This is a genomic window from Aeromonas hydrophila subsp. hydrophila ATCC 7966 (assembly GCF_000014805.1).
In the GTDB taxonomy this organism is placed as follows: Bacteria; Pseudomonadota; Gammaproteobacteria; order Enterobacterales; family Aeromonadaceae; genus Aeromonas; species Aeromonas hydrophila.
The window spans coordinates 2482703-2540373 of sequence record NC_008570.1 but is presented as its reverse complement, the minus strand read 5'-3'; the positions used below and the strand labels follow the sequence as shown (position 1 = coordinate 2540373).

Here is a 57671-nt window from a genome sequence, read left to right as displayed (position 1 = left end):
CGGTATAGGGCTTGAGGCCCTCGACCGGCTCAGTGGTCTGCTTCTGGAAGAACAGTGGGGTGATTTCGACCAGGCCCCCCAGGCTGATGGCAAATATGATGCCGACCACCAGCATGGGAACGCTCTTTTCAAAGATCTCGTGACGGTTATTGTTGCTCATGCTTTGACCTCTTCAATCATGCTGGCTGTGCGACAGGTTCCAGGGAACCTTTGGGCGCAGTGATGGTGCGATAGGCGTTGTAGGCCATCAGCAACATGCCGGTGACAAAGAAGCAGCCACCCAGGAAGCGCACGAAGTAGAAGGGATAAGAGGCCTGCAGCGCTTCTACGAAGCTGTAGGTCAGGGTGCCGTCGTCGTTGACCGCACGCCACATCAGACCCTGCATCACCCCGGAAATCCACATGGCGACGATGTAGAGCACGGTGCCCACGGTAGCCAGCCAGAAGTGGACGTTGATGAGCTTGATGCTGTACATGCGGCCCTGGCCGAACAGGTTCGGGATCAGGTGGTACACGGCACCGATGGATACCATGGCAACCCAGCCCAGTGCGCCGGAGTGGACGTGACCGATGGTCCAGTCGGTGTAGTGGGAGAGGGCGTTGACGGTCTTGATCGCCATCATCGGGCCTTCGAAGGTGGACATGCCGTAGAACGACAGGGACACGATCAGGAAGCGCAGGATGGGGTCATAACGCAGTTTGTGCCAGGCACCGGAGAGGGTCATGATGCCGTTGATCATGCCGCCCCAGGAGGGTACGAACAGGATCAGGGACATCACCATGCCCAGCGACTGGGCCCAGTCAGGCAGCGCGGTATAGTGCAGGTGGTGCGGACCGGCCCAGATGTAGAGGGAGATCAGCGCCCAGAAGTGAACGATGGAGAGACGGTAGGAGTAGACCGGACGACCCGCCTGCTTGGGCACGAAGTAATACATCATGCCGAGGAAGCCGGCGGTCAGCAGGAAGCCTACCGCGTTGTGGCCATACCACCACTGCACCATGGCATCCATGGCGCCGGAGTACATGGAGTAGGACTTCATGCCGGAAAGCGGCACTTCCATGTTGTTGACGATGTGCAGCACGGCCACCGTGATGATGAAGGCACCGAAGAACCAGTTCGCCACATAGATGTGGGAGGTGGTGCGTTTGACCAGGGTGCCGAAGAAGACCACGGCATAGGCGACCCAGACGATGGTGATGGCGATATCAATCGGCCATTCCAGCTCTGCGTACTCCTTGGAGGTGGTGTATCCCAGCGGCAGCGAAATGGCGGCCGAGAGGATGATCGCCTGCCAGCCCCAGAACACGAAGGAGGCAAGCTTGCCGCCGAACAGTCGGGTTTGACAGGTGCGTTGCACCACATAGAAGGAGGTCGCCATCAGGGCGCTACAGCCAAACGCGAAGATCACCGCGTTGGTGTGCAGAGGGCGAAGGCGACTGTAAGTCAGCCAGGGAGTATCAAAGTTGAGGGCAGGCCAGATCAACTGGGCTGCGATCAGTACGCCAACCGACATGCCGACAATTCCCCAGACAATCGTCATGATGGTGAACTGGCGAACAACGGTGTAGTTGTACTCAGGATGGTTAGTTGTATGGCTCATCGTTGTATTCCGCTTCCGATGCTGCTGTTGTTTGATTTTGTGTCCAGTGACGTGGACCGACTTCATTGGCTACTGCCTTTTCTCTTGTTAACAACTGTTAATAAAAGGAAAAGCAAAAAGTAGCTAAATGAAAATTCAATGGGAATGATACTGAACTGACAGGTAAAATAACAGTATAAACAGTGATATATTTGGCTCCGTTGGGTCTCGCCTGTTCAATTATTTACCTTGCGCGAGATCACGAAAATGTCATTTTTCAGACATCTTACAAGGCTGTTTTTTCATGAAAGAGAGACTCACTTCACGCAAAATTGTCCATTTGGCGATCGTCCTGGCTATTTTGCTCGGATTGGTTGCCTATCGAACCTGGTTCGGCAACGCGCAGACCGCGGTAGCGGGATCAGAAAAAGATCAGATTTGTGATCTGTCCCACACCAGTTGCAACACCCAGCTGGGCGACAAGCCGTTGACCGTGCGTGTTGCCTCGCTGCCGGTGCAGGCCGAACGTGACTTTGTGATACAGCTTCAGGGCGGCGATCCGGCCGTGACGCCGGTGAAGGCGTGGCTGGAGGGGCGGGACATGTTCATGGGGACCATTCCGGTCAACTTTGAGGCCACCGAGCAGGGCTGGCAGGGGACTACGCTGGTGGGATCCTGCACCTCACCGCTGATGGTCTGGCTGCTCAATATCGAGTGGAGCAATGGCCAGCGCCAGCAACTGGCGCTCTCCGTCGCCCGCTAAATGCCTCGCCTGATTGAAGAAAGGATGGGGGGTGAGGTGAAAATTGATTTGAATTTTTCAGGCGGGGCGTTACCTTGCACTGATTATCAGGGAGTGAAGTTCATTTAATCATGATTGAAAAACAAGCATTTTATCGCACCCTCAACCAGCAGGCCCAGGCATTGCTGGAAGGGGAGCCGGATCTCATCGCCAACCTGGCCAACCTGTCTGCACTGCTCAACCAGGAGCTGGCCGACATCAACTGGGTCGGCTTTTACCTGTTGCAGGGCGAGACCCTGGTGCTCGGCCCGTTCCAGGGCAAGCCGGCCTGCGTGCGCATTCCGGTCGGGCGCGGGGTGTGTGGTACGGCGGTGGCCGAGGGCAAGACCCAGCTCATCGACGACGTGCACCAGTTTGAAGGTCACATCGCCTGCGACGGTGCCAGCAATGCTGAAATCGTGATCCCGCTGCGGCGTGGTGGCGAGATCATTGGCGTACTGGATATCGATAGTCCAATCTTTAACCGCTTTGATGCGCAAGACCGGATTGGACTGGAAGAAACGGTGCAAATTTTGGAAAGCATGCTCTAAGTCATTGCTTGATGGTTCGCAAAAGGCCCCAAGCTCTCTATAATGGGGCCTTTGTTGTGCTCGGGTGTGCCCGCGCGTTTATATGAAAGCCAAGGTTATACATGGAAAACACTGAGAAGCTGAAGAACAGTAAAGAGATCGTTGCCTACCTGGTCGAGAAATTCCCGGCCTGCTTCATTGCTGAAGGAGAGGCCAAGCCGCTCAAGATTGGCATCTTCCAGGATTTGGCCGAGCGTCTTGCTGACGACGCCAGAGTCTCCAAGACCATGCTGCGTTCTGCTCTGCGTCAATACACCTCCAGCTGGCGTTACCTGCATGGCCTCAAGGCCGGCCAGGCCCGTGTCGATCTGGACGGCAATCCGGGCGAGCTGCTCACCGAAGAGCACATCGAGCACGCCAAGCAAGCCCTCAAAGAGAGCAAAGAGCGTGTCTTTGCCAGCCGTCGTACCAACACCAAAGAAGAGAAGGCCAAGCAGCCACGTCGTCCTGCCCCGCGCAAGGCCGATGCTGCCGCCAAATCCGACAAGCCGAAAGCCGCTCCCAAGGCTGCTCCCGTCGCTGTCGAAGCACCGCTGGTCAAAGTGGATGCCGCAACCCTGAAAGTGGATCAGGGCGTCCGGGTTGTGCTGGGCAAGTCTCCGGTGCCGGCCACCATCAAGGAAGTGACCAAGGATGACGTTCAGGTTCAATTGCAGACCGGCATGATGCTGCGGGTCAAATTCGAGCACCTGGTTCTCTAAGGAGACAAATGTTGAAGCATGGCGTAATTCGTTTTTCCCTCGTTGCCTGTAGCCTGGCGCTTGCCGGGCTTGCACAGGCCATCGAGCCGGTGCTCAAGGAAAGTGATTTGCCTGTGTTGGCTCAGGAGAGCCAACATGCTACGGCTAGCAAGCGAATTGCCAATCTGTTTACCCGCTCGCATTACAAGCAGTTCAAGCTGGACGATGCCTTTTCCTCCGTGATCTTTGACAAGTATCTGGAGAATCTGGACTACAGCCGCAACCTGTTTCTGGCCTCTGATATCAGCCGCTTTGAAAAGTACCGTACCGGTTTTGACACCGACCTCGAGAGAGGGCGGCTGGCCCCGGCTTACGAGATGTTCAATCTGAGTCAGCAGCGGCGTTATGAGCGGTTCGAATACGCCCTCAAACTGCTCGATACTCCTTTCGATTTTACCCAGTCCGACAACTACATCTTTGATCGGGAAGGGGCGGCTTGGCCGAAAGACGAAGCCGAACTCAACGAGTTGTGGCGCCAGCGGGTCAAGTTCGATGCCCTGAGCCTCAAGCTCAGCGGCAAGGAGTGGCCCGAGATCAAGGAACTGCTTGGCAAGCGTTACAACAACGCCATCAAGCGGATGTCCCAGACCGAGAGCGAGGACGTGTTCCAGCTCTTCATGAACTCCTTCGCCCGCGCCATCGAACCACACACCAGCTATCTGTCTCCGCGCAGCGCCGATCGTTTCAACACTGAGATGAACCTTTCGCTGGAGGGGATTGGTGCCGTGCTGCAGGCCGAGGATGACTTCACCGTCATTCGCTCTCTGGTGCCCGGTGGCCCGGCTGCCAAGTCCAACCACCTCAAGCCCGATGACAAGATCGTCGGGGTAGGGCAGGACGACGGCAAGATTGTCGATGTGATCGGCTGGCGTCTCGATGACGTGGTCGAACTCATCAAGGGACCAAAAGGCAGCAAGGTGAAGCTGGAGATCCAGCGTGGCAAGGGCGCCGCCGCCAAGACCGAGCAGATCGAGCTGGTGCGCGACAAGGTGCGTCTGGAAGACCGAGCCGCCAAGTCCAAGGTGATCACCGCCGAAGGCAAGAAGATCGGGGTGCTCGAGATCCCGAGTTTCTACGTCAACCTGCACGATGACGTGATCAAGGAGCTCTCCAGCCTCAACAAGCAGAAGATCGATGGCCTCATCGTCGATCTGCGTGGCAACGGCGGCGGCGCGCTGACCGAAGCCTCTGCCCTGAGCGGCCTGTTCTTTGCCAGCGGTCCCGTAGTGCAGATCCGGGATCACATGGGCCGCATCACCGTCAACGGTGATGACGACGGCAACGTCTACTACGGTGGCCCCATGTCGGTGATGATCGACAGATACAGCGCCTCGGCCTCCGAGATCTTTGCCGCCGCCATGCAGGATTACGGCCGGGCCCTGATCCTCGGCGAGAACTCGTTCGGCAAGGGCACAGTGCAGCAGCATCGCAGCCTCGCCAAGGTGTACGACTTCTACGAGCAGCCGCTCGGTCACGTGCAGTACACCATCGCCAAGTTCTACCGGATCAACGGTGGCAGCACCCAGAACAAGGGCGTCGCCCCGGACATCAGCTTCCCGACCGCGGTGGCACCGGAAGAGACAGGCGAGAGCCGTGAGTTCAATGCCTTGCCGTGGGACAAGATTGCATCGGCCAAGTACGACAAGCTCGGCAACTTCGCCAGCCTGCTGCCCAAGCTGCAGTCTGCCCACGAGGCGCGGATCAACAAGGATCCGGAGTTTGCCTACGTGATGCAGGACATTGCCGACTACAAGGAGGAGAAAGACAAGAAGTCGGTCTCCCTCAACGAGGCGGAACGTCTGGCGGATCAGGCCAAGCAGGACGAGAAGGCTCTCAAACGCACCAACGAGCGCCTTGCCCGTCTCGGCAAGCCGGCGGTGAAGAGTCTGGATGAACTGCCTGCCGATTTCGAGGCCCCCGACGAGTATCTGGTCGAGGCAGCCAACATCACGGCGGATCTGGCCAAGCTCAGCAAACGCAGCTGATCATCGGCGAGTCAATTAATCAACAAGGGCGACTGAAGTCGCCCTTTCTTTTGCCTGAATGCAAACTATTTGACCCTGCCAACCGGTTGTGACAGCCTCTGACACGTCAATTACAAGCGTGGAAGCAAACAATAATGACCGATCACTCCCAGGCCATGACGGCCAAATATCGCCAGGATTACCGGGCTCCGCTCTACTGGATCGACAGCATCGATCTCGACTTTCAACTGCAGGAGCCGCTGACCCAGGTGACCGCCATCTCCCGTCTGCGGCGCAATGGCGAGCACAATGAACCGTTGGTGCTGGATGGGGAGGGGCTCTCTCTGCACAGCGTCAGAGTGGACGGGGTGCCCTTCACCCAGTACGAGCAGGGCGAGAGCAGCCTGACCCTGTTCAACCTGCCGGCCGAGTGCGTGCTGACCATAGTCACCCTGCTGGATCCGGCTGCCAACACCGCGCTGGAAGGGCTCTACAAGTCCGGCGACGCCTACTGCACCCAGTGTGAGGCAGAAGGGTTCCGACGCATCACCTATTACCTGGACCGGCCGGACATTCTGGCCCGTTACAGCACCCGCATCACCGCCGACAAATCCCAGTTCCCTTTCCTGCTCTCCAACGGCAACAAGGTCGACAGCGGCGATCTGGGTGACGGCCGCCACTTCGTGCAGTGGCAGGATCCCTTCCCCAAACCGAGCTACCTGTTTGCCCTGGTGGCCGGGGACTTCGACGTGGAGCGCAGCCATTACACCACCAAGAGCGGCCGCAAGGTGGCCCTCGAGATCTTCGTCGACAAGGGCAACCTGGATCGCGCCGGTTTCGCCATGGAGAGCCTCATCAACTCCATGCGCTGGGACGAGCAGCGCTTCGGCCTCGAGTACGACCTCGACATCTATATGATCGTGGCGGTGGACTTCTTCAACATGGGCGCCATGGAGAACAAGGGGCTCAACATCTTCAACTCCAAGTTCGTGCTGGCCAACCCGGCTACCGCCACCGACAGCGACTACCACGGCATCGAGCGGGTGATCGGCCACGAATACTTCCACAACTGGACGGGCAACCGCGTCACCTGCCGCGACTGGTTCCAGCTCAGTCTGAAAGAGGGGCTGACCGTGTTCCGGGATCAGGAGTTCTCCTCCGATCTGGGCTCGCGCGGGGTTAATCGCATCAATAACGTGCGCACCGTGCGCGGCCCGCAGTTTGCCGAAGATGCCGGCCCCATGGCCCACCCCATCCGCCCGGATGTGGTGATTGAGATGAACAACTTCTACACCCTGACCGTCTACGAGAAGGGCTCGGAAGTGATCCGCATGCTGCACACCCTGCTGGGTGAGGCCGCCTTCCAGGCAGGCATGCGCCTCTATTTCGAGCGCTTTGACGGTCAGGCCGTCACCTGTGATGACTTCGTGCAGGCGATGGAAGATGCCTCCGGAGTGGATCTCGGCCGCTTCCGCCGCTGGTACAGCCAGTCCGGCACTCCCGAGCTCACTGTGACCGACGAGTACGATGCCGAAAGCGGCGTCTATCGTCTGCACGTGAGCCAGCACACCCCGCCGACCCAGGATCAGCCGCAAAAACTGCCGCTGCATATTCCGCTCGACATCGAGCTCTATGATGAGCAAGGGGCCGTCATCCCGCTGCAGTATCAGGGCAAGGCCATCGGCAACGTGCTCGACCTGCTGGAAGCGGAGCAGACCTTCGTGTTTGATCGGGTGGCGGTCAAGCCGGTGCCCTCCCTGCTGCGGGACTTCTCGGCCCCGGTGAAGCTGCATTTTGACTACAGCGACGAAGCGCTGGCCTTCCTGATGCGCCATGCCCGCAACGAGTTTGCTCGCTGGGATGCGGCGCAGATGCTGATCAACAAGGCAGTCATCGAAGGCGTGGCCCGAGTGCAGCACGGACAGGGGGTTGAGCTCTCCCAGACCCTGCTGGCGGCCTTTGTTGCCATTCTGGATGACGGCGAGCTGGACCCGGCCCTCAAGGCGGAGATCCTGGCGCTGCCGGGTGAGGCGACCCTGGCCGAGCTGTTCGAGGTGGCCGACATCGATGCCATCCATCAGGTGCGCAACGAGATCCACACCTCGCTGGCCCACGCCTTCGGTGCCCGGCTGACGGCCACCTACGAGAGCCTGCGCCTGCCGGCTTATCAGGTGGTGCACGCCGACATGGCCAAGCGGGCCCTCAAGGGGGTCGTGCTGGGCTACCTGGCGGCGCTCGACGCCGGCAGTGCCGATCTGCTGGTACGCCATCAATATGCCACCGCCGACAACATGACCGATACCCTGGCGGCGCTGCAGGTGGCCAACAGCCATCTGCTGCCGTGCCGCTCCGAGCTGCTGGCCGATTTCGAAGGCAAGTGGGCCAAGGATGGTCTGGTGCTGGACAACTGGTTGCGACTGGTGGGCTCCAAGCCGGCGGAAGACGTGCTGGAGGAGGTGAAGCAGGCGATGGCGCATCCCACCTTCAGCATCCGCAACCCGAACCGGCTGCGGGCGCTGGTGGCCAGTTTTGCCATGAACAACCAGGTGCAGTTCCATGCGCGCGATGGTCGCGGCTACCGCTTCCTGACCGACCTGCTGATCGAGCTCAACGAGGTCAATCCGCAGGTAGCCTCCCGCCTCATCACCCCGCTCATTCAGTTCAAGCGGCTCGATGAGGGGCGCAAGGCGCTGATCCGCACCGAGCTGACCCGTCTGGCCAACCTCGAGGGGCTGGCACGGGATCTGTTCGAGAAAGTGAGCAAGGCACTGCAGCAGTAAACCCGACGGGGTGGGGGAGCCATCTCCCACCCTTTCAACACCCGGGCCGTTTATCAGACCAGAGGAGTCATCGTGAAGCAGTTTACCTTTCGCCTGTCCCTGAGCCACGACGAGGTCATGCTGATGTATCAGGGCCATGCCAAACGGCTGGTGGTACGCAGCGAGCAGGGGCTGACCCTGGAGCTGGGCATTGAGAAAATCCGGCCTTTCGTCGCCATCAGCGGGGTACATGGCTATTTTCGCCTCAAAACCCAGGATGATTATCGCTTTATCAGCCTCGAACGCATAAATTAACAAAACTTGAACATATTTCCGCGCAATTCACTGCTTTCAGTCACTATCTATCCGGTAAATCCGTAACCATCCAGTGGGATTTTCTGTTTTTTGCCAGAACGGCAAAATTTTTCACAGCTTAAGGCGTGATCTGACCCTTGTTTTTAACAACTCATTATCACCTTTGCTCGCCTTCCTTGATCCAAGACATTACACTTCGCAGCAACTCTGTACCGGTGGGCATCCAGGGTGGATGTCTCTGTGTCGGTGGTTAATGTCGTCCGATAAGGAATATAGAAATGGCATTGAAAGACGCCCCTACCTCAGTTCTGCTCGAAAACGTTCTCAGCCTGATCCATCAGAAGTTGCCCAAGAAGAGTGCCTCCCTGGTCGAGTGCTTCGTCGCCAAGTTCTACGGCAACATGGCGAGCACCGATCTGCACGATCGCAATGACAGCGATCTCTATGGCGCCGCGCTCAGCCTGTGGAATGCGCTCAACCAGCGCACCTCGACCTCCCCCTATATCCGGGTCTACAATCCAGAGCTGACCCGCCATGGCTGGCAGTCTCCCCATACCATCGTCGAGATCATCCTGCAGGACTCCCCCTTCCTGGTGGACTCCATCCGCATGGCGCTCAAGCGCCGGGGCATCACGGCGCACATGATGCTGCACCAGCCGCTGCACCTCATTCGCGGCAACGAGGGCAAGATCAGCGCCATTCTGGATCTCGACAACAGCGCCGAACAGACCTCCGTCGAGACCGCCTTCCTCATCGAAATCGATCACCTCACCAGCGAGGAGCAGATGGAAGGGTTGACCGCCGAGCTCAACTCGGTGGCCGGTGAAGTGGCCCTGGCTGTCGGTGACTGGCAGCCGATGCTGGCACGTTTGAACGAGATCATCGCCGAGCTGCCCAAACGCAAGAACCCGGTCAGTCAGGCCGAAGTAGACTCCTGCGTTGCCTTCCTCAAGTGGGTAGCCGCCCATAACTTCACCCTGATGGGCTATCGCCGCTACGACGTCAAGGCGGTGGAGGGGGATCACGAGATCCTGCCCCAGGCGGACTCCAGCCTGGGCCTGATGAAGAACTCCATCAAGGAAGTGGGGCAGCGGCTTGGCAACATGCCGGCCAGTGCCCGTCACGCGGCGCTCAGCTCAGACTTGCTGATCCTCACCAAGTCCAACAGCAAGTCGCGGGTGCATCGCCCGGCGTATGTGGATTACATCGGCATCAAGCGCTTCGACGAGCACGGCAAGGTGGTGGGAGAGGATCGCTTCATCGGCCTGTATGCCTCCTCCATCTACAACACCAGCGCGACCCAGATCCCGCTCATCAGTCACCGTCTCGAGCACATTATGGCTGCCTCCGGTCACGAGAAGGGCTCCCACGCCTACAAGGCGCTGCTGAACGTGCTGGAAACCTACCCGCGCGACGAGCTGATCCAGGCCCGTGAAGAGGAGCTGCTGGCCACCGGTCTTGGCGTGCTGGAGATGCAGGAGCGCGACATGCTGCGCCTGTTCGTGCGCCGCGACGTGTACGGCCGTTTCTTCTCCTGCATGGTCTACGTCACCAAGGAGCGCTACAACACAGCGCTGCGGGTCAAGACCCAGCAGATCCTGCAGAAGTATTTTGGCAGCAGCGAAGAGGTGGAGTTCAACGTCTACTTCACCGAGGGCGTACTGGCACGGACCCACTACATAGTGCGGGTCAACAACAACAACGTGGATGTGGATGTGAACGAAGTACAGAACAACCTGATTGAAGCGGCCCGCAGCTGGGATGATCGCCTCGACTCCGTGCTGCTCTCTCACTACGGTGAAGCCCGCGGCAACGAACTGCGCCGCCGTTTCAGCACCGCCTTCCCCCGCGCCTACAAGGAAGATGTGCTGCCGGGTTCCGCCGTGGCCGACATCATGGAGCTGGACAACCTGAGCGAGGCCAATCCGCTCGGCATGCTGTTCTACCGCGCCCAGGAGGAGGAGAACGATCGCCGGGTCCGTCTCAAACTGTTCCACCGCACCGAACCCATCCACCTCTCCGATGTGCTGCCCATGCTGGAAAACATGGGGCTGCGCGTCATCGGCGAAACCCCGTATCAGGTGCGCACCCCGGCGGGCGACATCTTCTGGATCCTCGACTTCTCCATGCTGCTGCATGGCGAGCAGCCGTTCGATCTGGAGCAGAGCCAGCAGCGCTTCCAGCAGGCTTTCGCAGCCATCTGGAACAAGCAGCTGGAAGATGACGGCTTCAACCGCCTGGTGCTGGGGGCCGGCCTTACCGGTCGTCAGGTCTCGGTGCTGCGCGCCTATGCCAAATACATGCGTCAGACCGGCGTCTCCTTCAGTCAGTCCTATATCGAAGAGACCCTGACCCGCTACCCGGATATCGCCCAGCTGCTGTTCACCCTGTTCGAACAGCGCCTTGATCCGGCCGGCAAGCAGGACGCCAAGCTTCAGGCCAAGCTGCACGAGCAGCTCGCCGCCAAGCTGGATCAGGTCGCCAACCTGGACGACGATCGCATCATCCGCCGCTATGTGGAGATGATCGACGCCACCCTGCGCACCAACTACTACCAGCTGGACAAGGCGGGCAACATCAAGCCCTACATCTCCTTCAAGCTGGCCCCCTCCAGCATTACCGACATGCCGCTGCCGCTGCCCAAGTTCGAGATCTTCGTCTACTCGCCGCGGGTGGAAGGGGTGCACCTGCGCTGGGGCAAAGTGGCCCGTGGCGGTCTGCGCTGGTCTGATCGCAAGGAGGACTTCCGTACCGAAGTGCTGGGTCTGGTCAAAGCCCAGCAGGTGAAGAACACCGTCATCGTACCGGTCGGTGCCAAGGGCGGCTTCTACTGCAAACAGATGCCGGCGGGCGCCCCCCGTGCCGTCATCCAGGAAGAGGGCAAAGCCTGCTATCGCCTGTTTATCCGCGGCCTGCTCGATGTGACTGACAACATCATCGGTGGCGAGGTGATCCCGCCGAAATCCGTGGTGCGTCACGACGAGGATGACTACTACCTGGTAGTGGCCGCCGACAAGGGCACTGCGACCTTCTCCGACATCGCCAACGAAATAAGCCTGGAATATGGCCACTGGCTGGGTGACGCGTTCGCCTCCGGCGGCTCGGTCGGCTATGACCACAAGAAGATGGGCATCACCGCCCGCGGCGCCTGGGAATCGGTCAAGCGGCATTTTCGCGAGATCGGCGTCAACTGCCAGACCACCGACTTTACCTGTGTCGGCATCGGCGACATGGCGGGGGACGTGTTCGGCAACGGCATGCTGCTCTCCGAGCACACCCAGCTGGTGGGTGCCTTCAACCACATGCACATCTTCATCGACCCGACCCCCAATGCGGCCAAGAGCTTCGTCGAGCGCAAGCGGCTGTTCGAGCTGCCCGGCTCCAGCTGGGATGACTACAACCGGGAGCTGATATCACAAGGGGGCGGCATCTTCCTGCGCTCGGCCAAGTCTATCAAGCTGAGCCCCGAGATCCAGACCCTGCTCGGCACCGACAAGGCCAGCATGGCGCCGAACGAGCTGATCAAGGCGCTGCTCTGCCTGAACGTCGATCTGCTGTGGAATGGCGGCATCGGCACCTATGTGAAGAGTTCCCGCGAGAGCGACGCCGAAGTGGGCGATCGCAGCAACGACGTGCTGCGGGTCAATGGCCGCGATCTGCGGGCCCGCATCGTGGGTGAGGGCGGTAACCTCGGCTTTACCCAGCTGGGCCGGGTGGAGTACGCCAGCCAGGGTGGACGCATCAACACCGACTTCACCGACAACGTGGGCGGGGTGGATTGCTCCGACAACGAGGTGAACATCAAGATCCTGCTTAACCAGCTGGTGGCGGCCGGTGACCTGACCCTCAAGCAGCGCAATCAGATGCTCTATGAGATGACCGACGACGTGGCGCAGATTGTCATCACCAACGCCTATCGCCAGTCCCAGTCCATCTCGGTGACCAGTTTCCGTGGTGCCGAGCAGCTCAAGGAGCAGCAGCGTTTCATCCAGGGGCTGGAGCGGGAAGGCAAGCTGGACCGTGCCCTGGAGTTCCTGCCCTCCGACGAGGAGCTCTCCGAGCGGATGGCGGCGGGGCAGGGGCTGACCCGACCCGAACTGGCGGTGCTGGTGGCCTACGGCAAGATGGTACTGAAAGAGCAGCTCAACTGCCCGGAAGTGACCGACGAGCCGTTCCTCGCCAACATGCTGGTGACCAGCTTCCCGGCCAAGCTGCAGCAGCAGTTCGGGGCGGCACTGGCCCAGCATCCGCTGCGCGGCGAGATCATCGCGACCCGGGTAGCCAACATGCTGGTCAACGACATGGGGCTCAACTTCGCCAGCCGGATGAAGGATGAGACCGGTGCCTCGGTGGCGGAAGTGGCCTGCTGCTTTGCCATGGCCCGCGAGGTATTTGGCCTCAACCAGCTGTGGCGCGACATCGAAGGGTGTGACAACCTGGTAGGGGCAGAGACCCAGCTCGAACTGATGTTCTACAGCCGTCGCATCGTGCGCCGTGCCACTCGCTGGTTCCTGCGCGCCCGCAATCGCAGCTGGAGCATCAGCGAGAACATCGCCTTCTTCCGCCCGGCCTTCGAGACCTTAGGAAAGCACCTCTACGAGGTGATGGACGAGAGCGAAGTGGCCGAGCACCAGCAAGCGGTCACGGCGTTGGTGGCCAAACAAGTGCCACAGGCCATCGCCCGTCAGGTAGCCCACATGAGCAGCCTCTTCTCCAGCCTGGATCTGGCGCAGATCGCCGCGGAGCACAAGACCGACATCCTGCGTGCCGCCAACGTCTACTACCGTCTCGGCGCCAAGCTGGATCTGCACTGGTTCCTCGACCAGATCAACCATCAACCGGTGGGCAACCACTGGCAGGCGATGGCGCGGGCCTCCTTCCGCGAAGATCTGGACTGGCAGCAGCGCAGCCTCACTTCCGTGGTGCTGGAAGGGTGCAAAGATCAGGGAGAATGCGCTACCATACTGGCCGACTGGATTTCGGAGCATGAGCAACTCTTGTCCCGTTGGACCCACATGTTGGCCGACTTCAAGACCACCAGTACCCACGAGTTCGCCAAGTTCTCGGTGGCCTTGCGGGAGTTGAACCTGCTCCAGTTGAATTGCCGAGCACTGTAATTGCCAGTTAAGGCATAACAGCGGTATCACACCCAAAGCCCCGGCCAGTTGCCGGGGCTTTTTTTAAGGAGCAAACATGCTGTACCCTCTTGCCAGGCATTTCCTGTTCAAGCTCAACCCGGAACAGGCGCACGATCTCTCCATCAAATATTTGCCCCGCCTTCTCGGTACGCCGCTTGATTGTTTCTTCCGCCACTCCTTGCCCAAACGCCCCGTCACTGTCATGGGGCTTTCTTTTGCCAATCCGGTGGGGCTGGCGGCCGGTCTGGACAAGGATGGCGAGTGTATCGATGCCTTCGGGGCCATGGGATTCGGGTTTATCGAGGTCGGTACCGTCACCCCCAGACCCCAGAGCGGCAATGACAAGCCACGTCTGTTCCGGGTGATTCCGGCAGAGGGGATCATCAACCGGATGGGTTTCAACAACAAAGGGGTCGACCATCTGGTTGCCCAGGTCAAGAAAGCCAAATATCAGGGGGTGATTGGCATCAATATCGGCAAGAACAAGGACACCCCCATCGAGCAGGGCAAGGATGATTACCTGATCTGCATGGACAAGGTGTATGACCAGGCCGGTTATATTGCCGTCAATATCTCTTCTCCCAATACGCCGGGGTTGCGTTCGCTGCAATATGGCGATGCGCTGGATGAACTGTTGGCCGCCCTCAAGGTTCGTCAGCAGGAGCTGGCCGCGCAATATAAGAAATACGTGCCACTGGCCGTTAAAATTGCGCCGGATTTGACTCCGGATGAAATTAATCAGGTAGCTGCATCCTTGATAAAAAATGGCATTGATGGGGTGATTGCCACCAATACCACCCTTGAGCGCGACATGATTTATGACATGCCCCATGCCGCTGAAGCGGGTGGCCTCAGCGGTCGTCCGCTGCAGCACAAGAGCACCGAAGTGATCCGCCAGCTGGCCAAGGCACTGGATGGCGCGCTGCCCATTATTGGCGTCGGTGGCATCGACAGTGCCATGGCGGCCCGCGAGAAGTTGGCCGCGGGTGCCAGTCTGGTCCAGATTTACAGCGGCTTTATTTACAAAGGGCCGGATCTGGTCAAAGAGATTGTGACCCATATATAAGAAATAAATCGGTGCCCTTTATTTAAAGTTGCTGAAATTCTCGACATGGAATAAAGTCGAGTAACGACTTTCAGTAAGGGCACCTGCATGTGTATCCAACCCAATGACAATTGGCAGTGGCATTATGATGCTCATGATGATCGTCTGATGCTGGATTTATCCGATCGCATGATCTTCGCCACCGAATATAAAGGGCGACAATTGGTGCCCAGCTCCTTCACCACCCAGCCTTTTTGCGTGGATGATGCAGCGCTCTATTATCAGTTAATGGACAGGGTTGCCGAACTGGAGTGGAGCGTACCGCATCAGGTTCAGCTGGTACTCAATGCCATCGCCGTCAGCCGCTTTTACAAACCCCTGATGCCACAAAGCTGGTTCTTTGGGGAAACCCACCCCGCCATTATTCCCGAAACCGGTGCACTGGTGTGCATGGGCACCCCACACGGCAAAGGGGAGTTTCTGGTGATCGAGGCAGGTGAACAGGCCAGCGTCTGTTTGAACCTGACTGACGATCTGATATTGACCACCAGCAAGACACTGCCCCGTTTTGGTGTCATCAAGGTGATGAACAATCGCATGAGCCCAAGGCCGGTGGCACAGGCGCAATATCGCCAAGTGAGTTGAACCTCGGTATTTTATAGCAAGCCTTTATCCTCTCATTCGGCTTATCCCGATGAACCTCCACTCATCCTCATTCTGTTCCTATCATTAGCCTTGATTATTTCAGGCGACTGCTTTGTGCAAAAAACGCCCTCCGATCAATTTGATAAGAGGGCGGCAAACACACACTACAGGAGGAATAAGCGGTTGTATCAACAACACGGGGTTATTCTAAATCCTGTAGTTTCTCTTGAAACCTGATAGATATGACAGTCGGACAATAGCGAGATGAACAGGGAGGAGATGAAAAAATAGCCCTCCCGTTTACGGACGATAACGGGAGGGCCAAACACGGGGTTTACAGAAAGGACTTGCTCTGTCGTGGGAAATAATAACGAGTTGAGTCTTGTTTGACGCCTGTCAGATATAGCAGCGGGACAGCTCGCCTATTCCTGACCATGGCCATGTCATATATGGTTGCAGCCTCAGCAAGGTAATGCCGTGCCAATAAGAGATGCCGGAGTGCACCAGGTTATTGTTTGAACTTTCCGAGCGGTTGGTACATTTTTTATTCGTCAGATCCTTCCTGTGCGCATGCCTCGCCAGAACGGCCAAAAGGTCGGAGGCGGCGCATGTCAGATACCCTCGGTTTATGTCGTCACTGGCAAGCTTTTGCTGCTCCGGATCGCGGCTTAAGGTATAATGCGGCACTATTTTTATGGGTTCCCCGTGAGCGTGATGAAAGAATTTTTTGCAACCTGCCCCAAAGGGCTGGAAAACCTGTTGGCCGTCGAGCTGACCAACCTGGGCGCAGAGCAGGTCCGTGAGACCGTGGCTGGCGTGCATTTCAAAGGCGAACTGGCCATTGGCTACAAGGCCTGTCTGTGGAGCCGTTTCGCCTCTCGCATCGTGCTGGTGCTGTCCGAATTCCAGATGAACGACGATCTGGATCTCTATCTGGGCGCCCACACCATTCCCTGGGAAGAGCACTTCTCCGGTACCTCCACCATTGCGGTGGACTTTACCGGTACCAACCCCGCCATTCGCAATACCCAGTACGGTGCGCTGAAGATCAAGGATGCCATCGTCGATCGCTTTACCAAGCGCGGTCATGTGCGTCCTGACGTGGACAAGAAGTCGCCGGATATTCGCATCATGGCGCACCTGGGCAAGGGCAAGGCCAATATCACGCTGGACTTGTCAGGCCCCGCGCTGCACCAGCGTTTCTACCGTCAGGGCACCGGTGAGGCGCCGCTCAAAGAGAACCTGGCCGCCGCCATGATTGCCCGTAGCGGCTGGGCCGGCGAGCCCATGATGGACCCCATGTGTGGCTCCGGTACGCTGCTGGTGGAAGCTGCCTTTATCGCCGCCGACATGGCACCGGCCCTGCGCCGCGAGCGCTTCGGGTTCGATCGCTGGCTGCAGCACGATAGCGAGCTGTGGCAGAGCCTGCTGATGGAGGCTCAGGTTCGGGCCAAGCGCGGCATGCAGCGGTGTGAAGTTAAGCTGTTTGGTTGTGATGCCGACAGCCGCGTGCTGCTCAAAGCCCGCGACAACGCCAAAGCCGCCGGCGTGGCCCATCTCATCACCTTCAAACAGGCCGATGTCACTGCGCTGGAAAACCCGCTGCCGATGCCGGCCCCTGTTGAAGGGGAAGAAGGTCAAGGGGAGGCTCGTCAGGTCGGCATGCTGATCTCAAACCCGCCCTATGGCGAGCGTCTTGGCGAGTTCCCGGCACTGCTGGAAGTGCACCAGGCCCTCGGCGATGCCCTGCGTCGCAGCTTCCAGGGCTGGAAAGTCTCCATTCTTTCCGCATCCCCCGAGCTCTTGAGCTGTCTGCGTCTGCGCGCAGACAAGCAGTATCGCCTGTTCAACGGCGCCCTCGAATGTCAGCTGCGCAACTACCAGATTGCACAGGACTCTGTTGCTTCCCAGAAAGAGGTGGCGCAGGACTTTGCCAACCGTCTGCGTAAGAATCTGAAGACCCTGGAGAAGTGGGCACAGAAAGAGAACCTCGACTGCTATCGCCTCTACGACGCCGATCTGCCTGAGTACAACGCCGCCATCGACCGTTATCAGGACTATCTGGTGGTGCAGGAGTACGCGGCGCCCAAGGATATTCCCGCACAGAAGACTCGTCAGCGTCTGCTCGACATGGTGCAGGCCGCCATCAAGGTGACCGGCATGGACGGCGAGAAGGTGATCCTGAAAGTGCGCGAGCGTCAGGAAGGCAAGCAGCAGTATCAGAAGCTCTCCGAAGAGCAGCACCGGATGGAAGTGCAGGAGTATGGCGCCCGTCTGTGGGTCAATCTCTATGACTATCTCGACACCGGTCTGTTCCTCGACCACCGTCAGACCCGCCGCATGCTGGGTCAGATGGCCAAAGGCAAGCGCTTCCTGAACCTCTTTGCCTACACCGGCAGTGCCACCGTGCACGCGGGGTTGGGCGGTGCCAGCGAAACCACCACGGTGGACATGTCTCGCACCTACCTCAACTGGGCACAAGACAACATGCGCCTCAACTCGCTGGTGGGCCGAGAGCACAAGTTCGTGCAGGCCGACTGCCTGAAGTGGCTCTCCGAGGCGGACGATCAGTACGACCTCATCTTCATCGATCCACCCACCTTCTCCAACTCCAAGCGGATGGATGAGAGCTTCGACGTGCAGCGCGATCACCTGCTGCTGATGCAGCACCTGAAGCGGCTGCTGGCCGCGGGTGGCACCCTGGTGTTCTCCAACAACAAGCGCCACTTCAAGATGGATCTGGCCGGTCTCGAGGCCATCGGTCTCAAGGCCCAGAACATCACCGGCAAGACCCGGCCCAAGGATTTCGAGCGCAACCAGCATATCCACAACTGCTGGATCATCACCCATGCGGAGGCCCAGGCCTGATGCTGACCCTGTTTCACACCGACGGCTGCCACCTGTGCGAACAGGCGTGGGCGCTGGTGGAGCAGGCCGGTCTTGCGGCTGACACTCGCCAGTGCGACATCATGGACGATGCGCAGTGGCTGGCAACCTATCGGGTCCGCATTCCGGTACTGCGCGATGAGGCGGGGCGTGAACTGGGTTGGCCCTTCACCCTGGCTGAGCTGCAAGCGTGGCTTGCCAGGCAGGGGTGAGCGGGCGATTTGACGATGAAACGGGGGGAGATCCAGTCTGCCACCCGTTTTTTCATTAGCAATAAGGAACAAGAATGGCTCTTTTGACATTGCACGGCGCGTCGTTGTCGTTCAGTGATTTTCCGCTGCTCGATCAGGCCGAGCTCACCATCGAGCGGGGCGAGCGCCTCTGTCTGGTGGGGCGCAACGGGGCGGGCAAGTCCACCCTGATGAAGGTCATCGCCGGCGAACTACCGCTCGATGATGGCCGCCTGGTGCTGCAACAAGATTTGAAAGTGACCCGTCTCGAGCAGGATCCCCCCGCGTCGAGCGAACTCACCGTGTTTGACTACGCCGCCGAAGGGCTGGCCGGGGCAGGGGAGCTGCTCAAGCAGTATCACCATATCTCCATGGAATTGGCACATGATGCCTCCGATGCCAACATCCGCAAGATGAGCCAGCTGCAGGAGCAGCTCGACTACCAGAATGGCTGGCAGTTCGAGACTCGCATCAACCAGGTGCTGACCCTGCTGGGTCTGGATCCTGACGTGACCCTCGACAGCCTCTCCGGCGGCTGGCTGCGCAAGGTGGCACTGGCCCGCGCGCTGGCCTGCGATCCGGACCTGTTGCTGCTGGACGAGCCGACCAACCACCTGGACATCGATGCCATCAACTGGCTGGAAGAGTTCCTCAAGGATTTTCGCGGCGCCATCGTCTTCATCTCCCACGACCGGGAGTTCATCCACAAGCTGGCGACCCGGATCATCGATCTGGACCGCGGCGTGATCACCTCCTGGCCCGGCAACTACGACGAGTACCTGCAGGGGAAAGAGGAGTGGTTGCGGGTCGAGGAGCTCAAGAACGCCGAATTCGATCGCAAGCTGGCCCAGGAAGAGGTGTGGGTACGCCAGGGGATCAAGGCCCGTCGTACCCGCAATGAGGGGCGAGTGCGCGCCCTCAAGGCGATGCGGATGGAGCGGACCCAGCGCCGTGAACTGCAGGGCAAGGCCAAGCTGCAGCTGGATGAGGCAAGCCGCTCCGGCAAGCTGGTATTTGAAAGTGAAGGCCTGGGGCTGGACTTTGGTGATCGCACCCTGTTCCAGGGGCTGGATCTGCAGGTGCTGCGCGGCGACAAGATTGCGCTGGTCGGCCCCAACGGCTGCGGCAAGTCGACGCTTATCAAGCTGCTGCTCGGTCAGTTGAGCCCAAGTCGTGGCACGGTCAAGGGGGGCACCAATCTGGAAGTGGCCTACTTCGATCAGTACCGCGAGCAGCTCGATCCCGAGAAGACGGTGGTGGACAACGTCGGGGAGGGCAAGCAGGAAGTGATGGTGCGCGGCCGCTCCCGCCACATACTCGGTTACCTGCAGGACTTCCTGTTTGAACCAAAACGGGCACGCACCCCGGTGAAAGCCTTGTCAGGGGGCGAAAAAAACCGTTTACTGTTGGCCAAATTGTTCTTGAAGCCCAGTAATTTACTGATCCTCGATGAACCAACCAACGACCTGGATGTCGAAACGCTGGAATTGCTGGAAGAGCTGCTGGCGGACTACCCCGGCACCCTGTTGCTGGTGAGCCACGATCGTCGTTTCATCGACAATACCGTAACCGGTTGCTGGTTGTTTGAAGGGGACGGGCAGATCAGCGATTATGTGGGCGGTTACGCCGACATGATGGCCACCCGTGCTCAACAACAGGCACAGCAGTCTGCGCAGCACGTCGTCAAACAGGTGCAGAGCAAAACGCCAGAGCCTGTCGTGGCGCCGGCGCCTGCTGCCACAAAAGCCAAAAAGCTCTCTTACAAGTTGCAGCTGGAGCTGGATAATCTACCGGCTCGACTGGAACAGCTGGAGGCAGAGCTGGATGCCCTGCAGACCGAGATCAACCACCCCGGTTTCTTCTCCCTGCCGAGCGACCAGACTCAAGCCAAACTGGATGCCCTGAATGCAGCAGAGGCTGCATTGGAACAAGCCTTCTCCCGTTGGGAGGAGTTGGAAGCGTTGAAACATCAGGACTAAGGAAGTAGATGAAAAAGCAATTATCCATGCTGGCCATTCTGGTCAGCGCCAGCCTGCATGCCCAGGCGGCACAAAGTCCCTTTTTCACCATTGTCGATGGGTCCGACAAGGGTTACGCCAGCGGGATCAGCGGCGACGGCAACGGGCTCATCGGGATCAATACCAAGAACAACATGGCCGAACACTTCTCGACCGTGCGCTTCGCCGACTTCCTGGTCGATCGTTTCCGTTTCGAGCAGGGCTGCATGCTCTCCAACTCGGTCTGCAACTCCTTCTGGAACGACAACAGCAACTTCGCCTATCAGTGGCGTCGTGACTTCCTCGACGGGGTCGACCAGCGCAACAACGTAGGTTACGTGCAGCTGGGCGAGACCGATGGTCTGGTGACAGCGTTGGGTGACGTACCCGGTACCCGGGCAGGCTACAAGATGAGTGGCAAGCTGCGCACAGCCTTCGCCGTGGTCGAGGAGGGCAACCCTGTCGAGTTGAAAGACGGTGCTGGCACTCACAGCCTGAGCGTACCGACCAGTATCAAGAAACTGGACAACGGCCAGTATCTGGTGACCGGTACCGCCGCCACCGGCAAGGATATCGTCGTTAATTCCGAAACCTACAACTGGTGCTTTGCCGGCAACGACGGCCAGTACGGCGACTACCGCTACTGCCCGGGCCTCAACACCCAGGCCAGCTTCTGGCTGGTCAACAGTACCGGCACCTTCAACAAGCTGCTGCAGGCCAACGAGTATGCCCGCGCCCGCAACGAAGTGGTGCAGACCGCCTCCGCGCTCGGGGTGGGTAAATTCAACGGCAATCTGTACGGGGTAGGGTACTCCTCCACCGGCGAGATCGGCACCAACTACCTGGACGGCCGCAACCTGGCCGCTTACTGGACACTGGATCTGGATGGCAGCAAGGTAGGCACTACCCGGATCATCCCGCTGGCCGAAGGCGAGCCCGGCAAGGATGACGCCAAGCTGCAACACAGCTGGGCCGTGGGGGTCAACGACAACGGTTATGTGATCGGCAACCAGCTCTATCGCATCAACAAGGGCCAGAACCGCCCGGTCGAGATGTTCGTGTTCAACCTGAACACACCGACCACCAATGCCGTGGTCTCCCTGCAGGACAAGCCGCTCAGCGGCTCCGGCTCGGAAGCGGCCGCCATCAACAACCACAACATGGTGGTTGGCTGGCGTGATTCCCGCCATCAGACCCAGCCCGTGGTCAACGGCACCAACCGCATGCAGGAAGGCTTCCTGCTCAACGCGGCGACCGGCAACAACTGGTATCTGAACGATCTCATCTGTGGTCTGGATGATGCAGGAGCCAAGCAGTGTGCCCAGAACGGTTACTACTACCACATCGCTTATGCCAGCGGCATCAGCAGCAACGGTACCGTCGCAGCCACGGCTTATCGCTACAACAGCGAGAGCGATCTGAACAACCGCACCAATGCTACCGTGGTCAGCGTCAAGCTGGCGCCAGTCGTAACCGACTACAAGAACAACGATCCGGCCGGTTATGTGGTCGCCAACGCACCGGTCAACAACCAGACCGGTCAGGATGGCGGCAGCGGTGGCGGCAGCCTGTTCTGGTTGACTCTGCTGGCCTTGCCATTCGCCTGGCTGCGCCGTTTCCAGCGCTAAAAAGTTGTGTCACTAAAAATTAATGCGGTTCAGTGTCTTGTGTCACAATGACCGGATAACATGAAATTTTTTGTTTGACCCTGCCGACCCCCTGGGGTAAAGATGAAAGCGACCGATGAAAAATTGGTCGCTTTTTTTGTTCCACGGAAGAGGGTCGTAGATGATGAAGAGACAAAAACGGGACCGTCTGGAAAGAGCTCGTGCTCGTGGTTATCAGGCTGGCGTGGTCGGCAAACAGAAAGAAGCGTGTCCGTATCAATGCCTGGATGCCCGTGGGCATTGGCTTGGTGGTTGGCGTGATGCCATGGAAGGGCGGGGCTCAGGCCTCTTCATGAAGTAGCCGGTACTTCATCACTCATTGCAAAAGGAAAGGGGCCATGATGGCCCCTTTACGTTGTTCAGTTTGACCTGCGGGTCAGCACTTAGAATGCGGTGGTGTCCTTGAACAGACCCACTTTCAGATCGGTTGCGCTGTAGATCGGGCGACCATCCACTTCCACCACGCCATCGGCGATCCCCATCACCAGCTTGCGGTTGATGACGCGCTTGAAGGTGATCTTGTAGGTCACTCTCTTGGCGGTCGGCAGGATCTGGCCGGTGAATTTCACCTCGCCAACCCCCAGTGCACGACCTTTGCCCGGGCCGCCCTTCCAGCCAAGGAAGAAACCGACCAGTTGCCACATGGCATCCAGACCGAGACAGCCAGGCATGACCGGATCACCCGGGAAGTGGCAATCGAAGAACCAGAGATCCGGCGTGATATCGAGCTCTGCCAGGATTTCGCCCTTGCCATGCTCACCACCGTTGTCATTGATCTTGACGATGCGATCCATCATCAACATGTTGGGGGCGGGCAGCTGACTGTTACCCTCACCAAACAGTTCGCCACGGCTGCAGGCGAGCAGCTCTTCACGGGTAAACGAGTCTTTGCCTTGTTCACACAGGGAAAGGCGGGCATCAATGGTGGTATTGTCTACGGTCACGCTGTTTATCCTTCAAATGGGTCAAAGCCGGGCCAATTTAGCGTACAGTTGTTCGCTAAACAACTCCGATCACTTCTTTTCTCACCGTCCGAACACTCGACCAAGCAGGCGGCGCAGCACGCCACCCTTGATGACGTCGGTGCCATTGAGCTCATCCAGCCGCTGCTGGATCCGGCCGAACAAGGTATCCGGCATATCCGGCTCACCAGCAACACAACCGGTCAGCAGCTCGATAGCCTCTTCCACATGATCCACCGGATGGATATGGAATTGGCCGGCTTCGACGGCTGCAATCACCTCATCGGACAGGTTGAGTTGCTGGGCATTGGTGCCGGGCAGCAGGATCCCTTGTTTGCCGGTGAGACCGTGGATCTTGCACACCCGGAAGAAGCCTTCGATCTTCTCGTTGACGCCGCCGACGGCCTGCACATTGCCGAACTGATCGACCGCGCCGGTCACCGCAAAGTGCTGGTAGATGGGCTGGCGGGCGAGGGCAGAGAGCAGGGCACACAGACCGGTCAACGAGGCGCTGTCACCATCGATCTCGTGATAGGACTGCTCGAACACCAGGTTGGCCGACAGCGGGGAAGGGTTCTCGGCACCGAACTTGTTGGAGAGATAACCGTGGATGATCATCATCGCTTTGGCGTGGATATGGCCCGCCAGCTCCGCTTTGCGCTCGATGTCCGCCACATCGCCATCACCCAGATGCACGGTGGCGGTGAGGCGCACCGGCTCGCCGAAATCATAGGGATGCCCTGAGACCTGGATGACGGAGAGGCCGTTGATCTGGCCCACTTCCTCACCATCGGTCTGCAGCAGGATCTGGCCGTCGATGACGCCCTGGTCTGACTGTTCAACCAGATAGTTGAGGCGGTAATCCTGCTCTTCCAGCGCACCGCGAATGTGCTCGTCGGTGACGACGTCCGCTTCCAGCTCGCGTGCCAGGCTGTCGGCCATCCGCATGATGGCAGAGAGTTGCACCTCGGAGAGCGACAGCCACTCCTGGTGGTCGCACAGCCTGCTGGCGTGACGGCAAAGGGCGGCGAGGGCGGCCGGAGTGAAGTCCAGCAGCTCCCAGCGCTCGCGTAGCCAGGCCAGATATTGAAGATAATCAGGCAGATCTTCTTCAATGTTCACCTCGGAGACCAGATCCGCACGCAGGAAGATGCGCTCGGACATGTCGCGGTCCAGCATCTGGAACTCGGCCACATCGAGCCGATCGCCGACCAGGATCAGCTTGAGCTTGATGGGGGTGGCTTCTGGGGTGAAGAAGGGGGTCAGGGTCTTGCCTTCCTGATAGGCGTTCCAGTCCAGCTCACCTTTTTGCATCGCATTCTTGAGCTTGAACCAGAGATGGGGCTGATCCAGTAGCTCATCCAGCTGCAAAATCAGATAGCCACCGTTGGCCTGACGCAGCAGACCTGGCTCCAGCAGGTGCTGGTTGGCATAAACGGAACCTTGCTCGGTCTGATAGTTGATGGAGCCAAACAGGGTATCCCAGTTCAAATCCCGCCCATAGATGACCGGCGCTGCCTGCTCTTCATGGTGGATCAGCAGGTTGATGAGTACCGGATGCTGGAATTCGAGCCCTTGAGCCACGTGCGCCGCCAGATCGGAGAGGAAGTCATCGATCTTGGGATCGTTGTTCTGCTTGCGCATGATGCGGGTGACCAGGCGCTCGGCATCCAGATGATGGCTCATCAGCTTGAGCAATTCGCCGACCATTTCACAGAACTCGAAGCCAGTGCCGGGTTGCAAGCGCAACCAGATGGGCTTGAATGGATTGTTCAGATTCTCGGTGTAGCAGAGATCGAACAGGTCACCGTCCTTGCCATTGGAAGCGGCGATCAGCGTCTGGCAAACGCCTTCATAATCCACCCCGGGAAAACCATTGAGCAGCATGACCGGGCAGTCGCCATCAAAGCTGGCGAGACGCTTGATGGCGGAAATGGCTCTGGGTTGCAAGGCGGCAAAGGGAATGGGTTCGAGTTCGCTGAGGGCAGGAAACTGTTCAATCGAAAAAACAGGTTTTAATTGTTCTGATGTTAATTCAGCCACTTAAGACATCCGGTCGGAGATAGGATCAATTGTTGCCATTATACACAGTTCAATAGGTGGTGACAGGAAACAAGATAATTGATTTAACATAATATACATTATGCGCGGTGTCGGGTTGTGGAAGAATCCGGAGTGATGCCGGTTAAAAAACGCTGGTCATTACAGCCATGCTCCTGAACTTACCTCTTCGTTATCTCTCATTTTTAAAGGCCTAGTCGTGCAACCGATCCAGCGGTTTGTGATTGGCACTTTCGTGGCGCTCGCTGTTGCCGGTGTGCAGGTACTTGGAGGTGGTGTCGATGCTGTCGTGGCCGGCATCGGCTTGCACATGTGATAACGGCCGCCCATTGAGATTGATGTCGTGGGTGATGCCGGTATGACGAATGGAGTGTGGTGTCAGGTTGCGCATCTCGGCGCCATCCTGCACAAACCCATCTTTTTCTGCCAACTCGGCGGCGGTCTGGATGACGCTCATCACCAGATCACGCAGCTGGCGGATCCCGAGGTTGGCGTTGAGCTCGCCTTGTTCCCGGCCATGTGCCGCAGCCTTGTGGCGCACAAACAGCGGAGTCTTCTCATCGGGTGCCGGCAATGGTGAGAGACCGAGAAACGTCCGATAGCGTTTGAGGGCCTCGAGCAAGGCATGGGACACCGCCACGGTGCGGCGCTTGCCACCCTTGCTGCGGGGAATGAAATAGCCCCAGACACCGGTTTTACCATCGCGGCGAAACTGACCCATGACGGGGGTAAATCCCGGTCTTGCCGCGACTTCCGAGATCCGCAGGTAACAGGCGTACATCAGGCTTATCAGGAAGCGGCTGCGCTCGTGCTGCTCGGGTGATTCGGCGGCTAGCAGGTCGGTTGCTTGCATCACATAGGACCACTGCAATTCGCTAAAGGCCTGGCCATGGTCGTCCGGCTCCTGCTGCATTGAGCGCTTCACCCGTTGCAGTAACAGCGCCGGGTTGCGGTCCATGTACTCTTCCTGGATCAAGAACTGGAAGAAGGCAGACAGAATGGCGAGCTTGGTCTTCATGGCCTGTTCGCTGAGGCGGTATGGCAGCTCGCGCCCCAGCTCCCGCTTGCCAAGGAAGGGTCGCCATTGGGGATTGGGCAGTCGTTCTCCCCACTCCTTGTCGAGCACGAACTGGGCTACGTTGCGATAGGCAATCAGAGCCGCCGGCGGCGCCTGACAGTAATCGAGATAGCGCATCATGATGCGCCGGGTCAGATCCTTGGGGCTGATGCGCATTTCGCCGAAGCACCAGTGCAAAAACGTGGTCAGCTCGCTGCGATAGGTTTTGTAGTTGTTCTCGCTGTTGCGCTGCTCCAGCAGCCAGTCGACGGCGAGCTCGTAGACCAGCCCGGCATCGGGCACATCGTTGAGGCTGAGGTTGGCAAGATATTGATTGACCTGAGGGTTGCCCGCCTCCAGGTAGGCCAGACCATCGAACAGCGGCATAGCGGGTGGAAGTAACATAGTGGTCATGATGATGCTTGTGAATGAGAGACTCGGCTCGGGGCTTGCGTGATGGTGATGCCGATAAATGGGGTTATCGGCATCACGTAGGACTGGAACGTCGATGCTGTGTAGCGAACAGCACCGCTATAAACAGCTGATGCTGCACAGTGTGTTTATTCAATGAATATGCACATTGGTTGGAAATTTATCGGGGTAAATATCCATAAAAATGCTTTGAAATTCTCATAAATGCATAAATTGAGGCTGTTTTCATGCTGTGATGGGCAGCCTCCCCCGTGTCGTCCTCACGCTACACGCTTGAGGGATTTGTCTTTTGGTTTGTCCGACTCGCTCTGCTCTTCTTGTTGCTCCGACTTGCCGCTCCCCTGCCCCTTGGCCCCGCGCAACACGTTTTGCAGCAGATCGCGCTGCTCGGCCAGGTAGAAGGCCAGGCTCTCTTGCTGATCCGGTTCAAGGCGAACGGGCGCGCCCGCCAGCAAATGCATCAACTCATCGGCAGTGTCCAGCAGCTTGTCATAGGCATCGGCCTCTTTCTTGCTGGCAAAGGTCATCTTCTCCACTCCCCCACGCACCACAACATATTTGATCTCAACGGCCATCGCGGCGTCCTCCTTCTGATAGTGATTACAAGTATATGTATGGATATACAGTATTGCAAATAACCCCATGCAGAAGTGTTTGATTGGCGCGCCGACGGGTGATTGCGCGTCTGCCATCACATTGATGAAAGGGTCATTTGACTTCCATGCCTGACTGGTCGGATGATTGGGCCATGACGATCACAAAGCAACTACTGATCCTGCTGCTGGTTGAGGTGACGCTCCTTGGGGGCATCGCCCATCTGGTCATCGGCCTCTCGCCGCCGCTCTCCATCCCGTTTGTGGTGGTGGCCCTGTTGGGGCTGCGCACCCTGGTGGTGGTGCTGACCTGGGGGTTTTCCCGCTTTTACCCGGTGCCAGCCATCGGCTGGCGAGAATGGTTGCCCATGGTGGGGCGAGAGATAGGTGCCTACCTGCTGACCTTCACCTGGTTGCTGCCGTTCGAGCGCTGGCTGATGGCGCCCGACAGGCTGACGCCATCCCCCCTGCCCCTGCTGCTGATCCACGGTTATGGCTGCAGTCGCGGCATCTGGCGGGTGCAACGAGCCAGACTGGAGGCTGCCGGCTACACGGTAGCGACCGTCACCCTGACCCCTCCTTTTGGCCATCTCGACGACATGGTGCCGCTCTTGGCCAAGCGCATCGATGAGGTGTTGGCCGCCACCGGTGCCTCGCAGCTGGTGCTGATCGGCCACAGCATGGGTGGCCTGGTGTGCCGCGACTATCTGGCGGTGGCGGGCGGTGACAAGGTGGCCCGGCTCATCACCCTGGCCACCCCCCATCAGGGCAGCCAGCTGGCGACCCTGGGGCTGGGCGACAATGCCCGCGAGATGGAGCCAGGCTCAGGCTGGCTGCAGCGCTTCGCCGCCGTGCCGCTCTGCGTGCCCGGGGTCTCGGTGCGCACCAGCCACGACAATTTCGTGTTGCCCCAGTCCCGCCAGCGACTGGATGGCATGGAGGATGTGGAGCTCGCTGCCCTCGGCCACCTCTCCCTGCTCTACTCCCGCCGCACCACGGCCTTGTTGTTGACCCTGCTCTCCCGCCCGCAGCCGCAAATGAAAAGGGCCTGATTGCTCAGGCCCTTTCCGTTTTTGCTACCTCAGTTCGCGGTCGCTCCCCCTAGAAGTGGATCCCCTTGATCAGGGTGGAGACCGCCATCTGATCCGCCGAGGCCTTGGACTCGTTGCCCTCCTTGGGATCGGAGAAGGTGCGGAAGCTGGTGTTCATGATCACCTGGGCCACTCGCGGTGCCAGGGCATGGATCACCTGGCCGAACACCCCGAGCCGGGTAGCCAGTCGCACGTGCTTGTTGATGATAGTGTCGCACACCAGATCGGCGGCCTCTTCCGGCGTCATCATGGGCACCTGCTCATACACCTTGGTGGGCGCCACCATGGGGGTTTTCACCAGCGGCATGTTGATGATGGAGAAGTTGACCCCCTTGTCGGCAAACTCGGAGGCGGCGGTACGCACCCAGGCATCGAGCGCCGATTTCGAGGCAACATAGGCGGAGAAGCGCGGCGCATTGGTCAGCACCCCGATGGAGGAGATGTTGATGATGTGGCCCTTCTTCTTCTCGATCATGGTGGGCAGCAGTCCCATGATCACCTTGAGAGTGCCGAAGTAATTGAGCTGCATGGTGCGCTCCAGATCGTGGAAGCGATCGAAGGAGTCCTCAATGGCGCGGCGGATGGATCGACCGGCATTGTTGATGAGGATGTCCACCCCGCCGTGCTCGGCCACGATCTGCCGGGTGATCGCCTCCCCTTGGGAGAGATCGGCCAGATCCCCCTGATAGACCTGCAGGGTCAATCCCAGCTCGGCAAACTCGGCCTGGGTCTCGGCAATCTTGTGCTCGTCCCGGGCGATGGTCAGTACCTTGGCCCCCGCCTCGGCCAGCTTTCTGGCCGTGGCCTTGCCGATGCCGGAGGTGGCGCCGGTGATCAGCACCACCTTGCCCTCGACCCGGCCGCGCAGGGTACGATCGATGAACAGCTCGGGGTCGAGGTGGCGCTCCCAGTAATCCCACAGTCGCCAGGCATAGCTGTGCAGCGGCGGCACTTCGATGCCGGTCCCCTTCAGTACCCGCTGGGTTTCGCGGTTGTCGAAGCGGGTGGGATAGTTGATGAGCCGGAAGATGTCCTTGGGCAGCCCCAGATCGGCAATCGCCGCATCGCGAATGCGCCGCACCGGCGTCAGTGCCATCAGCATGGTCATCAGATGGCGGGGAATGAAGCTGAACAGGGCCGCATTGATGCGAATGGCCGGTTCGGGGGCATGGGCGGCGCGGGAGAAGGTGCTCAGCATGTCGCCGACCCGCATGGGGTGGGAATCGGTCAGGTGGAACGCCTTGTTGTCCTCCCCTTCCAGATGGGCGATGTGATCGATGGCATCCACCACGAAGTTGACCGGCACCAGGTTGATGCGCCCCCCTTCGACCCCGATGGCGGGCATCCAGGGCGGCAGCATGCGGCGCAGCTTCTGGATGGTTTTGAAGAAGTAATAGGGGCCGTCCACCTTGTCCATCTCGCCGGTGTTGGCATCACCGACAACGATGCCCGGTCGATAGATGCGCCAGGGCAGCGTGCTCTCCTTGCGAACGATCCCTTCGGCTTCGTGCTTGGTCTGGAAATAGGGCATGTCGAGGTGTTCGGCCTCATCGAACATGTCTTCCCGAAACAGTCCGTCGAACAGACCGGCCACCGCGATGGAGCTGCAGTGATGGAAGCAGCGGGCCTGGAGCCGCTCGGCCAGTTGCAGGGCCTGACGGGTGCCTTCGGCATTGACCTGCTGTTGAATGCCCGCCTTGGCGTTGAGATCGTAGATGGCGGCGAGATGCAGGAAGTGATCGATCTTGCCGATGAGGGGCTCCAGCTCGGCACTGCCCACTCCGAGCAGCGGGTGGGTCATGTCGCCGACCACGGGGATGGCGCGATCCGCCTCAACCCCCCAGTAGGCCAGCAGATCGGGTACCCGATCGAGATGGGCGGCACGCATCAAGAAATGCACCCGGCTATTCGGGCGCTGCAGCACTTTTTTAATCAGCCGGCGACCGATAAAGCCGCTGCCCCCCGTGATGAAATAGTCCATGGTATTTATATCCCTTACTGATTGGGCTGTTAGTTGCTGTTAGATATATCACGCTTTAATGCAAAATATTCATTCGAATATCATTCTTCGTGACCCAGACCAAAATTACCAGGGTTGCTTGTTCCGTTATTAGGTAGAACCCTCTATTTTTTCTCCATAGACTGAGGATGAAAGCTAAGTAATGCCACAACGAATATATCAAGGTTGTTGTCATTACCATCATCTATATCACGAGCAAGGAGATTGTCATGGCCAAAAAATTGAAAGCACTGGCAAGTTCGGTGACCGACAACCAACTCACCTCCACTATCAAGGAGTCCACCCAGCAGATCTGGTTGGCGGGTCTGGGTGCCTATGCCAAAGCCCAGGAAGAAGGTGGTAAAATCTTCGAAGCCCTGGTGCAGGAAGGGGAAGCCCTGCAAACCCGTACCCGCCAGAGCGCAGACGAGAAGATCGCTGCCATGACCGACAAGACTGCCGGTACCTGGGGACGTCTGGAGCAGGTGTTCGAGGATCGCGTGGCCCGCGCCGTCGCCAGCCTTGGCATTCCGACCCGCAAGGACATCGACAAGCTCTCCAAGCGCATGGCCGAGCTGACCGAGGTGGTACAACAGCTGATCGATGCCCAGGACCTGGATGACGTTGCCCCGGCTGACGAGGCCAAGCCTGCCGCCGCTGCCAAGAAGCCGGTTGCAGCCAAAAAGCCGCCGGTCAAGAAAGCCGCCGCCCCCATCGCCAAGGTGAAGGAAGAGGTGAAAGCACTGGCAACGGAAGTCGAGAACGTGGCCAAAGAGGTCAAGGAGAAGAGTGAAACCACGCTCTTCTGATCCGCTGACCGGCTTGTTCTGATTGCGTAATGATCCACCGGCCCATGCCCTCTGCTGGGCCGGTTTTGCATGAGAAGGGAGGCAAATCATGAGCACGATTGCGGTTGCCCTCGCCGGCGGGGGACCTCTGGGGGGGATCTACGAGATCGGAGCCTGCGCCGCCCTGGCCGACAGTATCAAGGGGCTGCGTTTCGAGCAGGCCGATATCTATGTGGGGGTGAGCTCGGGAGCGGTGATCGCCTCGGCGCTGGCCAACGGCATCTCGCCGGACAAGCTGGTGCGGATCCTGTTAAGCGATGATACCGGTGAGTTCTTCGACCCCTCCACCCTGCTGCGTCCCGCCTTCGGGGAGTATTTTGACCGGCTTACCTCGCTGCCGCCGCTGGTGCTGACGTGTCTGGCCGACTATCTCTCCTCGCCCTGGAACAAGAGCCTGCTCGGCTCGTTGCAGGGGTTGTCCAGAGCGATCCCGACCGGCATGTTCGACAGCCGCGGGGTGGATCGGATCCTCACCCAGTTTTTCTCCCGCCCCGGTCGCAGCAACGATTTTCGTGAGCTTGCCAGCCGGCTGTTCGTCATCGCCACCGAACTCGATACCGGCCGTGCAGTGGCTTTCGGCAGCCCGGGGTTGGACCAGGTGCCCATCTCCGCAGCAGTACAGGCCTCGGCCGCCCTGCCCGGCTTGTTCCCGCCCTCGCTCATCGATGGCCGCTACTACGTGGACGGGGCGTTGATCAAGACGCTGCACGCCTCAGTGGCGCTGCAGGAGGGGGCCGATCTGGTGTTTTGCATTAACCCGCTGGTGCCCTTTGATGCGGGACTGGCCAGCGAACACCCTGCCAAGCTGGTGGACCGCGGCCTGCCGGTGGTGCTGGCCCAGACGTTTCGCGCCATCATTCATTCGCGCATGCACGTGGGGATGGATCGCTACAAACACCAGTATCCCGACGCGGATGCCCTGTTGTTCGAACCCTCCTCGGCCGACGGCGAGATGTTCTTTACCAATGTGTTCAGTTACCGGGATCGGCGCCATCTGTGCGAGCACGCCTTCCAGCATACCCGCCAGGATCTGTGGCAGCGACGGGACGAGCTTGGCCCCATTCTCGCCAGACATGGGCTGGCGCTGGATCTGAGCGCGCTGGCCGATGAACAGCGTTCCCTGCTGACCCCGGGCACCGGCTCGGTGGCGGCGCTGGATGCCTCTTTGACCCAGCTGCAGCACTGGCTGACCCGCCGCTATGGCAGCAAGGGTCGCCGGCAATCGAAGGAGTAGCATGGACTGCAAACCCAAGCGGCGTACGCGGGATCGCATCCTGGCCACCGCCCTCGCCCAGTTCAACCTGCTGGGCGAGCCGACCGTCACCACCTCTGCCATCGCGGCCGAGCTGGAGATGAGTCAGGGCAACCTCTATTACCACTTTCACAACAAGGAGGAGATCGTCAACGCCCTGTTCGGGGAGTTCGAACAGGAGATGGCCCATCTGCTCGATACCATTACCCCGCCGTTGAACGAGGCGGAGGACATCTGGTTCTTCTTGCACCTGATGTTCGAACTCATCTGGAAGTACCGTTTTTTCTACTACGACATCAGCACCCTGATGAGCGGCAACCACAAGGTGGAGCTGCGCTTCTCGGCCCTGCTGCGTCGCAAGGAGCAGACCGCCGCCGCCATCTGTCACAGCCTCTGGCGCAGCGGTCTGCTGCAAGGCGATGAGATGCAGGTGACGGCGCTTGCCGCCAACATTGCGCTGGTCGGGACCTTCTGGATCTCCTACCAGCGGGCGCTGCATCCGCGGGCCGATGCCGACATCGCGCTCGGGGTGTTTCAGGTGATGCAGCTGGTGGCCCCCCGGCTGCGAGCCGATGCCCGTGCCGATCTGGATGCCATTGCCACCCATTATCAGCCCGCCGCCACGGCGAGCTGACAGCATCGTGTATTTGATTGTGTTTTTAACAGGGAGAATCATATGACCACTTCACAGCCCAAATTGTCCGATTTTACCCCCTTCCCCTGGCCGGACGCGGCCTATGACTATGCCGGGGAGCGCCTTGAGCAGCATTGGGAGCGGCTGCACCAGGGGGATGCCGAGCCCTGGCCCGAAGATGAGCAAGTACAGGAAGCCTGGCGTGCCTATCACGCCGGTGATTTCGCTCGCGCCGTCAGCCTGGGGCTGGGCGCCGGCGAGGATGGCCTCAACGTGGCGAACAAGGCGCTGGTGATCCACGCCAGCTACCTGCTGGACGACAAATATGCCAAGCGCGAAGCGTTCGAGCTGGCCGCCAGCAACGCCGAGAAGCTGCAAAAACGCCAGCCAGACAACGTCAACGCCTGGTACTTCCACGCCCTGGCGCTGGGTCGCTACAGCCAGGTGATCTCGGTCTCCAAGGCACTCTCCATCGGCATCGGTGACAAGATCAAGAGCAGCCTGGAGCAGGCGTTGACCCTTGAGCCTGACCACGCGGAAGCCCATATCGCCTTCGGTGCCTGGCATGCGGAGATCATCGACAAGCTGGGCGCCATGATCGGAGGCATCACCTATGGCGCCAAGAAGGATGAGTCCGAGCGTCACTTCAAGGCGGCGCTGGCCATTATCCCCCACTCCGCCATTGCCCGCATGGAGTACGCCAACGCCATGGTGATGATGCACGGCAAGAGCAAGATGGCGGCCGCCGAGGCGCTCTACGGTGAGGCCGCCGTGTGCGAGCCGCTGGATGCCATGGAGCGGCTCGACGTGGAAGCCGCCCGCGAGGAGCTGGCGGACGAGTAAGGTGCCACTGCCGCAATGAAAGAGGCCAACCTCCGGGTTGGCCTCTTTTCTTTTTCACTTTTTTTCTTGCAGGCTTCCTTTCTTGCCGGCTCCTCGTCTTGCAGGAGTGGCGCGGTCAGCCGTGCAGCAGTTGATCCAGCATGTCGGGATCGTAGAGCAGGTCCGGCTCCATCAATACCAGCAGCAGCAACTGCTCAAACTCCACGGCGAAGCGCTCGACGATGAAAGCCGGGTCCGGCACCCGCTTTTTATCGGTGATGAGGCCGAGCTGCACCTTGTTGTCATAGGAGAGAATGGAGACGCCGACCGCTATGTCGCCGGCCTGGGGCACCCAGAACAGCGGCTGACGCAGGCGGGCGCCGGCCAGATAGAGGGTCTGCTGCGGGCCCGGCACGTTGGTGATGACCGCGCTGGCCTTGGCCGAGAGGATGTCGATGGCTTGTTGCTGCACCGCCTTGGGCGCCATGCCCATCACTTCCAGCAGGTTGAGCACCACTGCCGGCTGCAGGGAGGATTTGAGCGCCTGCATCCGATCCCGCACCGCATAGAGCCGTTGTAGCGGGTGCTCAATGTTGAGGGGCAGATCCAGTGCCACCAGCCCAAAACGATTGCCCAGTGCACCCTTGTCGTCCGGGGCGCGCATGTTGACCGGTACCAGCGCCCGGATGTCGATGTCGGTCTGGTCGCCCTGCTCCAGCAGGTAGTGGCGAAAGGCGCCGGCAGTGGCAGCGATCAGCAGATCGTTGACCGAGCAGCCGAGCACTCGCCCCACCGCCTTCACGTCCGGCAACGGGATCTGTTCTGACCAGGCTACCCGTTTGGTGCTGCCGGTCTCCCCTTTGAGCCGGGTATTGGCGTCGTCGGAGAGGGTGGCGATGGTGTAAAGCTCGGCGGTCACGTCCCGACTGGTCTTGAGGTAGTCCATCGCCTTGGTGGGATGGGTCAGTACCTCGACGTACTTGGACCAGAGGGCGCCGGTCAGCTTGAGGCCGGCCCGCAACAGGCGACTGCCCTGCTGATCGTGCTCCTCGTCGCCGTCGTCATTGGCCACCGGCTCGGGTTGTGGCCTGGGGGGCGCCACCGGGCTCTCGTCCATCATGGTCAGCATGGCCCGCACCAGGGAGAAGCCGTCCCCCATGGCGTGGTGAAAACGCACCACCAGCGCCTGGCCGCCCAGAGAGGTATCCACCAGGTGCATCTCCCACAGCGGGCGCTGGTGGTTGAGCGGAGTGGAGGCAAAATCGGCCACCAGCCGCTCCAGCTCCGTCTTGCCGGCCTTGCCTGGCAGGATCACCCGCTTGAGGTGCAGGTCGAGGTCGAAGTCGGGATCGGTGCGCCAGTAGTATTCGCCCCCTTCCAGGCAGGCCTTCTGCCCGAAGCGCGGCTGTACCCGAACTGTGTGCAGCAGGCTCTCCCGCAAGATGGCTTCATCCAGCTGACCGTCGAACATCAGCACGCCGACGATCTGCATCAAGTTGTTGGGCCGGTCCATCCGCAGCCAGGCGGTATCGACACAGGAGATGAGTTCACACACAGACATGTATTATCCCTATCGTTTCGCGTTATTTGTCTCCTGCCGTCTCATGAATTGGCTGGATCAGGAGTGAATGAACAAATAGCACTTATATGTTGGTGAAACTGCACGGCGATTAATTCAAAATGATGTTTCATGACAAAAATGGAGGCAATTTCATGCCTCTCAAAATAAAACAAAAAAGGGTATTTGGCCCTTTTAATAATAAATGTCGGGCCGGGTAACGATAGTGGAATCGGTTATTTCATGATTGTTTCTTGCGCTGGATCAGTATTTATTGGCCCCATCAGCGCCGGGTTGGGCAAGGCAGGCGCTGATCGACGTATTCGAGGATCTCCTGCTCCAGTACGCTGCGCACCGGCAACAGCATCAGACCGAGGCGTACCTCCAGCGACAGAGTTTCGTCGGTGAGGAACAAAGAGCCGTTGACCCCGGCGCCACGAAACAGCAAGCGGGTCTCCTCCTCGTCTTCCCACTCGCAGTCGAGTTCGTACTCCTCGCTCATGTCCTGGGCGATGGCTTCGGCGGCCAGTCTGGCGCCGGCGAGGCCGAGCGGGTGTTGGCGGCTGACCTGGATGGTCGACAGGCTGCTGCCGGCAAGGGGATCGTATAGAAACATGCTAACTCTCTGAGCGATGACAACATTTATTGATATTAAACACATGAATCAAACAAGTGAAAGCCATTTGCAACATTTTTGGGACTCACTTAACAAAGCCTGTTGAGTAAAAGCTCCATCGATTCCGCCTGGGCTGCCGCCGCGTTACACTGGGCCGGCAACACGTGACGAGCCTCGGCAAGGTGCCGCCTGTCGTCATGTCTATCCGTGAAAGGCCATTGGAAACAGGTCAAGAGAGCCGCAGATGACCCAACAACAACAACCATTCGATGACCCGCAACCGGATGAAGAGAGTACCCTGGCGCGACTCTATCGCCAGCTCAACCGGGTAGCCGCGCTGCGCGAGCAGATGCGCACCCATCCGCAGGATCAGCAAGACAGGGACGCATTGCGCCAATGGCAGGCAGATCGGCTGGGGCGCACCCATCGTGACCTCTTGGAGAGCAAGCGCTACGGGCCGGCCGCGCAGTTCTTCCTGACTGACCTCTACGGGCCGGGGGATTGTGCCCGCCGGGATGCGGACGTGATGCGGGTGATGCCGACGGCCGAGCGACTGTTGCCGGAATCCGGTCTCAAGGTGCTGGCGCAGGCGATTGAACTCGATGCCCTCTCCGAGGAGCTCGACTACCTGATGGTGGTGGCGCTGCGTCGCAGCGGCAGCATGGCGCGACTGAACGCCAAGGCCTATGCCCTCGCCTATCAGGAGGTGGGGGAAGAAGGGCGTCGCCGTCATCAGTTGCAACTGGTCAACGAACTGGGGATGACCCTGGACCGGCTGGCGAGAAAGCCGCTGCTTGGGGCGACCTTGAAGCTGATATCGGGGCCGGCCCATCTGGCGGGACTGGGCGAGCTGTTTACCTTTGTCGAACGGGGTTACCGGGTGTGTCACCACATGGGGAGAGCCAACGAGTTTCTCGAGACCATCGCCAACCGCGAGACGGCCATCATGCAGGCGCTGCTGGCGGGCGATAACACAGTACTGGATTGATCTTGGGAGCCATCCGGGCAGACATGACAAAGCGGGCCGAGTGGCCCGCTTTTCGTTTATGGCTGTGCGCCGATAGGCGAGCGGTCAGATCACCAGCAGGTCCATGAAGGCGTGCACCGGGGTGGCGGCCAGTTGCTTGCCATCCTGGCAGAGGGCCAGGATCGCCTCGGACCGTTTGGCCGGGAAGCGGGTGGCCAGGTTGTGGTGGAACTTCTCCACCAGCAGTGGGATACCCTCTTCGCGGCGGCGACGATGACCGACCGGGTACTCCACCTCCACCTTGGCGGTGTGGGTGCCGTCCTTGAAGAAGACCTGGATGGCGTTGGCAATGGAGCGCTTGTCCGCCTCCAGATACTCGCGGCTGTAGCGCTTGTCCTCCTGCACTACCATCTTGCCGCGCAGCCCATCGATGCGGGGATCGGCGGCCACGGCGTCCTCGTAATCCTCGGCGATGAGACGCCCGAAGATGAGCGGCACCGCCACCATGTATTGCAGGCAGTGATCCCTATCGGCCGGGTTGTTGAGGGCGCCGACCTTGCTGATGATGCGAATGGCCGACTCATGGGTGGTGAGCTCGATGCGGTCAATCTCGTCGAGGCGTCCCTTCACCTGCTCGTGCAGCTTCATGGCACACTCCACCGCCGTCTGGGCGTGGAACTCGGCAGGATAGGAGATCTTGAACAGCACGTTTTCCATCACATAGCTGGCGTACCCCTGATGCAGGGCGAACTGGTTGCCCTTGAACAGCACGTCATAGAAGCCCCACTTGGGGGCAGTCAGAGCGCCGGGATAGCCCATCTCGCCGCTCATGGTAATAAGGGCGAGGCGCACCGCCCGGGAGGTGGCATCCCCCGCCGCCCAGCTCTTGCGCGACCCCGCATTGGGCGCATGACGGTAGGTACGCAGGCTCTGGCCATCGACCCAGGCCTGGGAGACCGCATCGATCACCTGATCGCGGCTGCCGCCCAGCATGTGGGTCACCACGGCGGTACTGGCAACCTTCACCAGCACCACGTGATCGAGACCGACCCGGTTGAAGGAGTTCTCGAGCGCCAGCACCCCCTGAATCTCGTGGGCCTTCACCATGGCCGTCAGCACATCGCTCATGGTGAGCGGCGCCTTGCCTTCGGCCACCCGGGTACGGGAGAGCCAGTCGGCGGTGGCGAGGATGCCACCCAGGTTGTCGGAGGGGTGACCCCACTCGGCGGCTAGCCAGGTGTCGTTGTAATCGAGCCAGCGGATGATGGCGCCGATATCCCAGGCCGCCTTGACCGGGTCGAGGCAGAGCTGGGTGCCGGGTACCCGGGCGCCGAAGGGCACGACGGTGCCCGGCACGATGGGACCAAGGTGCTTGGTGCACTCGGGAAAACGCAGGGCCAGGAGGCCACAGCCCAGGGTATCCATCAGGCAGTAACGGGCGGTATCGAGGGCGGCCTGGCTGGTAATGGGGTGATTGCAGACGTAATCGGCAATATCGACCAGCACCTGATCGGGGTCTGGTCTGTGGTTGACGTCGACGTTGGCGGACATCGTGACTTCCTTATCGTTGTTGTGAATGAAACAGGGTGATGAAACGGCGCCCTGCCCGCCTGCCTGCGCGTATTGACCCCGGTGCTGCCGGGGTCGGGTGAGGCAAGGGAGTGACAGGGCTGCCCATGTTTATCGCTGCTGCAGCGAGACGAAATGCCGGGGCGCCGGGCCGACGTAATCGGCGCTCGGGCGGATGATCCGGTTGTGTTCGCGCTGCTCCATCACGTGGGCGCACCAGCCAGTGACCCGCGAGCAGACGAAGATGGGGGTGAACAGCTTGGTCGGGATCCCCATGTAGTGATAGGCGCTGGCGTGGAAGAAGTCGGCGTTGGGAAAGAGCTCTTTTTCTTCCCACATCACCTTTTCCGCCTCGCAGGAGACGCGGTAGAGCCGGTCATCGCCCACTGCCTCGGCCAGCTTGGCCGACCAACCCTTGATGATGACGTTGCGTGGATCCGAGGTGCGATAGACGGCGTGGCCAAAGCCCATGATCTTCTCCTTGGCCGCCAGCTTGGCCAGCAGCTCGCGCCGCGCCTGGGCCTCATCCTGCCAGGGTTCGATCATCGCCATGGCGGCCTCGTTGGCGCCGCCGTGCAGCGGGCCGCGCAGGGTGCCGATGGCCGCGGTGACGCAGGAGAACATGTCAGAGAGCGTCGAGGCGCAGACCCGCGCCGCGAAGGTGGAGGCGTTGAACTCATGCTCGGCGTAGAGAATGAGGGAGACGTGCATCACCCGGCGCTCCAGCTCGCTCGGCGCCTTCTGGTGCAGCAGCGCCAGGAAGTGGCCGCCGATGCACTCCTCGTCGGTGTCGAGGGGGATGCGTACCCCGTCGTGGCTGAACTTGTACCAGTAGAGGAGAATGCCCGGGAAGGCGGCCAGCAGCCGATCCGCCACCTCGTGCTCATGTTCGAAGCCATCTTCCGGCTCCAGATCGCCGAGCATGGAGCAGCCGGTGCGCAGCACATCCATGGGGTGGGCATCGGCGGGAATGCGCTCGAGCACCTCCAGCAGGGCGGCAGGCAGGGTGCGCAGGCTGCACAGGGTCCGCTTGTAATCCTCGAGCTGCTGTTCGTCCGGCAGCTCGCCCTTGAGCAGCAGGTAGGCGACCTCTTCGAACTGGGCGCCGTCGGCCAGCTCCTGGATGTCATAGCCGCGATAGGTGAGCCCGGTGCCGCTCTTGCCCACGGTGCAGATGCTGGTCTCCCCTGCGCTCTGGCCACGCAGGCCGGCGCCACCCAACGGTTTTTGCTGTCCCATTGCCTTTCCTCCTAGTCCCTGGATGTAAACAGACGATCCAGCGTCTGCTCGTAGTGGTGATAACCGAGGAAGTCGTAGAGCGACTCCCGGGTCTGCATGGTGTCGACGACGGCCCGCTGATGGCCATCCTGGCGAAGGTGCTGATAGACGTTGAGGGCCGCCTGATTAGCCGCCCGGCTGGCACTCAAGGGATAGAGCACCATGTCGACGCCGTGGGCGGCGAGTGTCTCCTTGTCGAACAGCTCGGTTTTGCCGAATTCGGTCATGTTGGCGAGAATGGGGACCCCGGCCGCCTGCTTGAACAGGTCATACTGACCGAGCTCGGTCACCGCCTCGGCGAAGATCATGTCGGCCCCGGCGGCCACGTAGGCGGCGGCGCGCTCCAGCGCCGGGCCAATCCCCTCCACCGCCAGCGCGTCAGTGCGGGCCATGATGACGAACTCACCATTCTCGCGGGCATCCACCGCCGCCTTGATGCGATCACACATCTCCTCCTGCGAGACCACCGCCTTGTTGGGCCGGTGGCCACAGCGCTTCTGGGCCACCTGATCTTCCATGTGCACGGCGGCCACCCCGGCCCGCTCGAAGACGCGCACGGTGCGGGCGATGTTGAATGCCCCGCCCCAGCCGGTGTCGATGTCGACCAGCAACGGTATACGGGTAGCGGCAGTGATGCGTTCGGCGTCGATCAGTACGTCGTTGAGGGAGGTCATGCCGAGATCCGGCAGGCCATAGGAGGCGTTGGCAACGCCGGCGCCTGACAGATAAATGGCCTGAAAGCCGCTGCGCTCTGCCATCAGTGCCATGTAGGCATTGATGGTGCCGACGATCTGCAGGGGGCGTTCGTTGGCGAGGGCGGTACGAAAACGCAGGCCTGCCGAGGGGGTAAGGCTGGACATCATGACTCCTTTCACTTGTCTGGTGAGACTATCTAATATCACGTTTACGTTAACGTCAATCATACTTTCGTGGCATACCCCCGCCAGGCAAGACAGGACGCGGGTTTTAGGGTAAATTTCACCAATTCCTTCAACAGGTTGAATCGTAATGTCGGATCTCAATCCCGTGATCGTCTGCCCGGCTTGCGACTTGCTGATCGAACGCAAGTTATTGCCGCTGAGGCGCCACGCCCACTGTCCCCGCTGTCACCAGCACCTGTACGGGCGCTATGCATTTCGCCCCTCCCAATTGATGGCGCTGACCATCACCGGCTTCCTGTTGCTCCCGTCCGCCTTCTTCGAACCGCTGATCTACCTGCGCCTGGCCGGCGTCAACTCGGACGCCAACCTGCTCAAGGGCATCATGGTGCTGCTGCTCGAGCACGAGATCTGGGTGGCGGGGCTGGTGTTCTGGTGCGCCGTGCTGGCGCCGGTGGGCTTGCTGCTCGGGATCTTTGCGCTGGCCTCGGGCCTCGCCAAACGCTGGCACATACTGGCGCCGACCCTGAAGGCGGTGGAGGTGTTTCGTCACTGGGCCATGCTGGAGGTTTATATCGTCAGCCTGCTGGTTGCCCTGTTCAAGCTGATCGACATCGCCGATGTACGCCTCGGCGGCGGTCTGTTGAGCCTGGGGATCCTGATGTTGCTCAACCTGACCCTGCTGATCCTGTTTGACCCGGCCCCCTACTGGGAGCGAGTACCGCTGGAGGAGCCGGACCATGTCCCAGACCAGCGCCCGTGAACTGGGGCTCTGCCGCTGCCACACCTGCGGCCTGCTGGTGCGCTATCAGGCGGGCAGCGTCTGCCCTCGTTGTCACAGCCGGCTGCAGGTGCGCATTCCCCACTCCCTGGCCTGGTCCTGGGGGCTGCTGGCGCTGGCCAGCTTCATGTTGCTGCCCGCCAACCTGCTGCCCATCACCCATTTCTACAACAAGGGATTGTTGCAGTCCGATACCATCTTCAGCGGTATCATGATGCTCTATCGCAGCAAGATGTCTGGCATCGCCACCATCGTCCTCACCGCCAGCATCATAGTACCGGTGGGCAAGATCCTTGGGCTGGGCTGGATCTGCTGGCAGTTGCAACGAACCAAGCCGGTGCGGCGCAAACGCCAGCTCATCATGTATCGCATCATCGATTTCATCGGTCGCTGGTCCATGCTGGACTTGTTCGTCATCTCGCTGATGGTGGCCCTGGTTGATCGCGGGGTGCTGCTCAACGTGCGGGCCGGCCCCGGCGCCACCGCCTTTGCCGGCGTGGTGGTGCTGACCATGATGTCGGCCCGCATGCTGGATACGCGCCTGCTGTGGGACAAGGCGGCCCGCTAGGTCTGCCATCACATATGCCTGAAACTGTTTGTCTTTATCTGAGCCAATTAAGGAGTCGGTATGATCGGGGCTGAACCCGTCATTGAGAAGCGTCGCTGGTTGTCACCCGTCTGGTTGCTGCCCTTTATCGCCCTGTTGCTGGCGGGAGGCTTCATCTACCAGCAGTTTGCCAGCAGTGGCCAGCTGATCCGCATCAACTTCGCCCAGGGCAACGGTATCCTGCCGGGCAAGACCCAGGTGCGCTATCAGGGGGTCGCCATCGGGGTGGTGCAGGAGCTGGAGCTGGCCGAGGATGGCCGCAAGATAGCCGTGCTGGCCAAGATTGACAGCCGGGCTCGCCCGCTCATCCGCAAAGGCTCTGACTTCTGGCTGGTGAGCCCCAAGGCATCGCTCACCGAGATCTCCGGCCTCGATACCCTGGTCTCCGGCAACTACATCAACTTGCAGCCCGGGCGGGACAACAACCCGCTGCAGGAGGAGTTCGACGCGCTGGACGGCCCTCCCCCCGGGTATCAGGCCCAGGGGCGGATGCTGCACCTGACTGCCGATTCGCTCGGCTCGGTCGGCATCGGCGCCAAACTCTATTTTCGCGGCATCGAGGTGGGCAGCGTCATCAACACCCGCCTTGGCGAAGAGAACCAGAACGTGCTCCTGGATCTGGTGATCGAGCCGCGTTTTGAACACCTCATCAAGGCCGATACCCGCTTCTGGAACATCAGCGGCATCAAGGGCTCCTTCAGCCTGGCCGGGGTCAATGTGGAGGCCGGCAGCCTCACCTCCATCCTGAGCGGCGGCATCGCCTTCGACTCTCCCAAAGACTCCCCGGAGCCGGAGAAAGGCCAGGTCTTCACCCTCTACAAAGGCCTGGCCGAGGCGGCCCGCGGTGAGCGGATCGCCATCCAGGCGGGGGATCTGCCTATCAAGGAGGGGATGCCGATCCTGTTTGAAGGTATCGAGATCGGCCGCATCGACCCCATTCGCCTGACCGCCAAGGGCCGGGTGGTGACAGCACTGATCAACCCGGAGCAGGCGTTTCGGATCACCGGCAACAGCCGTCTGGTGTGGGAGAGCGTCTCCCTAGGCGCCGGCGGCATCAAGCATGCGGATCGCCTGCTGGCGGGCCCGGCCATTCGCCTCGACTATGTGGCGGGCGAGCGGGTCAAGGCCATGACGCTGAGCAGCAAAGAACAACCGGGCGGCATCAAGCTGGTGCTGCAGGCCGACGATCTGGCCGGCCTCAACGAAGGGGCGCCACTCTGGTACAAGGGCTTGCAGGTGGGCCAGATCAGCCAGCTCACCCTGGATGGCGGTGGCAACGCCAGCGTGGCTCTGGTCGTGCAGAGCCAGTATCAGCATCTGCTCAACCGGGCCCGTTTCTATCGGGCGGCGCCGCTGCAGATCGATGCCGACTTGAGCGGCATCAAGGTGGAAACCAGCCCGGCCAGCGCCTGGATTGGCGGCGGCATCAAGCTGGTGCAGGACCCCTCTGGCGAGCGGGTCAACCGGCTCTATCCCAGCCGGGAGCTGGCCCTGCTCGGCACCCGGGATGCCAAGCCCCGGCGCTGGGTGTTGAAGGCGGAGCAGGCTGACGGTATCGGCATCGGCTCCCCCGTGCTCTATCTGGGGCTCGAGGCCGGCAAGGTCAACGCGTTGCACGCCGCCAAGGAGGGGGTAGAGATCGAACTCGAGATCGCCGGTGTCTATGCCCCCCTGCTGGAGCAGCAGCCGCAATTCTGGAAAAAGCCGGCGCTGGATACCCGGGTGCGGGTGGATGGCGTGCAGGTCAAGGTGGGGAACCTCGCCACCCTGCTGCGCGGCGCCATCGAATTCGATCGGCTCGGTACGGGTCGCAGCAGTCACCAGCTGTTTGACAGCAAGGAGCAGGCCAAGGCCAAGGTACGGACCCTCTCTCTGGTGGCCGACAGCAACCCGGGACTCGGGGTCGGCAGCCCGATCCGCTACCGCGGGGTCGACATCGGCAAGATTGAACAGATTGAGCTGGAGCCGACCCTGGGCCAGGTGATCTTCAAGGCCGAGCTGGATGGCCAGTATGCCGCGCGCTTCCTGCAGTCTGGTGCCCGCTTTACCCTGGTGCAGGCCAAGCTGGGGCTGGGCGGCGTGGCCCACCTCGATACCCTGATCAAGGGCGCCTTTGTGGAGGCGCAGCCCGGTCAAGGCGCAGGCAAGGATCGCTTCCCCCTGAGCCAAAGCGGCCCGGCCGGCCTGGCACTCACCCTCAAGAGTGCGTCGGTCAATGGCTTGAGCGTCGGCAGCCCATTGCTGTTTCGCAAGATGGTGGTGGGCAGCGTGACCAAGGTGGCGCTGGCCCGCGATGGCAGCGAGGTGCTGATCGACGTCAACGTGGAGCAGGAGTACGCCCATCTGGTGCGGGCCAACTCCCGCTTCTGGAACGTATCCGGGGTCAAGGCAGATATCGGCCTGACCGGCGGCACCATCGAGGTGGAGACGGTGCAGAGCCTGCTGGCGGGCGGCATCGCCTTCAACACTCCGGAGAAAGAGATGGGGCCGACCGTCAAGGCCGGTCATAGCTACCCGCTGTATGCCAAAGCTGAGAAAGAGTGGCAGGAGTGGAGCCCCCGCATCCAGCCCTGATCTCTCCCCTCACCCAAGCTCACTTAAGCCCGGCACTGTGCCGGGCTTGTTTTTACCCGCCACGCTTTCAGAATATTCCTACCCTTGTGATAAGATGTCGCCCCTCTTTTTCGGTCAACGAGACTGCACCGTGCACGACAACACCTATCTTCCCGATCACTTCTTGCGCCATATCGCGGCCATCATGCCGGCGCACCTCTCCATGGATGAGTTCGTGGCCAGTTGTCGACGACCGCTGCGGCGCAGCATCCGGGTCAACACCCTGAAGATATCTGTGGCGGCATTTGTAGCGCGTATGCAACCGCTCGGTTGGCAGCTCGATCCCGTTCCCTGGTGCGACACAGGCTTCTGGCTCAGCCGTGAAGACGAGAGCGTGCCTCTTGGCAACACCGCCGAGCATTTGAGCGGTCTCTTCTACATTCAGGAAGCGAGCTCCATGCTGCCGGTCACCGCCCTGTTTGCCTGCGAGCAGACCCGGCGCGACGGCATGCTGCTGGACGCGGCGGCGGCCCCCGGCTCCAAGACCACCCAGATCGCGGCCTTGATGAACAACCAGGGCATGCTGGTTGCCAACGAGTACTCCAGCAGCCGGCTCAAGGTGCTCAGCGCCAATCTGCAGCGCTGCGGCGTGACCAACGTAGGCATGACCCATTTTGATGCCAAGGTCTTCGGCCAGTGGTTGCCAGAAACCTTCGATGCCATCCTGCTCGACGCCCCCTGCTCCGGCGAGGGCTCGGTGCGCAAGGATGAAGATGCCTTGCGCAACTGGAGCATCGAGAGCATCGACGAGATCGCAGCGGTGCAGCAGGGGTTGCTGGAGAGTGCCTTTCATGCCCTCAAACCGGGCGGCGTGCTGGTCTACTCCACCTGTACCTTGAGTCTGCAGGAGAACCAGGCGGTCTGTCAGTCACTGCTGGACAAGTTCGGCGCTGCGTTCAGCTTTGACTCGCTGGCCGATCTCTTCCCCGCTGCAGAGCAGGCCTGCACGCCGGAAGGATACCTGCACGTTTGGCCCCAAATCTTCGACAGTGAAGGCTTTTTCGTTGCCAGATTGCGCAAGCATTACTCCGTGCCCAACACCATGTTCAAACCGGGCAAGCTCGGCAAATTCCCCTTCTTGCCGCTGCCGGCCAAAGAGTCCGAGCCCATGCTGCGCGAGATAGAAGCCGCTTTCGGGGTCGTACCGCAGGGAAATCTGTTTGGCCGCAGCGAGGAGATCTGGCTCTTCCCCCAGCGGTTCGAACAGGTACAGGGCAAGCTGCGCTTCGATCGCATCGGGCTGAAACTGGCGGAGACCTTCAAGAAGGGGTATCGGCTGACCCATGAGTGGGCGCTAGCCTATGGCGATGGTGCGAGCAAGGGATTCGTCGAGCTCGGCATTGCTGATGCGCGGGAGTTCATGATGGGGCGGGATGTGTGGCCGGAGCAAGCCGCCGGCACTGGCGAGGTGATCGTCCGCTATCAGGGTCATACCCTGGGCATGGGGAAATGGGTGGGCAGCCGGGTCAAGAATGCCCTGCCCCGCGAGCTGGTGCGTGACAACAATCTGTTTGTGTAACGAGAGTTGTTGGAGCCGGAAAACCCACACTCCGGTTGAACTTTTGCGTGGATCTTGAAAAGCCTTGAGCCTTGTCTAAGCTTAAGGCTATCCGAACACCAGTTAGCGCACGGCTCTGCAAGGAGCCAATTCCCCTATGCCAGGTACAAGGAATTCGTACCTGGCTTTTTTTATGCTCGCAGTTCGCATCTAGCAATGAAACATCATGCCGCCGGTGCGTTTACTCGAGCACCTCTGCCGGCTCTGGCACTTCGACATGCGGCGCGGTTTGCTTCTGTTCCAGCTCATGTTGATAGAGCAGATCGATGGCTTGCTCGATGAGAGAGGCCTGGCTGTCTTCGAGCTGCAACCCCAGCATGGCCAACCGTTCGGCGTGGCGATTGCTGATCCAGCATTGCAATCGGCTGTGCGTTTCCTGTTTGCGTTTCACGTGCTGGCGCTGGCGCTCGGCGTTGTCTTGCGCACTGCTCACTTTCATTTCCTGGCTCATATCACCTTGCAACTTTGATTCTTATCGCCTGTTATCTCTCATCGATTCGTCACCATTCGCTGACGAATGTGAGGAGCCTGACTCTCCCCTCTTGATGGGGTGAGTTCAGTGCGCTGCAAATATATCATTGGATCAACAAGATATCATTTAACATAAAAATGTGAGTGACGCGGTTAGCTTACAGCAAGCCATCCAGGGCGTGATCCGAGAACTTGTGGGCATCGTCGAAATACTCCTGCAAGGTGCGGATGTCCTTGTGACGGGTGACCTCGATGATTTTGTTCATCGGTTTGCCGGCAGTGACCGCCGAGGTGATAAAACCTCGGCGCAGACTGTGGCCACTGACCTGGAGATCGTCGATGGCTTGACCGGTACGCCGCTTGATCATCAGATTGATACCCTGCGGACCGAGCGGCTCCTGCATGAGCTGACCCCAGCGATTCATGCGGCGAAACAGGGCGCCCTCGCTGATCCTGCTCTGTTTGAGCCAGCGCGCCAGTGCCGACACCGGACAATATTGTTTGCCGGGCACCAGGGCGATCTCCGTTTCATGCAGTTGATGTTTACTGGGTTTGAGCCGAAGACGGATCCCCTGCCCTACAAAGTCGAGATCATCCACCTCAATTCTTGCGGCCTCCGAGCGTCGCAAGGCGCCGCTGAACATCAGCAACAACAGGGTGTAATCCCGCAGCCCTGCCAGATTGCCGGTGTCGATCTCATCGAGCACACAGGCCAGTGGTTTCAGGGTCAGCGCCCCCGTTTTGCGTTTGCGGTTGTCACCGAGCCGCACTATGCCCCGCATCATCTCCTTTATCTCTGCGTGCTCGGTCGGCATGGGGTGGATCCCCTTCTGCTTGAAGGCATAACGAATGCCGGCGAGCCGTCTTACCAGGGTGGCCGGTTTACGGGGTTCACCGTTACGCAGCTCCCCCCTCCCTTCTTCCTTGTCCAGCCAGACCCAGTCCGCCAGGATGCCGTCAGCCTGATCTGCCAGGAAGTTCATGATGTGATGATGGGTAGTTTGCAGCGGATCGAGCCCATGCAGCTGACACCAGAACACGAAGATGCGGGTATCGGCCTGATAGGCATTGAGGGTGGAGTCGGCTTTGGCGCTGCGCAGGAAGCGTCTGGCCCGGCTGTTCAGTTGAGGATCGAAGACACTCTGCAAAGCCTGTTGAGTTTGAGCCTGGATATCTGGGTAGTTCACTTAACTCTATGATTTAATGCGGAGTTTCGTTGGATCTTACAGGATCTTGCAGATCTATCAAGTATCGATAATGAATATTATCGATACTTATGAAGAGTGCTTTTAACCTATTTCAGCCCCCCTCATTTTATTCCTCAAGCTCCCTCTGATCCCTGCTCCGTTTTATCAGGGTTGGGGATTTGATCTCATCAACATCCACGACACCGAGTGAGAGATAACGACCTGGCGTGATCGTTTTTGGATGGGCCATGATCGCTGATTGTTATAGTAAAACGCCCCGCTATGCGGGGCGTTGTTTGTTATCGCTTTGCCAACTTGAACAACTCGAAGAAGTTGTGACTGGTCGCTTGCGCCAATTCGGCCAGCGGTATTTGCCGCAGATCCGCGATGAACTGGGCCACGTCGCGCACGAAGGCCGGCTCGTTCTCCCTGCCCCGGTGCGGAACCGGCGCCAGATAAGGTGAGTCGGTTTCAACCAGCAACCGCTCCAGCGGCAGCGCCTTGACCACCGCCTGCAGAGCAGCCGCATTTTTGAAAGTAGCTATGCCGGAGATGGAGATATAAAAACCCATCGCCATGGCCGCCTCCGCCATCTCGAGCGACTCGGTGAAGCAGTGCAACACCCCGCCGACCTGCTCGGCCCCCTCTTCGCGCATGATCTGCAGGGTATCCTGCTGGGCATCACGGGTATGGATGATGAGTGGCTTGTTCAGGGCGCGGGCCACCCGGATATGCTCGCGGAAGGAGGCCTGCTGTACTTCCTTGTTCTCCGGCGAATAGAAGTAATCGAGCCCGGTCTCACCAATGGCCACCACCCTTTCATCTGCCGCCTGGGTTAGCAACAAGGCGGCATCGACGCCGGGTTCCTGGTTGAGAGGGTGCACACCACAGGAGGCAAACACCTGAGGATAAGGGGCGATCGCTTCCAGCATGGTCGGGAACTGTGCCTGGGTGACGCTCACGCACAGAAAATATCCCACGTCCTGCTCGGCGGCCTTGGCCAGCACATCGGCCATATTGGTCTGCTTGCTGCCATAGCTCAGGCGATCGAGATGACAATGGGAATCAACGAGTAACATATAAAACCTTTGTAGCTAGATTTATAACCAGCGAGTCAGCCAGTTCATCAGATGGATGGTGGGATTGGAGAGCTGTCCCGGCTGGCAGGCCATCTTCAGCTCGACCAGCTGTTGCTCCGCCTCCAGCAGTTTCTCGCTGGAATGAAGCTCGGCCAGCTGCAGGCTGAGCGCCGTCAGGTCCGGCATCGCCAGCTGATGATGGCCACAACCGGCCTGCGTCTTGAGGGCATCGCACAAGAACAGCTGCAGCCAGTGCAGCCTGACCTGGGTATCGCTCGCCAGCAGACCGCACACGTGGTTGGCCCGGGTCGGCGTCTGTGCCAGCGCAAGAAAACTCTCCAGCAGATCCCGGCGGGCACTGTCTTGCTGCTCTTCGATATAGCGCAGCACCCGCAGCGGCGCCCCCTGGCAGATCCGTACCTGGGCCAGCGTGGCCTGATGACCCTGCTCGGCCAGCCAGCGCACCGTCTCACCCTCGGCAGGCAACTGGCAGACATGTTTGTGACAGCGACTGAGAATGGTCGGCAGCAGGCGGGAAACCTGGGAGGCGATCAGCAGCAGCAAGCTGTCGCCGGCAGGCTCTTCCAGGGTTTTGAGCAGGGCGTTGGCGGCCGACTCCGTCATGCGCTCCGCATCCGGGATGATCACCACCTTGCCGCGACCAAGCTGGGCCGAATTCTGCAGGCGCGAACAGATCTCGCGAATGGCCTCGACCCCGATGGTCTTGCTCTCCGTCGTCAGGGTGCCGAGATCCGGATGATGGCCCTTCTCAAACAGCTGGCAGGAGTGACATTGACCACAAGGCTCACCCCGTTCGGGCCGATGGCAAAGGTGCAAGCGCGCCAATTGTTCCGCAAGCTGCTCCTTGCCAAGACCGGGATCGCCGAGCAGCAACCAGGCGTGACCGAGTCGACCGGCCGCAGCGGTCTGGCTCAAGGCATGCCAGTCCGGGATCAACCAGGGATACATGAGGGCTCATCTTTCAGGTAGTGGGCCAATGCAGCCTCGATGGCCGCCTTGACCTGCTCCGGCGCTTGGCCGGCATCGATCACCTTGATTGACTCATCGGCGGCAGCCAATTCCAGATAGCGCTGGCGGGTACGCTCGAAGAAGCTGAGTTGCTCGAGCTCGATCCGGTCCAGCTCACCGCGGTGGCGGGCCCGCTGCAGGCCGATGGCGGGATCGATGTCGAGATAGAGCGTCAGATCCGGTTTGAAGTCACCGAGCACGGCCCGTTTGATGGCGCCGATGAGATTGGCATCGATGCCGCGGCCACCGCCCTGATAGGCCTGGGACGAAAGATCGTGGCGATCGCCCACCACCCAGATGCCGTCGGCCAGGGCCGGCTTGATGCGGGTTTCGACCAGCTGGACCCGGGAGGCGTACATCAGCAACAGTTCGGCTTCGATGGTGAGGCGCTCGTCGTGCACCTCCTTGACGATGGCTCGCATCCGCTCGGCCAGCGGGGTACCGCCCGGTTCACGGGTACACTCGATCCGCGCCACGCCGTGGCCATGCAGATAGTCGGCCACATAACGTACCGCGGAGCTCTTCCCTGCTCCTTCCAGTCCTTCAATCACGATAAATTTAGACATTAGGGTTTCTTCAATATGTATTCGCGGACCGCCCGATTGTGTTCATCGAGGGTCTTGGAGAAGTAGTGGGCACCGCCCCCTTTGGCGACAAAATAGAGGTAGTCGGTCGATTTGGGGTTGAGCGCCGCCTCGATGGAAGCCTTGCCCGGCATGGCGATGGGCGTGGGCGGCAAGCCGTCGATCACATAGGTATTGTAGGGGTTCACGTCGGTCAGGTCGCTGCGGCGGATGTTGCCATCATACCTGTCCTTCACCCCGTAGATGACGGTGGGATCGGTCTGCAGCTTCATGCCAAGGCGCAGGCGATTGACGAATACCGAGGCAATCTGGGCCCGCTCTTCCGGCTGACCGGTCTCTTTCTCGATGATCGAGGCCATGATCAGCGCCTCGTAAGGGGTCTTGTAAGGCAGATTGGCCTGGCGCTTATCCCAGCTCTGTTGCAAGAAGGCCCGCATGTCCTGATAGGCACGGCGCAGGATGGAAATATCGCTGGCATGGGTGGTATAGGCGTAAGTCTCCGGCAGGAACCACCCCTCCAGCTTGCCGTTGTCGATGCCAAGCTCCTGGGCCAGATCCGCCTCGCTCTGCTCCACCGTCAAGCGCTCCAGATAAGGGGCGCTGGCCAGCTGCTTCAGCCAATCCTCAAAACGGGATCCTTCGACGAAGGTCAGGCTGAAGTGGAACTCCTTGCCGGAGGCGAACAGGGAGAGAGTCTCCTTGAGCGGAGCCCCTTCCTTGATTTCATAAGTGCCGGATTTGATGGCAACCAGCTCGGGGTGACCGCGCAGCCAGAGCCGCACCGCCCAGGGGCTGGTTTCCCCCTCCCCCAGTTCGGCGATCAGGCGCGCCGCATGGGCCCCCTTCTCGACGGTAAAGAGGCGGGTCGGCCCCTTGTTGGTGAGCGTCTCCACCTGCTGCCATTTGTAATGTACATAGCCCCCGGCCACGGCGACTGTCAGCGCCGCGCCCGCGAGCAGGGTGTAAAGCCGATTAAACTTCAATGACCAAACGCTCCTGTAAGCGGCGGATCAATACCGGACTGGCATATTGGGTCTCCCCGATGCCGGTCACCGGCACTATGCCCATCAGGGTATTGGTCAGCCATACCTCTTCGGCCTGCCACAGTGACTCCAGCGGAGCCTCCACGACACGCAGTTCAATGCTCATCTGTTTTAGCATCGCCATCACATGGCGCCGCATGATGCCGTCTATGCCGCAGTGGGTTAGATCCGGCGTGAATACCGTTCTGCCACGGCGCCAAAACAGATTGGCACTGACCCCTTCTACCAGAAATCCCCGGCTGTTCAAGACTATACCTTCGACTCCCGAACGCGCCGCAAGTTCGCTTTTCAGCAGCACCTGCTCCAGCCGGTTGAGGGTCTTGAGGCCCGCCAGCATGGGGGCATCCCCCAGCCGTTGTTGACACACCAGCAGGGGAATGCCGGTTTGCTGCCACGCCGGATAGTGAGCCGGGTAAGCGGCCAGCGACAGGATCCGGGTCGGCGCATGGCAGGCAGTGCCATCATACCCCCGACCACCACTGCCTCGGGTCAGCATCACCTTCATCACCGCCAGCGTCTGGTCGCGAGCCATCCCGGCGACCTCATCACCAAGCTGTTGCCAGTCCAGCTCGGCAAGGCCGAGTCTGGCGCTCGCTTGCTGCAGCCGTGCCAGGTGAGCCGGCCACCAGACGGGGTGACCATCCTTGACCAGCAAGGTGGTGAAATGACCATCGCCATATGCCAGGCCACGATCCATGGCGGAAACGCTGTCTGTCGGTATTCCATTGATCAGCAAAAGGATCCCTCCGATAAAAAAGGCCCGATACTGTCGTATCGGGCCCATACTATCCGCCCAGGGCGAATTATACGCGTTTGAAGATCAGTGAGCCATTGGTGCCACCAAAACCGAAGGAATTGGAGAGGGCATATTCGAAGTCGCCAGCCTTGGCAACATGAGGCACCAGGTCCAGATCGCACTCATCATCCGGGTTGTCCAGGTTGATGGTGGGCGGCGCCATCTGATCGCGCAGCGCCAGTACCGTGATGATCGCCTCGATGGCGCCGGCGGCACCCAGCAGGTGACCGGTCATCGACTTGGTGGAGCTGATCATCAGGGATTTGGCATGCTCGCCAAACACCGCTTTCATGCCGCGCAGTTCGGCCACGTCACCCAGGGGGGTGGACGTGCCGTGGGCGTTGATGTAACCCACCTGCTCGGGAGCGATGCCGGCATCCTTGATGGCATTTTGCATGGCGCGGGCGCCACCGTTGCCGTCAGCGGGAGGCGCCGTCATGTGGTAGGCATCGCCACTCATGCCAAAACCGACCAGCTCGGCGTAGATCTTGGCACCGCGGGCCTTGGCATGTTCGTACTCTTCCAGCACCAGCACCCCGGCGCCATCACCCAGCACGAAACCGTCGCGATCTTTATCCCACGGACGGCTGGCCTTGGTGGGCTCGTCGTTGCGGTTGGAGAGCGCCTTGGCCGCCGCAAAACCACCCATCCCCATCGGGGTGGAGGCTTTCTCGGCGCCGCCGGCCACCATCACATCCGCATCACCGTAGGCGATCATCCGGCCGGCCATGCCGATGGCATGGGTACCTGTGGTACAGGCGGTGGTCACGGCGATGTTCGGCCCTTGCAGACCCTTCATGATGGAGAGATGACCGGACACCATATTGATGATGGTGGACGGCACGAAGAAGGGGCTCAGCTTGCGGGGGCCGCCGTTGACCAGGCTGCTGTGGTTCTGTTCAATCAGACCCAGGCCGCCGATACCGGAACCGATCGCCACACCGACGCGCTCGGCATTTGCCTCGTTGATGACGAGACCGGCATCATCCAGCGCCTGTATGCCTGCGGCGATACCGTACTGAATGAAGAGATCCATCTTGCGAGCTTCTTTGCGGTTGATACCGTACTGCTCGGGATCGAAATCCTTGACCTGGCCTGCGAAACGGGTCGCAAACTCGCTGGCATCAAAGTGTTCGATGGGAGAAATGCCGCTCTGCCCGTTGAGCAGGGCTTGCCAGCTGGATTCGGCAGTGTTGCCTACCGGGGAAAGCATCCCCAAGCCGGTCACCACGACTCTGCGTTTTGACACTGAGGTAGTCTCCGAGAGGTGTTTTGAAAAGGGGTAAACATAAAAGAAGCGGCCCTTGGGCCGCTTCTTTCAGAACAGGAACTTATTCCTGATTAGCGGTGATGTAGTCGATAGCCGCTTGAACAGTTGTGATCTTCTCGGCTTCTTCATCAGGAATTTCGGTATCGAATTCTTCTTCCAGCGCCATTACCAGTTCAACGGTATCCAAAGAGTCAGCGCCCAGGTCGTCGACGAAGGAGGCAGCGTTCTTAACGTCTTCTTCTTTAACACCCAGTTGTTCGATGATGATTTTCTTTACGCGTTCTTCGATGTTGCTCATGACCTGAATTTTCCTTTAAAAATACGCTATTGCGTCTGGTTGGGGTAGTTTATTCAATTGACGTGAGTTTGCAAGTGGCTTGCCGCTGGTCAAACCACGAAATTCGCCAAACTTCGGCGTACTATCGCAAATTTGAACAGATCTCACGACAAATTGATTACACCATGTACATCCCGCCATTAACATGCAGGGTTTCGCCAGTGATGTAGGCGGCATCATCCGATGCCAAGAATACCACAGCAGCGGCAATTTCTTTCGGGTCGCCCAGACGAGCGGCAGGCACCTGGCTCATGATGCCGGCACGCTGCTCTTCATTGAGCGCCTTGGTCATATCGGTCTCGATGAAACCGGGGGCAACCGCGTTCACGGTAATGCCGCGGGAGGCCACTTCACGAGCCAGCGACTTGGTAAAACCAACCAGCCCCGCCTTGGCGGCCGCATAGTTGACCTGACCGGCATTGCCCATGGTTCCTACCACGGAGCCGATGCTGATGATGCGGCCATTGCGCTTCTTCATCATGGCGCGCAGCACCGGTTTGCTCAGTCGATACAGGGAAGTGAGGTTGGTGTCGATGATCTCGTTCCACTCATCGTCCTTCATCCGCATCAGCAGGTTGTCACGGGTGATACCGGCGTTGTTGATCAGGATGTCGATGTCGCCAAAACGCACCTTGATGGCGGCGAAGACGGCTTCGATGGATTCCTGGCTGGTCACGTTCAGTGCCATGCCGCAACCCTGTTCACCCAGATAGGCGCTGATCGCCTCGGCGCCGCTCTCGCTGGTCGCCGTGCCGACTACCTTGGCGCCACGGGCCGCAAAAGTTTCGGCAATTGCACGGCCGATGCCACGACTGGCACCGGTCACCAACACAACCTTATCGGTAAAGCTCATTACTTGCTCCTGTTTACTTGATCTGGGCCAGCGCCTGCTCGAAAGAGGCTGCATCGTTGGCATGAATACCTTCCACGCGCTTGTCGATGCGCTTGGCGAGCCCGGTCAATACCTTGCCCGGTCCCATCTCGATCTCGAGGGTAACCCCCTCATTGGCCATCCGCTCGACAGTCTCGGTCCAACGAACCGGGCTGAACAGCTGACGCACCAGAGCCTGTTTGATGGCGGCCGGATCCTGTTCACAGGATACGTCGACATTATTGATGACAGCGATGGCAGGAACCTTGATCTCGATCCCGTCCAGCGCAGCTGCCAATTTTTCTGCGGCAGGTTTCATCAGGGCACAGTGAGAAGGCACGGAGACCGGCAGCGGCAGCGCACGCTTGGCGCCGGACTCTTTCATCAGCACGTTGGCACGCTCGACAGCCTCTTTGTGGCCGGCGATGACCACCTGGCCCGGAGAGTTGAAGTTGACCGGGGAGACCACCTGTCCTTGTGCCGCTTTTTCGCAGTTGGCAGCGATGGCGTCATTGTCCAGCCCGATGATGGCGGCCATGGCACCGGTGCCTTCCGGCACGGCTTCCTGCATGGCCAGACCACGCAGCTCGACCAGTTTGACCGCATCGGTAAAGGCCAGTGCACCGCTGCACACCAGGGCGGAGTACTCACCCAGGCTGTGGCCAGCCATCACGGCGGGGGTTGTTCCCCCCTGCTGTTGCCACAGACGCCACAGCGCGACAGAGGCTGTCAGCAAGGCGGGCTGGGTGCGCCAGGTCTTGTTCAGATCGTCGGCCGGACCATCCATCACCAGGGCAAACAGGTCATAACCCAGCACCTGGCTCGCCTCGGCGAAGGTCTCCTTGATCACGGCATGTTGTTCGGCCAGCTCGGCCAGCATGCCGACGGTTTGGGAGCCCTGTCCCGGGAAGGCAATGGCAAATTGGGTCATCATTGATTCCTTTAGATAAGACAAAAATGAGAGCGGCAGGATGAGCCAGATTGCTCATCCCGACCACGATCAGAGGCGAACCAGCGCCGAGCCCCAGGCAAAACCACCGCCGAAGGCCTCCAGCAATACCAGCTGGCCCGGTTTGATCCGGCCGTCACGCACCCCTTCATCGAAGGCGATGGGCACGGAGGCGGCAGAGGTGTTGCCGTGCTTGTCGAGGGTCAGCACCACCTTGTCCAGCCCCATGCCAAGCTTCTTGGCGGTGGCGCTGATGATGCGGAAGTTGGCCTGATGAGGCACCAGCCAGTCCAGCTCGCTCGGTGCGATGCCGGCGGCGGCCAGGGTCTCGGTGACGATCTCGCTCAAACGGGTGACCGCCACCTTGAACACATCGTTGCCCTTCATGTACATGTAGGCTTCAAGTTCGGCCCCCGGCATACCGCGACGCGGCTGCGGCAGCTTGAGCAGATCGCCGTAACGGCCATCCGCATGCAGATGGGTGGAGAGAATGCCCGGCGTTTCGCTGGCACCGATCACCACGGCCCCTGCCCCGTCACCAAAAATGATGATAGTGCCGCGATCTTGCGGATCGCACATGCGTGACAGCACATCGGCCCCGACCACCAGTACGTGGCGGGCGGCACCGGATTTGACGAACTGATCGGCAATGGAGAGCGCGTAGGTAAAGCCAGCGCAGGCGGCGGCCACATCAAAAGCCGGGATCCCTTGCACCCCGAGCAGGCCCTGCAATTCACAGGCGGCGGCCGGGAAGGCGTTCTCGGCACTGGTGGTGGCCAGCACTATCATGTCGAGATCGGCGGCGGTCAGGCCCGCCGCGTCCAGGGCGCGCAGAGCGGCCTGGTGAGACAGGGTGGCGACGGTTTCATCGGCACCGGCAATGCGACGTTCACGGATCCCGGTACGCTCCACAATCCACTCGTCGCTGGTTTCCACCATCTGTTCGAGATCGGCATTGGTACGTACCGAGTTCGGCAGATAACTGCCAGTACCCAAAATTTTGCTATGCATAGAGTTCTTATAGATCCCTGTCGGAAAAGACAGATTCAAGGCGATCTGCTATTTGCAATGGAAGTTGATGCTTGGCCTCTTGCGCGGCCAGCAGGATCGCGTTACACAGGGCGCGCCGTTCGGCCCGCCCGTGGCTTTTTACCACAATGCCGCGCAATCCTAACAGACTTGCACCGTTATACTGGTCGGGGTTCAGGTAAGAAAAACGCCGTTTGAACATAAATCCGGCGATACGACCAAGAAAACTGCGTTTTTTGCGGGGATATCCGGCCAGTTGGGCCATCATCCGCACGACCCCTTCCGCCGTCTTGAGGGCCACGTTGCCAACAAAACCGTCGCAGACGATCACGTCGCACTCACCGCTGAAGATCCGGTCCCCTTCAACAAAACCGACGAAGTTGAGCGCCTGGCACTGGCGCAGCAACTCGGCACTGTGGCGCACCAGATCGTTGCCCTTGATCTCCTCCTCCCCCACGTTGAGCAGGGCCACCCTGGGAGCGGCAATGCCCTCCACCTTTTCAGCCACCACGG

At 59.9% G+C, this 57671-nt stretch carries 49 protein-coding genes (2 of these 49 running past the window's edge); 24 read left to right on the top strand and 25 right to left on the bottom strand.

Features of this window, described 5'->3' with window-relative positions; genetic code table 11:
- Both ccoO and ccoN read right to left on the bottom strand, forming a co-directional pair.
- Window positions 1-160: the beginning of a cytochrome-c oxidase, cbb3-type subunit II gene (gene ccoO, locus AHA_RS11605; protein WP_005300783.1), read on the bottom strand. 455 nt of this gene lie to the left of the window's left edge; 160 of the gene's 615 nt are visible here — the first part of the coding sequence; it begins with the start codon at window positions 158-160; its stop codon lies beyond the left edge, outside the window.
- Between the two features lie 16 nt (window positions 161-176).
- The gene (ccoN, locus tag AHA_RS11600) at window positions 177-1601 is read right to left on the bottom strand and encodes a cytochrome-c oxidase, cbb3-type subunit I (RefSeq protein ID WP_016350679.1); all 1425 of its coding nucleotides are present in this window, start codon (window positions 1599-1601) and stop codon (window positions 177-179) included.
- 283 nt (window positions 1602-1884) lie between these two features.
- Here ccoN and AHA_RS11595 point away from each other — a divergent pair, with 283 nt between their 5' ends.
- The 14 genes from AHA_RS11595 (at window position 1885) to rmf (ending at window position 22638) form a co-directional block, all read left to right on the top strand.
- Window positions 1885-2343 (top strand): hypothetical protein, encoded by a 459-nt coding sequence (locus tag AHA_RS11595; RefSeq protein ID WP_011706145.1) that lies wholly within the window; start codon window positions 1885-1887, stop codon window positions 2341-2343.
- A gap of 110 nt (window positions 2344-2453) precedes the next feature.
- On the top strand, window positions 2454-2912 hold the full coding sequence (locus tag AHA_RS11590; RefSeq protein WP_011706144.1) for a GAF domain-containing protein: 459 nt from the start codon (window positions 2454-2456) through the stop codon (window positions 2910-2912).
- A gap of 101 nt (window positions 2913-3013) precedes the next feature.
- On the top strand, window positions 3014-3652 hold the full coding sequence (gene proQ, locus AHA_RS11585) for an RNA chaperone ProQ (protein WP_011706143.1): 639 nt from the start codon (window positions 3014-3016) through the stop codon (window positions 3650-3652).
- An 8-nt stretch (window positions 3653-3660) separates the two neighbouring features.
- The gene (gene prc, locus AHA_RS11580) at window positions 3661-5676 is read left to right on the top strand and encodes a carboxy terminal-processing peptidase (RefSeq protein WP_011706142.1); all 2016 of its coding nucleotides are present in this window, start codon (window positions 3661-3663) and stop codon (window positions 5674-5676) included.
- 134 nt (window positions 5677-5810) lie between these two features.
- Window positions 5811-8435 (top strand): aminopeptidase N, encoded by a 2625-nt coding sequence (gene pepN, locus AHA_RS11575; RefSeq protein WP_011706141.1) that lies wholly within the window; start codon window positions 5811-5813, stop codon window positions 8433-8435.
- A gap of 72 nt (window positions 8436-8507) precedes the next feature.
- Window positions 8508-8729 (top strand): DUF2835 domain-containing protein, encoded by a 222-nt coding sequence (locus tag AHA_RS11570; protein ID WP_005300804.1) that lies wholly within the window; start codon window positions 8508-8510, stop codon window positions 8727-8729.
- A gap of 278 nt (window positions 8730-9007) precedes the next feature.
- Complete coding sequence (locus tag AHA_RS11565; protein WP_011706140.1) at window positions 9008-13846, top strand: NAD-glutamate dehydrogenase; 4839 nt, start codon at window positions 9008-9010, stop codon at window positions 13844-13846.
- A 76-nt stretch (window positions 13847-13922) separates the two neighbouring features.
- Window positions 13923-14933, top strand: a complete 1011-nt coding sequence (gene pyrD, locus AHA_RS11560; RefSeq protein ID WP_011706139.1) for a quinone-dependent dihydroorotate dehydrogenase — start codon at window positions 13923-13925, stop codon at window positions 14931-14933.
- Window positions 14934-15020: 87 nt separating this feature from the next.
- Window positions 15021-15557: a cell division protein ZapC gene (locus AHA_RS11555; RefSeq protein WP_011706138.1), complete on the top strand. Its 537-nt coding sequence runs from the start codon at window positions 15021-15023 to the stop codon at window positions 15555-15557.
- Window positions 15558-16235: 678 nt separating this feature from the next.
- The gene (gene rlmKL / locus AHA_RS11550; protein ID WP_164927650.1) at window positions 16236-18425 is read left to right on the top strand and encodes a bifunctional 23S rRNA (guanine(2069)-N(7))-methyltransferase RlmK/23S rRNA (guanine(2445)-N(2))-methyltransferase RlmL; all 2190 of its coding nucleotides are present in this window, start codon (window positions 16236-16238) and stop codon (window positions 18423-18425) included.
- Window positions 18425-18655 (top strand): glutaredoxin family protein, encoded by a 231-nt coding sequence (locus AHA_RS11545; RefSeq protein ID WP_011706136.1) that lies wholly within the window; start codon window positions 18425-18427, stop codon window positions 18653-18655. Before rlmKL ends, AHA_RS11545 begins: the two co-directional genes overlap by 1 nt.
- Window positions 18656-18729: 74 nt before the next feature.
- Window positions 18730-20652 carry an ATP-binding cassette ATPase Uup gene (gene uup, locus AHA_RS11540; RefSeq protein WP_011706135.1) on the top strand — a complete coding sequence of 641 codons (1923 nt, stop codon included), beginning with the start codon at window positions 18730-18732 and terminating at the stop codon, window positions 20650-20652.
- A gap of 8 nt (window positions 20653-20660) precedes the next feature.
- Entirely contained in the window at window positions 20661-22298 is a 1638-nt protein-coding gene (locus AHA_RS11535) for a DUF3466 family protein (protein WP_011706134.1), read from the top strand.
- 160 nt (window positions 22299-22458) lie between these two features.
- Window positions 22459-22638 (top strand): ribosome modulation factor, encoded by a 180-nt coding sequence (gene rmf, locus AHA_RS11530; RefSeq protein WP_005315693.1) that lies wholly within the window; start codon window positions 22459-22461, stop codon window positions 22636-22638.
- An 82-nt stretch (window positions 22639-22720) separates the two neighbouring features.
- Here the strand turns inward: rmf and fabA are convergent, their stop codons facing one another.
- The 4 genes from fabA to AHA_RS11510 form a co-directional block, all read right to left on the bottom strand.
- Window positions 22721-23281, bottom strand: coding sequence for a 3-hydroxyacyl-[acyl-carrier-protein] dehydratase FabA (fabA, locus tag AHA_RS11525; protein WP_011706133.1), 561 nt, complete (start codon window positions 23279-23281; stop codon window positions 22721-22723).
- Between the two features lie 81 nt (window positions 23282-23362).
- Window positions 23363-25342 carry a Lon protease family protein gene (locus AHA_RS11520; RefSeq protein ID WP_011706132.1) on the bottom strand — a complete coding sequence of 660 codons (1980 nt, stop codon included), beginning with the start codon at window positions 25340-25342 and terminating at the stop codon, window positions 23363-23365.
- A 211-nt stretch (window positions 25343-25553) separates the two neighbouring features.
- The gene (locus AHA_RS11515; RefSeq protein WP_011706131.1) at window positions 25554-26831 is read right to left on the bottom strand and encodes a tyrosine-type recombinase/integrase; all 1278 of its coding nucleotides are present in this window, start codon (window positions 26829-26831) and stop codon (window positions 25554-25556) included.
- A gap of 278 nt (window positions 26832-27109) precedes the next feature.
- On the bottom strand, window positions 27110-27424 hold the full coding sequence (locus AHA_RS11510; protein WP_011706130.1) for a YebG family protein: 315 nt from the start codon (window positions 27422-27424) through the stop codon (window positions 27110-27112).
- Between the two features lie 173 nt (window positions 27425-27597).
- Here AHA_RS11510 and AHA_RS11505 point away from each other — a divergent pair, with 173 nt between their 5' ends.
- A complete protein-coding gene (locus AHA_RS11505; RefSeq protein ID WP_164927649.1) occupies window positions 27598-28494 on the top strand; it encodes an esterase/lipase family protein in 897 nt (298 codons plus the stop codon).
- Window positions 28495-28543: 49 nt separating this feature from the next.
- Here AHA_RS11505 and AHA_RS11500 read toward each other — a convergent pair whose 3' ends face one another.
- Window positions 28544-30514: an SDR family oxidoreductase gene (locus tag AHA_RS11500; RefSeq protein ID WP_115586415.1), complete on the bottom strand. Its 1971-nt coding sequence runs from the start codon at window positions 30512-30514 to the stop codon at window positions 28544-28546.
- A 248-nt stretch (window positions 30515-30762) separates the two neighbouring features.
- On the opposite strand from AHA_RS11500, the gene AHA_RS11495 reads away from it, so the two are divergent.
- From AHA_RS11495 to AHA_RS11480, 4 genes are all read left to right on the top strand, one after another.
- Window positions 30763-31341: a phasin family protein gene (locus tag AHA_RS11495; RefSeq protein ID WP_011706127.1), complete on the top strand. Its 579-nt coding sequence runs from the start codon at window positions 30763-30765 to the stop codon at window positions 31339-31341.
- Between the two features lie 88 nt (window positions 31342-31429).
- Entirely contained in the window at window positions 31430-32614 is a 1185-nt protein-coding gene (locus AHA_RS11490) for a patatin-like phospholipase family protein (protein WP_011706126.1), read from the top strand.
- Window position 32615: 1 nt separating this feature from the next.
- A complete protein-coding gene (locus AHA_RS11485) occupies window positions 32616-33266 on the top strand; it encodes a TetR/AcrR family transcriptional regulator (RefSeq protein WP_011706125.1) in 651 nt (216 codons plus the stop codon).
- A gap of 42 nt (window positions 33267-33308) precedes the next feature.
- On the top strand, window positions 33309-34109 hold the full coding sequence (locus AHA_RS11480; RefSeq protein ID WP_011706124.1) for a tetratricopeptide repeat protein: 801 nt from the start codon (window positions 33309-33311) through the stop codon (window positions 34107-34109).
- Between the two features lie 115 nt (window positions 34110-34224).
- Here the strand turns inward: AHA_RS11480 and AHA_RS11475 are convergent, their stop codons facing one another.
- Both AHA_RS11475 and AHA_RS11470 read right to left on the bottom strand, forming a co-directional pair.
- On the bottom strand, window positions 34225-35649 hold the full coding sequence (locus tag AHA_RS11475; protein ID WP_011706123.1) for a wax ester/triacylglycerol synthase family O-acyltransferase: 1425 nt from the start codon (window positions 35647-35649) through the stop codon (window positions 34225-34227).
- A gap of 280 nt (window positions 35650-35929) precedes the next feature.
- The gene (locus AHA_RS11470; RefSeq protein ID WP_011706122.1) at window positions 35930-36307 is read right to left on the bottom strand and encodes a polyhydroxyalkanoic acid system family protein; all 378 of its coding nucleotides are present in this window, start codon (window positions 36305-36307) and stop codon (window positions 35930-35932) included.
- Window positions 36308-36506: 199 nt separating this feature from the next.
- Here AHA_RS11470 and AHA_RS11465 point away from each other — a divergent pair, with 199 nt between their 5' ends.
- The gene (locus AHA_RS11465; protein WP_011706121.1) at window positions 36507-37250 is read left to right on the top strand and encodes an FFLEELY motif protein; all 744 of its coding nucleotides are present in this window, start codon (window positions 36507-36509) and stop codon (window positions 37248-37250) included.
- Between the two features lie 84 nt (window positions 37251-37334).
- Here the strand turns inward: AHA_RS11465 and AHA_RS11460 are convergent, their stop codons facing one another.
- From AHA_RS11460 to prpB, 3 genes are all read right to left on the bottom strand, one after another.
- On the bottom strand, window positions 37335-38780 hold the full coding sequence (locus AHA_RS11460; RefSeq protein WP_011706120.1) for a bifunctional 2-methylcitrate dehydratase/aconitate hydratase: 1446 nt from the start codon (window positions 38778-38780) through the stop codon (window positions 37335-37337).
- A gap of 129 nt (window positions 38781-38909) precedes the next feature.
- A complete protein-coding gene (prpC, locus tag AHA_RS11455) occupies window positions 38910-40037 on the bottom strand; it encodes a bifunctional 2-methylcitrate synthase/citrate synthase (protein WP_011706119.1) in 1128 nt (375 codons plus the stop codon).
- Between the two features lie 11 nt (window positions 40038-40048).
- Window positions 40049-40936: a methylisocitrate lyase gene (gene prpB, locus AHA_RS11450; RefSeq protein WP_011706118.1), complete on the bottom strand. Its 888-nt coding sequence runs from the start codon at window positions 40934-40936 to the stop codon at window positions 40049-40051.
- A gap of 148 nt (window positions 40937-41084) precedes the next feature.
- Between prpB and AHA_RS11445 the strand changes: the two genes are divergently transcribed.
- The 4 genes from AHA_RS11445 (at window position 41085) to rsmF (ending at window position 46474) form a co-directional block, all read left to right on the top strand.
- Window positions 41085-41717, top strand: coding sequence for a paraquat-inducible protein A (locus AHA_RS11445; RefSeq protein ID WP_016350706.1), 633 nt, complete (start codon window positions 41085-41087; stop codon window positions 41715-41717).
- Entirely contained in the window at window positions 41695-42303 is a 609-nt protein-coding gene (locus AHA_RS11440; RefSeq protein WP_016350707.1) for a paraquat-inducible protein A, read from the top strand. The genes AHA_RS11445 and AHA_RS11440 overlap by 23 nt, the downstream gene beginning before the upstream one ends.
- 60 nt (window positions 42304-42363) lie before the next feature.
- Window positions 42364-44916 carry an MlaD family protein gene (locus tag AHA_RS11435; protein ID WP_011706117.1) on the top strand — a complete coding sequence of 851 codons (2553 nt, stop codon included), beginning with the start codon at window positions 42364-42366 and terminating at the stop codon, window positions 44914-44916.
- 130 nt (window positions 44917-45046) lie between these two features.
- Entirely contained in the window at window positions 45047-46474 is a 1428-nt protein-coding gene (rsmF, locus tag AHA_RS11430; RefSeq protein WP_164927794.1) for a 16S rRNA (cytosine(1407)-C(5))-methyltransferase RsmF, read from the top strand.
- Window positions 46475-46694: 220 nt separating this feature from the next.
- On the opposite strand, the gene AHA_RS11425 is transcribed toward rsmF, so the two are convergent.
- The 13 genes from AHA_RS11425 to plsX form a co-directional block, all read right to left on the bottom strand.
- The gene (locus tag AHA_RS11425) at window positions 46695-46964 is read right to left on the bottom strand and encodes a RepB family protein (RefSeq protein WP_011706115.1); all 270 of its coding nucleotides are present in this window, start codon (window positions 46962-46964) and stop codon (window positions 46695-46697) included.
- 178 nt (window positions 46965-47142) lie between these two features.
- Complete coding sequence (locus AHA_RS11420; RefSeq protein ID WP_242543008.1) at window positions 47143-48084, bottom strand: site-specific integrase; 942 nt, start codon at window positions 48082-48084, stop codon at window positions 47143-47145.
- 386 nt (window positions 48085-48470) lie between these two features.
- The gene (locus tag AHA_RS11415) at window positions 48471-49250 is read right to left on the bottom strand and encodes a TatD family hydrolase (RefSeq protein WP_011706112.1); all 780 of its coding nucleotides are present in this window, start codon (window positions 49248-49250) and stop codon (window positions 48471-48473) included.
- A 21-nt stretch (window positions 49251-49271) separates the two neighbouring features.
- Window positions 49272-50219, bottom strand: a complete 948-nt coding sequence (gene holB / locus AHA_RS11410) for a DNA polymerase III subunit delta' (protein WP_011706111.1) — start codon at window positions 50217-50219, stop codon at window positions 49272-49274.
- Window positions 50204-50845 carry a dTMP kinase gene (gene tmk, locus AHA_RS11405; protein WP_011706110.1) on the bottom strand — a complete coding sequence of 214 codons (642 nt, stop codon included), beginning with the start codon at window positions 50843-50845 and terminating at the stop codon, window positions 50204-50206. Before tmk ends, holB begins: the two co-directional genes overlap by 16 nt.
- A complete protein-coding gene (mltG, locus tag AHA_RS11400) occupies window positions 50845-51846 on the bottom strand; it encodes an endolytic transglycosylase MltG (protein WP_016350715.1) in 1002 nt (333 codons plus the stop codon). The genes tmk and mltG overlap by 1 nt, the downstream gene beginning before the upstream one ends.
- The gene (pabC, locus tag AHA_RS11395) at window positions 51836-52690 is read right to left on the bottom strand and encodes an aminodeoxychorismate lyase (protein WP_011706108.1); all 855 of its coding nucleotides are present in this window, start codon (window positions 52688-52690) and stop codon (window positions 51836-51838) included. Before pabC ends, mltG begins: the two co-directional genes overlap by 11 nt.
- A 19-nt stretch (window positions 52691-52709) precedes the next feature.
- A complete protein-coding gene (fabF, locus tag AHA_RS11390; RefSeq protein WP_011706107.1) occupies window positions 52710-53951 on the bottom strand; it encodes a beta-ketoacyl-ACP synthase II in 1242 nt (413 codons plus the stop codon).
- A gap of 82 nt (window positions 53952-54033) precedes the next feature.
- On the bottom strand, window positions 54034-54270 hold the full coding sequence (gene acpP / locus AHA_RS11385) for an acyl carrier protein (protein ID WP_005300909.1): 237 nt from the start codon (window positions 54268-54270) through the stop codon (window positions 54034-54036).
- A 157-nt stretch (window positions 54271-54427) separates the two neighbouring features.
- Window positions 54428-55162, bottom strand: a complete 735-nt coding sequence (gene fabG / locus AHA_RS11380; protein ID WP_011706106.1) for a 3-oxoacyl-ACP reductase FabG — start codon at window positions 55160-55162, stop codon at window positions 54428-54430.
- Window positions 55163-55175: 13 nt separating this feature from the next.
- Complete coding sequence (fabD, locus tag AHA_RS11375) at window positions 55176-56111, bottom strand: ACP S-malonyltransferase (RefSeq protein WP_011706105.1); 936 nt, start codon at window positions 56109-56111, stop codon at window positions 55176-55178.
- Between the two features lie 69 nt (window positions 56112-56180).
- On the bottom strand, window positions 56181-57140 hold the full coding sequence (locus AHA_RS11370) for a beta-ketoacyl-ACP synthase III (RefSeq protein ID WP_011706104.1): 960 nt from the start codon (window positions 57138-57140) through the stop codon (window positions 56181-56183).
- Between the two features lie 7 nt (window positions 57141-57147).
- Window positions 57148-57671 carry the 3' portion of a phosphate acyltransferase PlsX gene (gene plsX / locus AHA_RS11365; RefSeq protein WP_011706103.1) on the bottom strand. It continues 496 nt past the right edge of the window, so only the last 524 of its 1020 coding nucleotides appear in the window; the start codon falls outside the window, past its right edge; it ends in the stop codon at window positions 57148-57150.

Coding starts and splice junctions, on each gene's coding strand:
- AHA_RS11515 (WP_011706131.1), bottom strand. CDS start 26,831: ATGACCACTATGTTACTTCCACCCGCTATGCCGCTGTTCGATGGTCTG.
- pyrD (WP_011706139.1), top strand. CDS start 13,923: ATGCTGTACCCTCTTGCCAGGCATTTCCTGTTCAAGCTCAACCCGGAA.
- AHA_RS11565 (WP_011706140.1), top strand. CDS start 9,008: ATGGCATTGAAAGACGCCCCTACCTCAGTTCTGCTCGAAAACGTTCTC.
- AHA_RS11370 (WP_011706104.1), bottom strand. CDS start 57,140: ATGCATAGCAAAATTTTGGGTACTGGCAGTTATCTGCCGAACTCGGTA.
- AHA_RS11555 (WP_011706138.1), top strand. CDS start 15,021: ATGTGTATCCAACCCAATGACAATTGGCAGTGGCATTATGATGCTCAT.
- AHA_RS11490 (WP_011706126.1), top strand. CDS start 31,430: ATGAGCACGATTGCGGTTGCCCTCGCCGGCGGGGGACCTCTGGGGGGG.
- pabC (WP_011706108.1), bottom strand. CDS start 52,690: ATGGGCCCGATACGACAGTATCGGGCCTTTTTTATCGGAGGGATCCTT.
- AHA_RS11465 (WP_011706121.1), top strand. CDS start 36,507: ATGACCCAACAACAACAACCATTCGATGACCCGCAACCGGATGAAGAG.
- AHA_RS11595 (WP_011706145.1), top strand. CDS start 1,885: ATGAAAGAGAGACTCACTTCACGCAAAATTGTCCATTTGGCGATCGTC.
- AHA_RS11440 (WP_016350707.1), top strand. CDS start 41,695: ATGTCCCAGACCAGCGCCCGTGAACTGGGGCTCTGCCGCTGCCACACC.
- AHA_RS11435 (WP_011706117.1), top strand. CDS start 42,364: ATGATCGGGGCTGAACCCGTCATTGAGAAGCGTCGCTGGTTGTCACCC.
- prpC (WP_011706119.1), bottom strand. CDS start 40,037: ATGGGACAGCAAAAACCGTTGGGTGGCGCCGGCCTGCGTGGCCAGAGC.
- prc (WP_011706142.1), top strand. CDS start 3,661: ATGTTGAAGCATGGCGTAATTCGTTTTTCCCTCGTTGCCTGTAGCCTG.
- AHA_RS11545 (WP_011706136.1), top strand. CDS start 18,425: ATGCTGACCCTGTTTCACACCGACGGCTGCCACCTGTGCGAACAGGCG.
- rlmKL (WP_164927650.1), top strand. CDS start 16,236: ATGCGGCACTATTTTTATGGGTTCCCCGTGAGCGTGATGAAAGAATTT.
- fabG (WP_011706106.1), bottom strand. CDS start 55,162: ATGAGCTTTACCGATAAGGTTGTGTTGGTGACCGGTGCCAGTCGTGGC.
- uup (WP_011706135.1), top strand. CDS start 18,730: ATGGCTCTTTTGACATTGCACGGCGCGTCGTTGTCGTTCAGTGATTTT.
- AHA_RS11475 (WP_011706123.1), bottom strand. CDS start 35,649: ATGTCTGTGTGTGAACTCATCTCCTGTGTCGATACCGCCTGGCTGCGG.
- holB (WP_011706111.1), bottom strand. CDS start 50,219: ATGTATCCCTGGTTGATCCCGGACTGGCATGCCTTGAGCCAGACCGCT.
- proQ (WP_011706143.1), top strand. CDS start 3,014: ATGGAAAACACTGAGAAGCTGAAGAACAGTAAAGAGATCGTTGCCTAC.
- AHA_RS11505 (WP_164927649.1), top strand. CDS start 27,598: ATGACGATCACAAAGCAACTACTGATCCTGCTGCTGGTTGAGGTGACG.
- acpP (WP_005300909.1), bottom strand. CDS start 54,270: ATGAGCAACATCGAAGAACGCGTAAAGAAAATCATCATCGAACAACTG.
- AHA_RS11460 (WP_011706120.1), bottom strand. CDS start 38,780: ATGTCCGCCAACGTCGACGTCAACCACAGACCAGACCCCGATCAGGTG.
- AHA_RS11470 (WP_011706122.1), bottom strand. CDS start 36,307: ATGTGTTTAATATCAATAAATGTTGTCATCGCTCAGAGAGTTAGCATG.
- AHA_RS11510 (WP_011706130.1), bottom strand. CDS start 27,424: ATGGCCGTTGAGATCAAATATGTTGTGGTGCGTGGGGGAGTGGAGAAG.
- AHA_RS11480 (WP_011706124.1), top strand. CDS start 33,309: ATGACCACTTCACAGCCCAAATTGTCCGATTTTACCCCCTTCCCCTGG.
- AHA_RS11415 (WP_011706112.1), bottom strand. CDS start 49,250: ATGTTACTCGTTGATTCCCATTGTCATCTCGATCGCCTGAGCTATGGC.
- AHA_RS11500 (WP_115586415.1), bottom strand. CDS start 30,514: ATGGACTATTTCATCACGGGGGGCAGCGGCTTTATCGGTCGCCGGCTG.
- tmk (WP_011706110.1), bottom strand. CDS start 50,845: ATGTCTAAATTTATCGTGATTGAAGGACTGGAAGGAGCAGGGAAGAGC.
- AHA_RS11535 (WP_011706134.1), top strand. CDS start 20,661: ATGAAAAAGCAATTATCCATGCTGGCCATTCTGGTCAGCGCCAGCCTG.
- ccoN (WP_016350679.1), bottom strand. CDS start 1,601: ATGAGCCATACAACTAACCATCCTGAGTACAACTACACCGTTGTTCGC.
- pepN (WP_011706141.1), top strand. CDS start 5,811: ATGACCGATCACTCCCAGGCCATGACGGCCAAATATCGCCAGGATTAC.
- AHA_RS11590 (WP_011706144.1), top strand. CDS start 2,454: ATGATTGAAAAACAAGCATTTTATCGCACCCTCAACCAGCAGGCCCAG.
- AHA_RS11425 (WP_011706115.1), bottom strand. CDS start 46,964: ATGAGCCAGGAAATGAAAGTGAGCAGTGCGCAAGACAACGCCGAGCGC.
- AHA_RS11445 (WP_016350706.1), top strand. CDS start 41,085: ATGTCGGATCTCAATCCCGTGATCGTCTGCCCGGCTTGCGACTTGCTG.
- rmf (WP_005315693.1), top strand. CDS start 22,459: ATGATGAAGAGACAAAAACGGGACCGTCTGGAAAGAGCTCGTGCTCGT.
- prpB (WP_011706118.1), bottom strand. CDS start 40,936: ATGTCCAGCCTTACCCCCTCGGCAGGCCTGCGTTTTCGTACCGCCCTC.
- fabD (WP_011706105.1), bottom strand. CDS start 56,111: ATGACCCAATTTGCCATTGCCTTCCCGGGACAGGGCTCCCAAACCGTC.
- AHA_RS11485 (WP_011706125.1), top strand. CDS start 32,616: ATGGACTGCAAACCCAAGCGGCGTACGCGGGATCGCATCCTGGCCACC.
- AHA_RS11495 (WP_011706127.1), top strand. CDS start 30,763: ATGGCCAAAAAATTGAAAGCACTGGCAAGTTCGGTGACCGACAACCAA.